The following is a 57,671-nucleotide window of genomic DNA, read 5'->3' as shown; positions in this document are numbered from 1 at the left end:
GGTGCGTGCATACCAACACCATGGGTTGACGCTTGAGCGCGGTGAGCGGTACCAAATGCGTCCATAACATACACGTCACACAATGCGGCTAATTGCTTAGCAAGCGCTTCATCATTCGCTTTTTCGCCTTTGTTAAAACGCACATTTTCAAATACAACCACTTCGTTATCTGCAACGTCAACACCATTGAGGTAGTCTTTAGCCAAACGTACATCTTGCGATAACTTGTCATTAAGGTATTCAACCACAGGAGCAAGTGAGAATGCTTCATCGTACTGACCTTCAGTAGGACGACCTAAGTGAGACATAATCATCACTTTAGCACCTTTATCCAACGCGAGTTGAATAGTAGGCAGTGCTGCACGTAAACGTGCATCTGAGCTCACCTTGCCATCTTTAACAGGAACGTTAAGATCTTCACGGATCAATACGCGCTTACCTGCTAAATCCAAATCTGCCATCTTGATGACTGACATTCTCTATCTCCTTAGTTATACGTTTTATCAATGCTTTGATGCGGCTTGTCGCATCCACGCTGCAGAGGTATCGAGCATACGATGCGCGAACCCCCACTCGTTGTCACACCATACTAATAGTTTTATCAGGCGTTTATGACTGACTCGTGTCTGTGTACCATCAATGATGCAAGAATGTGCATCGTGATTGAAATCAACCGAGACCAGTGGTTCTTCTGTGTAATCAAGTATTCCCGCTAAACGTCCATGCACAGCATTAGCTATTGCTTGGTTTACATCATCTAGCGAGACATCAGTATTTACCGTCACGCTCAAGTCCATTGCCGTAACGTTTATGGTTGGTACGCGCACAGCTATCGCTTCGAAGCGGCTATGAAACTTAGGTAAAATACGCTCTATTCCACGCGCTAGCTTGGTATCAACTGGGATAATCGACTGACTTGCTGCGCGAGTACGGCGCAAGTCGTCATGGTATGCATCGATCACCTGCTGATCATGCATAGATGCATGAATCGTGGTGATAGCACCTGATTCAATGCCAAAGGCATCATCAAGCACTTGAATAACCGGAACAATACAATTAGTCGTACATGAGCCATTCGACACAATGGTGTGCTCAGCATTGAGCTCATGATCATTGATACCATACACAATAGTCGCGTCTACGTCGGCATCCGCCGGTTGTGAAAACAGGACTTTTCTAGCACCCGCATCAAGGTGCAATTGTGCATGTTCACGAGAGTGGTAAACACCTGTGCATTCGAGCACAACATCCACATTGTGCTGTTGCCATGGTAAGGCACTGGCATCTTGCTCACAGTACAGCGCTATTTCATCGCCATCGACGATTAAAGCATTGTCAGACAATGAGACATCAAAGGCAAAGCGGCCATGAGCCGTATCATATTTGAGAAGATGAGCAATGCCTTCTGGCTTTGCTAATTCATTGATAGCAACAATTTCAAACTCACCGCGGCGATCGCTCTCGTACAGAGCACGTAAGATATTGCGCCCAATGCGCCCAAAGCCATTTATCGCGAGCTTAATTGCCATATGTAGAGACTACCGCCATAAAGTAAGTGAACAGACGCAGGTCTAAGAATGATGGGCGCTATTGTAATCGACTCGCGCCGCGAGTGTAAGGGGCAAGTACAAATAAAAACCGTCTATGGCAAGATTGTGCCATGAAAGAAACAATAAAGAGGATGCGTCATTGGTCAATATCAGGGGCATAATGCCCCTTAACTATTCCCTAGGAAAGTCCGCCAAACAGCGTCAAGATTGCGATAAGTGCTAGGAAAAACATAACATTACGTTTTACTAATCGCATCATACATTGCGCTTCGATAGTACAACCATAATGCTCAATTTCTATTTGCTCCGCCGCCAAAGCCGTTTCAGTGATCACGCTGCGATTGGATACCGAAAAGTCGAGCACATGCTTGACCCAAGTCTGTGTCCCCTTCGAGAAGTTACCGATAACCAAATAGCCAAAACTCGCAACACGTGCCGCTGGCCACTCTAACCAATGCACCATTTGCATCAAACTGTGATGCCAATGTGCTAGTTCATGCTCGGCGTCTTTGCTCACATCTAAGTATGTGCGTGCCAGTGCATAAAACACCGCGCCTGGTGCCCCAAGCAACACAAACCAAAAAATCACTGCACAGTAAAAGCGAAAGTTTATCCACGCCAAGGTTTGCGCAAACGTTTCGCCTTGTTCTTCTTGCTCAGTACGCACTTGGCCCATTTGCATAGCGTACAAAGTGGCCGCCTCTTGGTCATCACGCGACAACGCATTAAGGTACCCTTTGTAATGAGCACGCATGGTTGCACAGCCAAAGCAAACGAGAACAATGACCGTGTTCACCAACAATTGCCACAGAATAAAGTCACTGGCATTGGCAATAACAAAAACTATGAGCGTTGGGATCAGCAACCACATGAGCAACCCTGCTTGGTGCGACAACCCATGTAAACGGCGCAACAGATTTAAGCTGTGTCGTTGATACCACGTGGCGTAGGTGGTGATTTGCCAAGGTGTAGAGCGTGCACCAAGGCGCTCAGCAATAAGTGCAAAAATGATGGAAATCAGAGTCATAGTAATACAAATGAATGCTTAAACTTCTTTTAGTCTATCGCAATTGTCTTTAAATGTAAGGTGAAAAAATCGCCGCCAATCAAAGCCTTCCCCGGGGTCAGTCTTGCGCCCCGGAGCAATATCACTGTGACCAACAATGGTATTTTGAGTAATTTTTGGATAAGCAATCATCAACGCTTGTGTCAACTGTGCAAGGCTTTGGTACTGAGCATCTGTGTATTGCCCTTTATCTGTGCCTTCCAATTCGATGCCAATACTAAAGTCATTACAACGCGCTTTGCCCGCAAATGATGACACGCCAGCATGCCAAGCACGCTTGCTAAAAGGCACATATTGACGCACTGCGCCAGCTCTATCTATCAAGCAGTGCGCAGAAACGCGTACCCCCTCTAATGATGCGAAGCTCTCATGGGCATTGCAGTCTAGCTGACCGCAGAAAAGATCGTCGATATACGGGGTGCCAAATTGCCCTTGCGGTAAAGAAATACAGTGAATAACAAGCAAAGAAATGTCGTTTTCAGGACGTTCATCATAATGCGTGCTGTGCAACTGCTTTGCGTTTTCATACAGCCCTGAAGAGGTAATGGTCATATCGTGGTTAACTGTGGCTCGTTTTGGCCATGGTAATCACCTAGGGATCGCTGCGCAAGGGGATATCGGGTGCAAAGTTACATTCACCAAAGTAATTAACACTCACGACTTCCGAGTCGCGACGCATGAAGGCGATGTGATTTTCACCTGAGTCAGCGCGAACAAATTCGAGTTCAAACCCCATTTTGGTGAGTGTGTATACTTTATCTATCTGCTCACCAGTAAGGTTCGCATAATGCTCGCGGAAGGTTCGCTGCCCACTGCGGCGCTCGGTATCGTCCTTTTTAGCTTGTGCCATTGTGACTGCCCTGCAAACTTAACCTATTAACTATAGTATTTACCCGCTCAAAAAAAAAGCACCACATTAAAATGTAGTGCCTTATCAATAACTTGTACCTTTTAAGGAACGCTATTCAGACTTTTGCTCTCGCCCTAATAGGGCCATTGCTGCTTGCTTAACGTCTTTGTTCTCATACAGTACTTTATATATTTGCTCAGTGATAGGCATCTCGATACCACAGCGTTGTGCAAGTAAGTACACTTCTTTGGTATTGCGATACCCTTCAACTACCTGCCCTATTTGCTGTTGTGCAGCCTCGACATCCAGGCCTTGGCCAAGCGCCAAACCGAAACGGCGGTTGCGTGATTGGTTATCAGTGCAAGTGAGGATTAAATCGCCCAAGCCAGCCATGCCCATGAAGGTTTCTGACTTTGCCCCTAAGGCACAGCCCAAGCGGCATAATTCCGCCAGGCCTCGGGTGATAAGCGCTGTACGCGCATTGGCACCAAAACCTGTACCATCTGCAATACCCGCACCAATGGCAATAACGTTTTTAACCGCACCGCCAAGTTGAATGCCGATAAAGTCGTTGTTGCGATAGACTCGAAAAGAACGACCGCAATGCAGCAGACTCGACAAGCGCTCACACAACGCGTCACTGGTTGCCGACACGGAAATAGCAGTGGGTAAACCTGCCGCCATTTCTTTTGCAAAAGTTGGCCCAGATAACACAGCGAGTTCAACATCATCACCGAGTTCTTGCTTTGCAACGTCTTGCAACAGGCGCCCTGTATTGGGTTCTAACCCCTTGGTTGCCCATGCGACCTTTGCGCCATCAAGCAACATAGGACGTATGGTTTTTAGCAAGCCAGAAAATGCATGACTTGGCACAACGACCAATACGATGTCACTGCTTTTCACCGCTGTTTCTAAATCACTTTCCAGTGACAAAGAATCGGGGAATGGGATATCGCCTAGGTACTGTTCGTTTTTGCGCTCTGTGGCTAGCTTTTCAACATGAGCGGGATCGCGGCCCCACAATGTTACAGGGTGTCCATTTCGTGCAAAACAAATAGCAAGGGCGGAGCCATAAGACCCCGCCCCTAGAACAGTCACAGCTGATTGTGCTGTAGCACTCATAGCTTATGCGTCAGCTTGTTCTTGTTGCGCTTGAGCAGCACGCTGTTGCATGTACTGTGCAAATAACGCGTCAAAGTTTACAGGCGCAAGGTTAAGTTGTGGGAAAGTACCACGGTTAACCAGGTTAGATACTGCTTCACGAGCGTATGGGAAAAGTACGTTCGGGCAGAAAGCACCTAGCATGTGCGCTGTTTGCAACTCTTCTAGTTCACCGATAGCGAAAATACCTGCTTGTTGAATTTCGCAAAGGAACGCAGTTTCTTCGCCAATAGTTGCAGTCACAGTAAGCGCTAGCACTACTTCGTAGATACCATTTTCTAGCTTGTTTGAACGCGTATCGATATCTAGCTTAACTTCTGGCTTCCACTCTTTTTGGAAAATAGCCGGTGAGTTTGGCGTTTCGAAAGATACGTCTTTTGTGTAAATACGTTGAATTGAAAACTGCGCTTGTTGTTCTTGTGCTGCGCCTTGGTTTTGCTCTTCCATCATAAATCCTAATACTTTATCTGTAATCGCAGAGCCGATAACGGCTGTGCTAAAAAATTGTTATGCGCTCAATAGCGCGTTGAGTTCGCCTTTAGCTTCTAGTGCCATCATATCGTCACATCCACCAACATGAATATCGCCGATAAAAATTTGTGGCACTGTGTATCCGCCATTAGCGCGCGAGATCATCTCGTCGCGTAGTTCTGGCTGTAAGCCAATGTCATGCTCGGTATAAGTCACACCTTTTTTGTCTAATAACGCTTTTGCGCGCTGACAAAATGGGCAATAAGCTTTGGTATATAACACTACATCAGTCATAACTTTCTCTCAATGAAGGTTACTTGCCAGATACCTGAGGTAAACCAGCGTTTTGCCATGATTGCATGCCACCAGAGAGGATATAAACACTTTCAAACCCTGATTTAGTAAGGTTGTTAGCGATTCCTGAAGCTGTCATACCTGTTGCACATACCAATATAATGGGATTGCTTTTGTGCTTTTCAAGCTCTGCAAAGTCACTTTGTTTCGCCTTTTCTGCACTTAGGTGCACTGAATTAGCAATACGACCATTATTAAAGTCTTTTTGCGGGCGAATATCTGCAATCACCGCATTTTCACGATTAACTAACAAAGTGAGTTGCTGCGGGTTAATCTGCTTGATTGCAGAGAACTTGCTTTTGAACCATCCAGAAACAAGCATTACAACAATTATCAGCCAGATAATGCTTAAGATCGGATGATTGCCGATAAATTCAATATATTGTTCCATACGCTTTACTATGTTGTTCAAACCTTGAGGGCGGCACAAGTATACACACTTGCCTTTAAGTTACCAATTGATGAAATATTTTCTACTGCGATATTGATTAAAAAACGGTAGGATAGACACCTAAACCACTTGAAGATACATGTTTCAGCGTTATCACAGGAGAGACAATGACTCAGCCTAAAAAGCCCCTCGTATTAATGATTTTAGATGGATGGGGTTACCGTGAAGAAAGTGAGAGTAATGCTATTTTAGCGGCCAACACTCCGGTTTTAGACAAACTATGGCAGCATAGCCCACACACTTTAATCTCTGGTTCTGGCATGGATGTTGGTCTTCCTGATGGACAAATGGGTAACTCAGAAGTAGGTCACGTAAACCTCGGCGCTGGTCGTGTTGTGTATCAAGATTTCACGCGTATCACAAAAGCAATCAGCGATGGCACCTTTGGCGAAAATGCAGCCCTAGTTAATGCTGTCGATAAAGCTGTTAAAGCTGACAAAGCGGTTCACCTGATGGGGCTTATGAGCCCAGGCGGTGTTCACAGTCATGAAGACCACATTGTTGCGGCTATTGAGCTTGCAGCCGAGCGCGGCGCAAAAGAAATTTACGTGCACGCCTTTTTAGATGGTCGCGATACCCCACCTCGCAGCGCCCAAGCGTCACTAGAGAAAATTGACGCCGCGTTTGCACGCGTTGGCCGTGGTCGCATCGCCAGCCTAGTAGGTCGCTACTATGCAATGGACCGCGACAACCGCTGGGATCGTGTTGAAAGTGCATACAATCTGATGGTATTGGGCGAAGCGCAATACACGGCGACCAATGCTGTTGCAGGTCTACAAGCGGCCTATGAACGCGACGAGAATGATGAATTTGTCAAAGCAACCATTATTGGCGAACAGCCAGCCACTATCAATGATGGTGATACCGTGTTGTTTATGAACTTTAGAGCTGACCGCGCTCGCCAAATGACGCGCACCTTTGTTGACGCTGATTTCAACGGCTTCGAGAAAAAGAAAGTCCCTGCCTTATCAGATTTTGTGATGCTTACTGAATACGCCGCTGACATCAAGGCTCCTGTGGCGTTCCCACCTGAACCTTTGAACAATGTGCTGGGCGAGTGGCTTGCCAAGCATAACAAAACGCAGTTACGTATTTCGGAAACAGAAAAATACGCACACGTTACCTTCTTCTTCAGTGGTGGTCGTGAGCAAGAGTTTGAAGGGGAGCGTCGTGAGCTTATTCCTTCACCAGATGTTGCCACATATGACCTACAACCGGAAATGAACTCTGCACTGCTGACAGATAAGCTTGTAGAAGCTATTCACAGCGGTGAATATGACGTGATCATCTGTAACTACCCTAACGGCGACATGGTTGGTCACTCAGGTGTATTTGCAGCTGCAGTTAAAGCATGTGAAGCGGTCGATGCGTGTATTGGACGTGTACTTGAAGCGCTTGAACAAGTAGATGGTGAAGCCTTAATCACTGCGGATCATGGTAACGCTGAGCAAATGCAAGACCCTAAGTCTGGCCAAGCACATACCGCACACACCAGTGAGCCTGTGCCATTTATTTACGTCGGCCGTGAGGCCCAAGCTGTAGAGGGTAAAACCTTGAGTGACGTGGCCCCGACGATGTTACACCTTATGGGTATGGAGCAACCTGCAGAAATGACAGGTTCGCCGATTATGCGTTTGAAATAACGGATAACGTGACATTATGTTTAGGTTTATACACCTATGCACAACAGCAAGTGCGTCGCTTTTATGCGCGGCGCTCTTGCTTGTTACGCATTCATCAACAGCCAATGAAGATCGCACAAAACAAGACCTCACTGAAGTCCAAAAAGAATTAAAAAAGAATCAACAAAATCTAAAAAACCAACAACACTCTCTGGGTGAATTACAACAACAACTCAAACGCTCTGAGCGCGCCATCGCCAACAATGCCAAAGAATTACGTAGCCTTGATAGCAAAATCACAGAGAATAATAAACAGCATCAAGCACTCGAGCGCGAAGCCAAAGAATTACAAGCAACACGCAAAGTCTTAGATAAGGCACTGGGCGCACAATTAAAAAGCGCTTACATGGTCGGTGGCCATGACTACTCTAAATTACTCTTAAACCAGCAAAATACCGCCAAGGTTGAGCGTACCATCAGTTACTACGACTATCTCAACAAAGCGCGCCTGTCTCAGCTCGATGCGCTTCGTGAACTATTGGCTGAGATCGAGCAAAACCAGCTTGCCCTCGCCCAAAACCGCAAACAGTTAGAGCAACTGCGCGCCCAAGAGCAAGAGCAGCAAGAACAACTCATCGCTGCCAAACAGCAGCGCCAATCACAAGTCGCTGCCTTGCAGCAAAAATTAAACCAAATTCAAGACTCGATTACCTACTTAAAAGACAATGAGCAAACGCTTATCTCGACCCTTGCAGATCTAGAACAAAGTAAGGGCCGTAAAATAGCTATGCTTGGTTTGGGCAGCAGTAAAGGCAAATTATCGTGGCCAACGCGCGGTCCGTTCAAGCATCGTTTTGGAACTAAAAAACGTCCCGGATTTAACTGGAAAGGCGTGGTTATCGGCGCCAAAGAAGGGAGCAATATTAACAGTATCCAAGATGGACAAGTGGTATACGCCGACTGGCTCAAAGGGTTTGGTTGGGTCATGGTTGTTGACCATGGCGAGGGCTATATGAGCCTATACGGCCATGCTCAAGCATTGCTAAAAGATGTTGGCGATCAAGTCTATCAAGGTGAAACCATCGCCCTCGTTGGTCAGAGCGGCGGGCAAACAGATCCTGGACTATACTTCGAAATACGTCACAAGGGACGTGCCGTTAACCCAACTACATGGTGCACGTCTTCCTAAGTGAATAGCGGCTGCGCCTAAGGGGCAGCCAATGTTCTCATCTTCGGCTTTACGTATTACCACGCATTTACCACAGCTCGCAGCAGTGTTTTTCAGTGCGCTGCTGTGCCTGTCATCGCATGTTGTTTCGGCCAAGGACAGCCAACTAGAAGAGGTACTCTTTCACATCAATCATTTTTATGTGGAAGAAGTCGACCGCAATAAACTGAATCATCGCCTACTTACCAACTTACTCAAAGAGCTGGACCCTTACAGTGAGTTTCTTGATGAGCAAGAACTCAAACGTTTGTTCGATGTCACCAACGGTGAATATCGGGGATTGGGTATTGAAGTAGAGAAGCGTCAAGAACATATCGTTATAGTTTCAGCGCTCCCTAACTCTCCCGCCTATGCCGCAGGCCTGCAAAGTGGCGATATTGTTGTTTCAATTAATAACGTGCCGACTATCAATAAATCACTGGAAGATGTCTCGACCTTGATTGATAGCAATGAAAACGGTGAAGTCACCCTTGCCATTGCCCGTGCCGGGCACTCGCAACGCTTGCAATATCATCTGACCCGTCAACCTATCCACATTGAAAGTGTTGCCAGCGAGTTGCAAGGTAAGGGGATAGCCTACGTGCGCATCAATAGTTTTAATAACCACAGTTATCATGATGTTGCGCGCCATATTGCACAGTTACAACAAAAAAATGCCACTGAACTCAAAGGCCTACTACTGGATTTACGCGACAACCCAGGGGGCACATTCGACAGTGCAGTGGCCATAGCCGATTTATTCTTATCCGAAGGTACCATCGTCTCTACCCGTGGGCGCTTCATTGAGGCAAACCAGCGTTTTGATGCTCAGCCTGGAGACATCCTAGAAGGCGCGCCGATTGTTGTGCTCATCAATGAAGGCTCGGCTTCTGCTTCAGAAATTGTCGCTGGAGCACTCAAAGATAACCACCGTGCAACGGTTGTAGGCACACGTTCCTATGGTAAAGGTTCGGTGCAATCGTTGATCCCCCTTGGTGACGGCCGCAGTGCATTAAAATTAACCACCGCAAAATACTTCACACCTGCTGGTGTATCCATCGAAGGCACAGGGATTACGCCTGATGTGCCTATATTGCAACCACCTCTTTCTCAATCAAATAAAGAGGTTATAATCAATTTAGCGCAGGGCAAAAGTGCTGATAGAAATCTAACGGCCTCTGTAGACAAACAGTTGTTAAAAGCCCAGCAATTACTCGAACAATACTAATAATACAACAGTGATAGATGAATAAGACCACCGCGTTTTTATGCCTTTAGTGGTGAGTATCTATCACTGTTACATCAACAGAAGAATACACATTACTGTGCGCAAATTTAAATGGATGACCGCGCTTGTGCTCATGCTCAGCTTACCAGCACAAGCCAACCAGAAAATCGCCATCGTTATTGACGACATTGGCTATCAAAAGAAAGATATGTCCGCATTGGATATTCCCGGCGAGCTGACGTTTTCAATTCTCCCCTTTACTCCTTATGCCAAACGCTTTGCTAAACAAGCACAAGCGAAAAACAAAGAAATTATGCTTCATGCGCCGATGCAAGCGCTCGATGGCAAAACGCTTGGGCCTGGTGCTCTGACAATGGATATGCCCAAAGAGGACTTTCAGTCTATGTTGCGCACTGCCCTTGATAGCCTGCCCAACATTAAAGGCGTTAATAACCATATGGGCTCGCTGCTAACGCAACAAAATGCCCCCATGAACTGGACTATGGAAGTATTAAAAGAACATGAATTGTACTTTCTAGACAGTAAGACCACGCCTAAATCAAAGGCACAAACCGTTGCTAGCTTGCATGGCGTTGATAATATTGCTCGCCATGTATTCCTTGATAACATCACTACACAAAAGCAACTTCGCTTTCGCTTTGATCAGCTTAAACGTATTGCCAAGCGCTATGACTATGCGGTCGCTATCGCTCACCCCTACCCTGAAACATTTGAGTTTCTATCGCAGGCTCTTGAAGAACTAGAACACGAAGGAATTGAGCTTGTGCCGTTATCTGAACTCGTACAGGCTCGCTCTCTACGTCTAGCACAAGCTAAAACGACCTCGCTAAGCAGCGACTGATACCATGCTTTAGAAACAAAAAACCCGCGATATTCGCGGGTTTTTTAGTGTTGATTTATATGGGATTAAAACTGGCTATTCGCCGCCGCAACCACATTCTCAACAGTAAAGCCGAATAGCTTGAATAGTTCACCAGCTGGTGCTGATTCACCGAAGGTGTTCATACCAATTACCTTGCCGTTCAAGCCAACATACTTGTACCAGAAATCCGCAATGCCTGCTTCAACGGCAACACGACGTGTCACTGATGACGGCAGCACTGACTCTTTGTATTGTGCGTCTTGAGCATCAAATAAATCTGTTGATGGCATAGACACTACGCGTACTTTCTTGCCTTCGCTGCGCAGTTGCTCAGCAGCATCAACCGCCAGCTGCACTTCCGAACCCGTTGCAATTAAGATCACTTCAGGCGCACCATCACAGCTCAACACATAACCGCCCTTTTTCACATTGGCAAGTTGCTCTGCGGTGCGAGGCTGTTGCGCTAGACCTTGGCGAGTAAATACCAATGATGTTGGGCCATCTTTACGCTCAATTGCTTGTTGCCATGCGATAGCGGACTCAACTTGGTCACATGGACGCCAGTTCACAAGATTTGGTGTATAGCGTAGGCTCGCCATTTGCTCTACTGGCTGGTGCGTCGGACCATCTTCACCCAAACCGATTGAGTCGTGAGTGTAAACAAAGATGCTTGGCGTTTTCATTAATGCCGCCATACGCACTGCGTTACGTGCATACTCCATAAACATTAAGAATGTTGCACCGTAAGGAATGAAACCTTTGTGTAGTGCAATACCATTCATAATCGCCGACATACCGAACTCACGCACACCGTAGAATACGTAGTTACCAGATGCATCGTCTTTAGTTAATCCTTTTGAGCCACTCCATAGTGTCAGGTTAGAACCGGCAAGATCCGCAGAGCCACCCATAAACTCAGGAAGCATTGAACCAAACGCATTTAGTGCATTTTGTGATGCTTTACGCGTTGCTGGATTATCAGGATTTGCCTGTAGCTGCTCAATGTAATCTTGTGACTTCTGCGCCCAATCAGCTGGTAGCTCACCGTTTTGACGGCGCTCAAACTCAGCGGCTAGTTCTGGAAACTCTGCTTTATATGCTGCGAATTTGTCATTCCAACTTTGCTCTTGTTGTTGGCCAGCTTCTTTTGCATCCCACTCGCTGTAAACATCTTGTGGGATCACAAATGGTGCATGCTCCCACCCAAGGAATTCGCGTGCTGCTTTAATTTCATCATCACCTAGAGGAGCACCGTGACAATCGTGGCTACCTGACTTGTTTGGTGAACCATAACCAATGACTGTTTTACAACAAATAAGCGTTGGCTTGTCTGATGTTGCACGAGCTTGTTCAATCGCTGCGCGGATAGCGTCACTGTCGTGACCATCAACACCACGCACCACATGCCAGCCATATGACTCGAAGCGTGCTGGTGTATCATCGCTGAACCAGCCTTCAACTTCACCGTCGATTGAGATGCCGTTATCATCCCAAAACGCAATCAACTTACCTAAGCCAAGAGTACCTGCAAGCGAACATGCTTCGTGAGAGATACCTTCCATCAAACACCCATCACCTAAGAAGGTATAGGTGTAGTGATCAACAATATCGTGTCCAGCGCGGTTAAATTGTGCTCCAAGGGCTTTTTCAGCAATAGCCATACCTACCGCGTTAGTGATCCCCTGCCCTAGTGGGCCCGTAGTGGTTTCGACACCTGGTGCATACCCATACTCTGGGTGACCTGGTGTTTTTGAATGTAATTGACGGAAGTTTTTAATTTCTTCCATTGGTAGGTCATAGCCACTCAAATGCAACAATGAATAAATCAGCATAGAACCGTGGCCATTCGATAGGATAAATCGATCACGATCAGCCCAGTTAGGGTTTGTCGGGTTGTGTTTTAAATAGTCGCGCCACAGCACTTCTGCGATGTCAGCCATACCCATAGGGGCTCCTGGGTGACCTGATTTAGCTTGCTGCACGGCGTCCATAGACAAAACACGGATGGCGTTTGCTAGTTCTTTGCGAGATGGCATGAATTCTCCTACCTTTAAATGTATTTGCGCTGAAAGCTCCGCACTGCTCATGCTAGCAAATGTGCGAAGTATAGAATGAAGGCCCATTCTTACTTATTCATACGCCCCCTGCAAATAAAAGTTGGCGGCAACTTAGGCGACTTTAGAATTACTCATATTAAATCGCCAAATAGGAACAAATAAGTAATTTGGACGTCTAGGCGTAAAATTGCTAGGCAAGGTGCGATCATTTAGCTAGAATACGCGCCTTATTTTTATGCAGCGCTGCGCCCGGTAATGGTGACGTGTATGGGAAGCGCGAGACTTATGAGAAAAAATCTAATGGCAAAACATTTATTTACTTCTGAGTCAGTGTCTGAAGGACACCCGGATAAAATCGCTGACCAAATCTCAGATGCGGTTCTAGATGCAATCTTAGAACAAGACCCGCACGCGCGCGTTGCGTGTGAAACTTACGTTAAAACCGGCATGGTAATGGTTGGTGGTGAGATCACAACAAGCGCGTGGGTTGATATCGAAGAGCTAACACGTAAAACAGTACGTGAAATTGGCTACACACACTCAGACATGGGCTTCGATGCAGATTCATGTGCCATTTTGAACACTATTGGTAAGCAGTCTCCTGACATCAACCAAGGTGTTGACCGTGCACGTCCTGAAGATCAAGGTGCCGGTGACCAAGGCCTAATGTTTGGTTACGCATGTAACGAAACTGACGTACTAATGCCTGCTCCAATCACGTATTCACACCGCCTAGTTCAGCGCCAAGCGCAGGTTCGTAAGAGCGGCGAGTTACCGTGGCTTCGTCCAGACGCTAAGTCTCAGGTGACATTTGCATACGAAAATGGCAAAGCAGTGGGCATCGATGCAGTTGTGCTTTCAACTCAGCACTGTGACACTATTTCTCAAGATGACCTTGTAGAAGCGGTGATGGAAACAATCATCAAGCCAACGCTACCTGCTGAGCTAATCACTTCTGCGACTAAGTTCTTTATCAACCCAACTGGCCGTTTCGTTATCGGTGGCCCAATGGGTGACTGTGGTCTAACTGGCCGTAAGATCATCGTTGATACATACGGTGGTATGGCTCGTCACGGTGGTGGTGCGTTCTCTGGTAAAGATCCATCAAAAGTTGACCGTTCAGCAGCTTATGCAGCGCGTTATGTAGCGAAAAACATCGTTGCCGCTGGTCTTGCTGATCGCTGTGAAATCCAAGTTTCTTACGCTATCGGTGTTGCAGAGCCAACATCTATCAGCGTTGAAACATTCGGCACAGGCAAACTAGACGAAGCGCGCATGATTGAGCTTATTCGTAAGCACTTCGACCTACGTCCATACGGTCTAATTCAGATGCTTGACCTTGAGCGTCCAATTTACCAACCGTCTGCAGCATACGGTCACTTCGGTCGTGATGAATTCCCATGGGAAGCGACAGACAAAGCCGAAGCACTTCGTGCAGATGCTGGCCTATAATTGCCGCATTACATGAAAAAAGCGCTCACTGAGCGCTTTTTTTGTATTCGTTAATTTCGCTATCAACGAAGTCATCGCAATTTCCCGAGCGCAACGGCAAAGGCGACAAAACCTCGGTACTCGCTAATGTGCCACTCAGATTGGTCAGGGTTTTATAAACACTTTTAAGCGACACCTTATTACTTACCCATGTAGGAATTGCGCCACCAGGGTCTGCTTCTACCTGATATTCCAACGCCAACCCCTCATCTTGTTGTGCTATGTGCCAAGAAGCCTGCAATTCGACTATGCGTACCGTACCTTTTCTCTTTGGCTCAGCGGGGTTAATAGCTCTGATGGTCAACATATTCTGTGTTTCGCTCAATTGCTCGTAGCATGAATGCGTGTAAAGCTCTCTGTCAGAGACAGGCCAAGGCGAGTTTAAATGGGTGAAGACCACATTATGGTGAGGCTGTGGGCTTGTTAATAAACGCACCTGCTTAACTCCCTCCAACCAATTAGGAGCGTGTTCGGTATCATAAAGTAAACTGATGAACTGCGCTGTGCTTGCGCCTTTGACAAACACCTTCGCCTTAATATGGTAATGGCCTTGCTCAGTGTTGGAGTACTGAATATGGAGGGTGTTATTTTTCTTAAAGGTGTGCCATGTAGGCTGCGATGCAGCCATAGATGCAAAAGAAGTCAGCGCGACACTAGTCGCGCCAATAAGGTTCAGTATTGCGAGTCGCTTCACGGCTTTGTTCCATTGCACTGAGTAAATTATCCGTTTTCTGTGTCAGCCATGATTGTATTTTTGCCAACTCATCACTCTCTTTGCCTTGGCATAACTGCTCAAGATAATGCAGGGTGAACAACTCAAATGTGCCATGTACTATATCTAGCCAAGGAGCTCGAAAGTTCATACGTGCATCCTCATTAAACAAAGCTCCTAAGCAGCAACCACTGAGTAAATTACGCTCTAATCGCTGCTTCAAATCAAGGTACTCTTTTGCAGCCAAAGGCTCTTCGTTATCAACTAACGCGCGCATTTCATGCCAGTCTGACTCCAGCAAATGCGCTGCGATATCGTGAATATTACGCTCTGCTGCTTGGAATTGCGGTTGCCCCCATGACTGGCGCCAGCCTCGTTCAGTAAGCCAAATCGTCAAGTCCAATAACAGTAGGTTATAACGCTTGCTGGTGAATATTTGCTGCACGTCTTCAATACTTGGCTGCACTGATTTCAAATCATCAATCACTTGCGCGAGCTCAGGAGCAGCATTGATTTTTTTGTAATATGCATGCTTCTTGGAGGTGAAGGTTTTCAGTTGTATTGCGGTTTCAACCCAACTCAACTCATTGAGTAACCACTTCAGTTCAGTACGTAAGCGCTCTGTTGCCTGCTTTTCAACAATATCACTGAATAACCACAGGCTATGGCGAATTAAGCTCACACCGTCGGTGACGCGCTTAAGGGTTTTCAATGCAGGCTTTTGGAAGTAACACTCTTCATGTTTTTGCACGAACGTAATGCCATGGCTTAAACACTTCTCAAGCGCTCGCTCTTGAGAATCTTCGTTGGTCAATCCGACCATTTCGATGACTTTGCTTGCAGTTAATGGTTGATCATCTGCCAAGCGATATCCGCGCGCTGCTTTTGAATACAACCCCATGCGTAACGGCAGGTTCTCAATGAGTTTTTCAGCAAGCGAGAACAATTCACTGCGATCCCCTTTGATCAGCTCTATCTCAAGTTCACAAATCGGCTCGACGTGCGCATTCGCCGACACTTCTCCCTTATCAAGCACCACTTCAATGAGCGTGCCTGACTGCGTTTCCACCAGCCAAGTGCGGCGGATAAAATTAGTGCTAAATAATGGGTAAAGATTCTCAGCAATAACATCAACTTGTACGCCATGGGGCCAAATGTTGGCGTCAAAATTGGCTAACTCGGGACGATTCCCTTCAATGGGTAAATTAAATTCTGGACGCTGGTGTAGGCCACCAACATTTTCACCCGCAAGTTTGATGGTTTGCTCGCACTGCCCATCACAGCAGCGGGTACGCAAACCAATATCAAGCGCTCTTAACTCTCGGCTTGGGGTATCAAAATAGGCATTTTGCAGGTTACGCGAAGGTTTGTTGGTAACAGTGTTGGCAAACTGCGTGATTAGTGCAGGAATTGACGGAATAACCGCCTCAGAAACTAAAAATTTAAGTTCTATTTCAGTGTCCATACGCTCGAAAAGACCAATGGAATCGACAAGAAGACAACTTAACTAAAGCCGCTTTCGAATGCAAACTTTTTGCACATTCTGAACCTGTAATTAACCGTAAAGTTAAGGTGTTGGATTACAAAATCGCCCTTGCCATTCCCCCCGCCAGCCAATACTATTCCTCAATAATTATCAAAATTAAGTAACCAAGGTTTAGTGACATGCTAAAACACCTGAGTATTGCGCTTATAGTATTTTCAAGCGCCTTTTTCGCCAAACAAGCCTATGCCGAGTCTAGTACTGCATATATCAGTGACGAGCTTTATATTTTTATGCACTCTGGTGCAGGAAAAAACTACCGTATTCTTGGCTCCGTGAATGCGGGTACACAAGTGCAGCTTGTAACAGGGACTGAAACGAACGGTTTTTACGAAATTGTTGACGACAAAGAGCGCCAAGGCTGGGTAGAGTCTCAATTTATAAACCAAGGCCAAAGCCTAAAAGTGAAATTTGAACAGCTAGGTGAACAGCTTGCTAGCACGCAGCAAACATTGCGTGATGCACAGGCGCAAATTCCTGAGCTGCAATCACTTAACACTGACTTACAAACTCAAAACCAGCAATTACAAGACCAGCTTGCAGAAGCTATTGCAGCGCGTGATGCGGTGCAAACAAAGCAACAAAGTATGCAAGCAAAAGAAAAGCGCCAACTTCTTACTTACGGCGGAGCGATTGCGCTGATCAGTTTGTTATTAGGTGTCATCCTCACAATCTTCTTATCGCGCAGAAAGCGCTATGACGGTTGGGCGTGATTGACATTGCATTGAGTTAAAAGAGCGCTGAGGCGCTCTTTTTTTTACACTACCCATTCACCACACACGAGATACCAATCAACTTAAGAACCTGGTTCTGCCCAATCTGAATCACGGATAAACAGTGCAAACTGCCCATAATCAGCCGATACAGCCTCTTGGTGAGCACTTAAGGTCAAACTAGAGGGTATCAGTTTATAAGCTGTAAATAGTCTCTGACTCGAAAAGTACGGCGAATTAGCGCCATTGAGTTTGAACAAGGTTTTTGTTGATTGCTCAGTGACTCGCTTGAAGTCTTGAATGCCAAACGCATAGTGCGTCAATAGATTATCGAAAGAGACCGACAGTTTTGAGTACTGCCCTTGCTCTTGCAAAAAAGCAGGCAAGGCTTGGCTTGGCACAGTCATATAGCTGTCCACAAACACCATATTCACAGCTAAGGTATTGTCTGCAAACCACTGCTCGTGCTCTGCCAATCTCGCTGCCATTGATTTATGACCCTCAGCAGATTGCTTCAATAACGTATGACCAATTCCATAGTAGCCATACACTTTTTCGTTATATAAATCATAGTATTGATACAAGGCTAGAAAGTTGTTGGTCATCACTGTTTCTCTGTGTGTTTTTGCCAACTTCATTTCAATATTGGTCAGCAGATGATTAAGCTGCCACTGCGTGTTATCTGTATGCTGGTGCTGTGCCAGTAACGAGATGATTGACTCTTTTGCAAGGGTTAGTTGCTCTTGCTCTGTAAGCGTGTCGTCCCATGCTAATGACAAGCCATCCTCTAACTCATTAAGGTGCTTATACAGCAATTCAATATCTTTGAGCCTGTCATTGCCTAGATAGTGAAATCGGTACCCAGACTCATAGAGTGCCTGCAACTGCTGCCAACGTTTCTTGTAATCTTGATTATCGCGGCCAATAGCAACAACCCAATTCGATAGCACCTTCTGTAAAAGCGCGGTGTCACCAGTTTGATTGTACTTATTCATGAAATAAGCTTGGCTGAAGTCCATTTCCAACATGTAGGTGTTGAATTCATGCTGCGCAGTTAAATAACTAAAAAACTCGATATCAAACTGAACTGGGGTTTTAAAGCCATGGATTTCACCCACTAACACTAACGAGTTGGCGTTGATGTCTGCATGCATCATATCAAACTCAAAAGGCTCATCAAGTGCCGATGTTTCTTTGTTGTTTTGCAAATACGCTACATGATCTTGACCTGTTACATATTCAGTTAAAAGAAACATTCCGTAGCTGAAAAATGCCAAACTAAACGTGATAGCACAGCTAAAAGCGAGTAACTTTAAAATCTTCATATCTTTATCTCCTAAATAAGATTCAAGAGTAAAGGTAACTCGCTATCACAATATAAAAAGCGCTGTGGGACTGAAGCTCAAAATCAGTGATGTGCGCGCGGGTTCGGGGACGAAATTACACCTTTAGGGATGAATCTGCAGTGCACTTTTAACTGCATCATAGTAAGTTGAACTCACTGGAATGGGTTGCTCCACGTCATGAAGTATTAAATTGGCTTTGCGCTTGCTACCTAAAACGTCTTTGATACTTGCCGGGTTTACAATGTAAGAACGATGAACTCTAAGGGCATCAGGTATCTGATTTTGAACCTCCGTTAAGGTAGATCGAATCATCGCCTCTTGCCCCAACTGGTCATCATTGTTGATGTGGATCACAACATAATTTTGTTGCGCTGCGGCAAAGCGAAAATGAGATGACAAAAACGAAAAGTGCTCATCGGTATTGGCACCCGTTACACAAATAGGGTTAGCTGCTGCGTGCTCAATACTCTGTGTTGGCCTGTTAGCATCTACGCCAAATTGTTGTCTCAGTAAGATGACAAGAGGAAACACAACAAAAACAAAGGGGATGACAAAGACAAAAGTAAAGGCGATAAACTGACTCAATGTCTTATCACCGTCACTAAACATCGCAGCATGATAAACGTTGGTAAAAACAGCTATCCATAGCAGCAGCGACAGCATAGCCCAGGCTTCATTGACATAGCTCCACCTTTTACCAGCATTAATAAACCAACGTTTTTCAAAAAAGTAATTCGCAAGTAATGCCAAAAATGTCATCACGCCATAACCCGACAACTTCAGTACCATGGGCAACTCGAACTGGTGGTTGGTATCAAATGGCTGAATAAACACCATGACAAATAGTACTAACAGCCCCATGGCAGCAGCGAGATAAAAGTAATGGCGAGTGTTTTCGATAAATTTCATTAAGTAACAACAAGTCAACAGCGACACATTTAGTTTTATCACTTACTTGGGCAAAAAACGAGGAGCATTGCTCTGGATGACGTTGTGACTAATGGAGTATTGAATAAAGCGCGCCGCAGTGCCTTTATATGTGTGCATCGAATGCAAGGTTAAATATCAATACGCAAACCAGTGTCTTCTTTGACCTTTTCTATCACCATGTAGGTGTGATGCGTGCCAACTCCCGGTATATCAACCAAATCACCTAGCACCTGGCGGTATTCATTCATGTCACTAACACGTACCTTAAGGAGATAATCATATCCCCCTGCCACCATGTCACATTCTACTACCTGAGGCGTATTGAGAATGTGTTCTTTAAACGTTTTAAACACAGCGGTGTTGGACGTCACTAATGACACTTGCACATGCGCCAGCAGGCTTTGATTGAGCTTTTGTTCAGAGAGCTTGGCGTAGTAGCCTTCAATAAAGCCGTCGGTTTCCAGACGTTTGACTCTATCTAGGCAAGGACTTGGGCTTAAGTTGACCTGTTTGGCCAAATTCACATTCGAGATACGGCCATTCTTTTGCAAAGCATCAAGGATAGCTAAATCGATTCTATCTAAGGTACGAGATTTGGATGTAAGCGACATAGCAGTATTTTATACGGGCATGCTGTAAATATACCCTGTAAATTATCGTAATTGCCGAAATTACACCAGCATATTCTGCGGTATTTTATTTAGAATGCCCGCAAATGTGTATGCATTACGAGTGCAATTTTAATCACACATCACACAGATTTCTGTAGGTATGATCTACACTCTCGCAGTTAGAACCTACAATGTAGTAATTGTCGTAACCGAGGCCCCACCATCTCACCTTTGGTGCTGGGTACAGTTGCTATGTTTAGACTCCGTTATTTTGAGGGTTGCTTATGTTATTTGAAGGCAATTTGATTACTGAATGCCCCATCCGCCAGAAGATCCGTGACTTCTACCGCATCGACGAAAATGAGGTAATTGATCACATTCTACCACTGGCTGAAGTAGGTGTTACGGCACGAAGCCGCGCTTGGGAACGTGCGCGTCAAATGGTATTGAACATCCGTAAAGACCAAGATGGTCAAAGTGGTGTTGATGCGCTTTTGAACGAGTTCTCTTTATCGAGTGAAGAAGGCGTGGTGTTAATGTGTTTGGCTGAAGCGCTATTGCGCGTGCCTGATAAAGCAACACAAGAGCAATTAATTCGCGACAAACTTGCTAAGGGTGACTGGAGTTCACACCTAGGAAGCAGCGACTCACTGTTTGTAAATGCGTCATCATGGGGCCTACTTGTTACCGGTAAAATGGTTAACTACAGTGACAAAAATAAAGAAGACCAATTTGGTCTACTAAAACGCACTGTTGGTCGTTTAGGTGAGCCTGTTATCCGTAAATCTGTGAACTTCGCGATGAAGATCATGGGTAAGCAGTTCGTAATGGGTCAAACGATTGATGAAGCGATTGAACGTGCAGCTGAAACAGAAAGCAAAGGGTACGTTTACTCATACGACATGTTAGGCGAAGGCGCGCGTACTATGCGTGATGCTGAGCGCTACTACAACAGCTATGTCATGGCGATTCACGCTATTGGTAAAGCAGCGAATGGTCGTGGTCCAGTTAAAAGCCCTGGTATTTCAGTAAAACTATCTGCTATTCACCCGCGCTACGAGTTCTCTCACCGCGAGCGCGTGATGACAGAAATCGTACCTAAGTTAAAAGAGCTTGCGCTACTGGCGAAACAATACGATATCGGCTTAACAGTAGATGCTGAAGAAGCTGACCGTCTTGATATCTCTTTAGACATCATCGAAGCAGTATTTAGCGATAAAGACTTAGGCGACTGGCAAGGTTTTGGTTTGGCTGTTCAAGCATACCAAAAGCGCGCTATTTTCGTTGTTGAATGGCTTACTGACTTGGCTCGTCGCGTTGGTCGTAAGCTTATGGTGCGTTTGGTTAAAGGCGCATACTGGGATACTGAAATTAAAACCACACAACAAGATGGTTTGGACCAATTCCCTGTATTTACGCGTAAAGCAACCACTGACGTATCGTATAAGGCATGTGCGATTAAACTAATGGAAGCACGTGATGCTATCTATCCGCAATTCGCAACGCACAACGCATACACAGCAGCAACAATCCTAGAAGTTGCCAAAGGTGACAACGAAGGGTTTGAATTCCAACGTCTGCACGGCATGGGCGAATCTCTGTTCGACCAAGTTGTAACGCAAGAGAAAATTCAGTGCCGCGTATATGCGCCGGTGGGTCAACACGAAGACTTACTTGCTTACCTTGTACGCCGTCTACTAGAAAACGGTGCAAACTCGTCATTCGTAAATGCCATCGTTGATACGACTAAGCCTGTTGAAGAGTTACTTCCAGACCCAGTAGAAACACTGCAAGGCCTACGTAACAAGTACAACAAGCAAATCAAGCTACCTATTGAGTTATACGGTGATGAGCGCCCTAACTCAAAAGGCATGGACTTAACTGACATCAACGCAATTACGCCTCTTAAAGAGAACATGGATGCGTGGTTCGCTGAGCACCTCATTACTGAAGACCAAGTTGCCGAAGGCAATCTTGCGGTTCGCAACCCAGCAAACCACAAAGAAATCATTGGCCAGCATCGTCTACACACAGGCGATGAGATGCAAACATTGCTTGAAAATGCTGAGAAAGAGTTTGTGTCTTGGTCAGCAACGCCAGTTAAAGAGCGTGCCGACTTACTTCGCCGTATCGCAGATATCCTAGAGCGTCACCATGACGAGCTGGTTGCGCTGTGTGTTAAAGAAGCGGGTAAAATCACGCAAGATGGTATCGATGAAGTCCGTGAAGCAGTAGATTTCTGTCGTTACTATGCAGCTCGTGCAGAAGAGCTATCACAAGACGAGCGTTTTGAAGCACGCGGTGTGGTACTGTGTATCAGCCCTTGGAACTTCCCGCTAGCGATTTTCCTAGGTCAGGTTGTTGCAGCTATCGTAACGGGTAACACGGTTATTGCAAAACCAGCAGAGCAAACCAGTCTCATCGCGCTACGCGCCATTGAGTTGATGCAATCTGTAGGTCTACCGCAGCACGTTGTTCAACCAGTTATCGCTCGTGGTAGTGAAGTGGGTAAACACATCGTTCCTGATGAGCGCATTCAAGCTGTGATGTTCACAGGTTCAACGGAAACTGGCACGCTAATCTCTCAAACATTGGCTGCACGTAACGACATTCAGGTCCCTCTGATTGCTGAAACAGGTGGTCAAAACTGTATGATCGTTGACTCAACAGCACTGCCAGAGCAAGTGGTTGATGATGTTGTTAAGTCAGGTTTCCAAAGCGCCGGTCAACGCTGCTCTGCACTACGTGTACTTTTCTTACAAGAAGACGTAGCTGATGGCATCATCGAGATGCTTAAGGGCGCGATGGCAGAACTGCACATTGGCGATCCAGCATACCTATCTACTGACATCGGTCCGGTGATCGACGAAAAAGCATTGAATACGCTTAATGCCCACGTTGAGAACTTAAAAGGCAATGCGACATTGCATTACCAGTGTGAGATCCCAGATAACAACGAAAACGGTGCCTACTTCTTTGCTCCTCGTTTGTATGAGATTGAAGACTTGTCTGTACTTAAGCGTGAAGTATTTGGCCCTGTTGTTCACATCGTGCGCTTTAAAGCAAACGAGCTAGATAAGGTTATCGACCAAATCAATGGCACAGGTTACGGCTTAACCATGGGTGTTCACTCACGCATTGAAGAGCGTTGTGAATACGTCGCGCGTCAATCACGCGCGGGTAACGTCTATGTAAACCGTAACATGATCGGTGCGATTGTTGGTGTTCAACCGTTCGGTGGTCGTGGCCTTTCTGGTACTGGCCCTAAAGCAGGTGGTCCTAACTACCTTCTTCGTCTTGTGAAAGAGAAAGCATCACCTGAAAACGTACAGATGACTGACCTACCTGCGGATGAAGCAGACCTGCATAACTACACAGGCGCAGCAGAGAAAGTTGAAGAGTTGATGCTTGCATCAATGCGTGATGAGAAAATTTGGCGTTCAACCGCACTGAACGACCGTGTATCAGCACTTCGTCAGCTTCTTGCTAAAGTTGCCACTGTTGAAATCATCGATGAGCTTGCTGATGACTTAGCGAAAACGCTGAGCGATGCGCGTGCACAGCTAAACCGTATTGAAAAACGCATGAAGCGTCCAACGATACTGCCGGGGCCAACGGGTGAATCAAACATCCTTTACCTTGAGCCTCGTGGCTGTGTGGTCTGTTACGCTGACAAGAGTACCTCATTTAACTTCTGGGCTATCTCGATTATCACGGCACTTGCAGCCGGTAATACAGTAATCACAGTAGCATCAGAATTGTTCTATGAAGAAGCGCAAGCTTTCCGTGACAAGTTCATCGCTACCGGTGTTGCAGAAGGTGTACTACAAGTAGCTAAACCGAATCAGCTGCAAGCTATTTTGGCACACCCGCATCTTGCTGGTGCCGTAGTAGCTGCTCGCTCGTCACGTCTTGGTTACTTTGCACATCAACTAGCTAACCGCAAAGGTGCAATTCTACCGGTGATCACGTCTGAGTATTACGATACCTTGATTAACCGTCTACTGACGGAAAAAACCATCAGTATCGATACCACAGCATCAGGTGGTAACACCTCATTGATGACCTTAGTAGAAGACGAAGAATAATTCGTAAACTACTGATAAAAGGCGCCTATTGGCGCCTTTTTTATTGCTTATATTGACTTAGCCACACCCCGTTTATGTGATTCTTTGCTATGGTTATTAGAACTATTTTCTTCTGTCGCTCATTATGAACGAAACCATATCTATCCAGCAGCTAAAATCAGGCATGTTTGTAGTGGAAGTCACCAAGCAAACGGGTAAGGTCAAAATCAAGAATCAAGGTTGGGTTAAGACAGCCGAAGCCATCAAAAAGCTCAAAAAAGTGGGGGTACTGGAAGTGGTAATAGACCCTTCTAAGACGCTGCAAAAGGACCCACCACCCCCAGTAAAAACTGAGCAAGTTGACGTCCAAAATTCCCCTGAAGACACGGTGCACAATGAGCCACAAACGCCAGCAGATCCGTGGGCAAGTTCAGTCAGCTTTGAAAAAGAAGTTGGCAAAGCGCAAAAGCTCTACAACCAAGCCAAAGCACTGCAAAAAAGAGCATTTGCTGATATTCAACAAGGTAAAAATATCGATGTAAAACCATTTAAAGATGTTGCTCATGGATTTATGGACTCGGTATTTCGCCAACAAGATGCGCTCACCTGCCTTACCCGTATGCGCGAAAAAGACGCCTACTTAATGGAGCACTCCATTAACGTTTCCATCCTGATAACTATTTTTGCCAAGCACCTTGGCTTTAGCAGTGATCTCATTCATGAACTGGCAACAGGAGCGCTTCTGCACGACATTGGCAAAGTGAAAATTGATGAGGACATCTTACTTAAGCCGAGCAAGCTTACAGATGAAGAATTTGAACAAATTCAACAACATGCACATTTCAGTAAAGAAATCCTTGAGCAAGCCGGGCTCAGTGGCATTGCGATTGAGATAGCGGGTTTCCACCATGAGCGTATCGATGGTAGCGGCTACCCTTACGGCAAAAAAGGCGATGAGCTTAGTCAGTACGCGCGCATGGCAGCCATCATTGATGTGTATGACGCGCTCACAGCCGACAGAGTATATAAAACCGGTTTAACGCCCATAGCAGCCTTTAAAATATTAAAAGATGGCGCAGGTACAGCCTTTGACGACACTCTGGTAAATCAATTCATCCAATGCATTGGTGTGCACCCTGTGGGCACATTGGTGAAGCTAAGCAACCACAAAGTCGGGATTATCTCGCGCAGTAACCCGAGTAACCCCATGAGACCCGTGGTAAAAGTATTTTATAACGCCAAACATAGCCGCTACATTGAAGTGGAAGACATCAATCTAGCCAAAGGCTGGGCAGATGTAGAACTTGAAGCCGCGGTTAAACCAGAGTTGTTTGGTTTAGATTTAATGCGTTTCTTTAAATCCTCCATGATCGGCTAACCCTCAAGGATAAAACAAGTCATGCCCAATTAGTCATTGATAGTCTGATTGTTAACTTGATCTGTCGGTTGGTATTGCCACACCACATCGTGTGATACCGCAAAAAAAAGTACCGCGGCGATAATCAACAAAAACAAGACTCGGTATTTAGCCAGTTTTTGCATATGCGCTTCAAAGTCACTCTCGAGATATATAGCTAAAAAATCGCCGACTAGAGCAAGTAAAAACATCACAGCAACTGCGAATAACCCACTAAGGAAGGTAGATGAGATAAAGCCAGCGCCATCATTGGCATTGAGCATCTCAGTGATAAACCACACAACATATACCCCCGCCGCCATGGCCAACATGTGAGCCGCAATTTCAAATGCAGGGACAATAACGCGTTTACGCAAAAACGCTTCTAGGTCAGAGCCAAACCACACAACCGACACGCCAAAGACGGCGACCACAGCAGAGAAATAGGCAAAGATTGACGCCACATCTTTAGGGTACTTATAAAGTAATTTTATCGCATGATCGAAACCGGTTTTAAAACCCACGAGGTCATAAATAAAAGAGGCGTATAGCTGCAGTAATGCCGCAATAACTAAACTAGCCAATGCGAGTTCGACAACATGTATTGCCGCCTTTTTGTATTTTTCCATAATTCCTTAACGCTCCTCACTTTGGGTATTCGATACATGACTTGCATGAGATATTGATACTGTACTGTGCCAAGATAAATACGCGCTCACAGCAAGGTCTATTGATAACAAATTAAGTCCCCATTACCAACACAATTATACTCATTGCTGTGAATAACAAAGCTCTTGGCCACTGATAATTTCTGTGCCTGTTATCCGGCATCTCGTTTTCAATGACACGCTATGGGTGCAATTGCGATTGCTTACTGCCATACTGACATCTGTTGTAAATAATTTAATAACAATAACTTAGTATCAAAGCATGCACCTCGCCCGAGGTTAAAGTAGGAACCACGTATGAACGCCGAACATTCACAATACCGCCGCGAGATGGGCACCTTGGGGGTGCTCTTCATCGTTGTAAATGGTCTTATAGGAGCGGGAATTTTCGGCCTCCCTGAAGTGCTTCACAATGCAGTTGGAACGTTCTCCCCATGGCTACTGCTCATTGGTGGAGTGTTAGTCATGAGCGTGGTCATCTGCTTTTCAGAGCTCACTAAAATGACTGAACAGTCAGGGGGACCACAGCGTTATGTTGGTGATGCATTTGGGCTCTACCCAGGGTTTATCGTGGGCTGGACCTTCTTCGCCGCACGCCTAATAAGCCAAGGTGCCAATGTACTGGTGCTCGTCGCTTATGCCGGGGCACTGTGGCCCGTGGTTAATGAAGGCACTGCAAAGGTGATGCTTATTATCGGCGTACTGGGTGGCATAACCTTCGTTAATGTCATCGGTATTAAGCGCGTTGTCATCGTGCTCGGCACCATGACTCTATTCAAGCTCTTACCCTTAGTGATACTTATGCTCGTTGGCATCGGTGCAGCGTCTGTTAGCGGGCCTGTCGCTTTGCCACAATTTAGCGCCGTTGAAGGCGTTGCCTTGGCTGCGCTCTATGCCTTTGTCGGTTTTGAAAATGCCACTATTCCAGCAGGTGAAACCAAAGATCCCAAACGCGCTATGCCCAAAGCCCTGCTGTTGGGGTTGGCCTTGGTTACCTTAATTTATTTTGGCCTGCAGTGGGCCTATAGCCACAGCGTGGTTGCTGGAACTGGTCCTGAAGCCCCATTAACAGCTCTGGCGGGCGAGTACCTCGGCGATATTGGTGCACTGTTAATCGCGGCAACTATCGTAATGAGTGTGCTTGCCAATCTAACCGCAGGCCATACATCGGCAAGTAGGATGCCACCGGCATTGGCGGATGATGGCCTATTACCGTCGTGGTTTAACAAGGTCTCGCGCTGGGGAACCCCTGCAAATGCGATCGTGTTCTTTGGTGTGGGCGCGATGATTCTATCGCTTTGGGACGATTTCTTAGCTTTGGCTGCTGTGAGCACTCTGGCACGCTTATTAGCCTATATTGGTTCTATTATGGCGCTACCAAGACTACGTAAGCACCATGGTTTACCGGCTCTAAATATGACCATCCTGTTGGCCGCACCGGTTGCCCTAGCTTTGAGCCTATGGGCGACAACCCAAACAAACGCAATACATTGGCAAGCGCTCGGTGGGGTTGCTTTAGTGGGTAGTGTGTTGTTTTTTGTCGCCCGCAAAAATAGGCATGGCTAAGGTTAACGACTCCCAGCAACACTGGGAGTCTAAGCTTCTAGCTAGGGCCAATCTTGCATGGCTTCAAGTGAAAACTCATAGTTATCAATGCTTAGGATAGTTTGCTCAGGGGTGATCTCCACCACTTGCAAGCGTCCTACTGAATCCCCTTCATATAACTCATAGCCATTGAGTTTAATCCAGCGCTTATCTTGATCTGTGGCGTAAATGTGCGCCTGATATACCAGCGAAGGAATACGGCGCTGTATGGCGTCAGGGAGTAGCTCAATCGGCTCCACCATGGCACTGGCGCGTGTTGTTGAAGTGACACTATCACTGCTGTCCATACTCTCAGTCGCTGCAACTGCACTCGCAAATGCGCGTTTGAGATCATCAGATACTCCATTGAGCTCAGCGTCATCGTAATTGAGTTGGCCTGACGTATTGCTGCCATTTACTTGCGCTGAAGTATCATCCATAGGCTTGCCCACAACCTTATATTTACTTAAATCAATGGGTTGATTATTGATGCTTGCTTGGGTCTGGATTTGTGCCTGAGGATACATCTGCATTTGATGTGGGTTTGCCATCATCTGATTAGGATACGCAGGCACCCATTGCATATATGCTCCTTGACCATACCCTTGAGGCATTTGTGGCATAACGTACACGGGCACCATTTGCTGATATGGCTGTGTATATTGTGCAGGCATCTGCAATGCACTTAGATTAACCTGACCTTGCACTTGTGCCGTAGGTTGAGGTGCACCTTGGGCAGCAATTTCAGTTGCCTCCTGCACTTGGTTTGGCACTTGTGCCTGTTCGGTGTCTTGGCTCACAACAGGTTGCGCTTTTTCATCAACGGTTTGAGCAACAACAGGCTGCGTATCTTGAGCGCGTTGTTGCCACCACTTACCAGCAAAATAGCCAACACTCAGCACCACTATCACAACTAATGCGGCTAAAAGCGCTACGCTAAGGCGGCGATAAAACTGCAGTGCCTGTTGGTGTTCAAAAGAGTCACTCTCACTTGCGTCAGATTGATTGTGTGATTGCTTCATAGCATCTAATAACAGCGACATAGTAGAGCCCTAAATGAAATAAGATAAACCAATACCCATGGCGAACAGCACAGCAACACCACCTAGAGTTGCCGCTATACGCCACATACCAGAACGACTATGCGTGGTGTTCTTCGGTGTATGGATTGTTTCAGGTAATGCTTCTTGCGCAGCCTGAGTGATTAATTTTTTACTCACTTGGTTAACCTGAGCAGAGTATGCGCCAAGCAATGCGCGCTCACACAATAAATTAATCAATCGCGGAATTCCGCCTGTGAGTTGATGGATATGTTTAATGGCCGCGTTATCAAAGAGTATTTGTCGGCCCCCTGCTACTTTTAAGCGGTGCTTGATGTAAGCGTCTACCTGAGCCACCGTCAATGGCAACAAATGATAACGAGCGGTAATGCGCTGCGCTAATTGCCGCAGTTCATTGCGCCTAAGGAGTGCTTGCAGCTCTGGTTGCCCAACAAGAATAATTTGCAGTAGCTTTTTGTGATTCGTTTCAAGGTTGGTAAGCAGTCGCAGTTGCTCCAATACCTGAGGAGCTAGATGCTGCGCCTCATCGATGATAAGCATAGTATGTAGGCCACTTTCGTGGTTACTCAACAAGCGCTGCTTAATTCGATCGGTCAGCGTTTTCAAGGTCGCTTTTTCATCGTCATACTCAATCTCTAGCTCATCACAAATACTTGCTAATAGCTCAAGTTCAGAGAGGGTTGGGTTTAAAATGAATGCCACCTGCGTTGAATCTGGTACTTGCTCGAGCATACAGCGGGTAATGGTCGTTTTACCGGTGCCCACCTCCCCCGTTAACAGCACAAAACCGCCAGAGTCGCCCAAGCCATGAGTTAGGTGTGCTAGCGCCTCTTTGTGGCGCTCGCTGAGATATAGATATTCTGGGTTTGGCGCTATCGAAAACGGCTTTTCACTTAAGCCAAAGTATTCTAGATACACAAACAGGTCCTTAGCATGTGCCAATCCACTGCGCTTTAGTGCGTGGTTTTATCAGCGACATAGATAATAAGTTTTTCTCACACCTATAATGACAAAAAAACCGCGATGAGAAAACTCTGATACAATCGCCATCAGAGCGAGAGTGTAAGCAAGGAGAAACGGATGCACATTTATTTGGTCGGTGGTGCTGTACGAGACCAACTATTAGGCAGAGAAATCAAAGAGCGCGACTATGTGGTTGTCGGTGCAACAATTGCGCAAATGCAGCAACTTGGTTACACCCAAGTAGGCAAAGATTTCCCTGTGTTTTTGCATCCGCAGAGCAAAGATGAGCATGCTTTAGCGCGTACAGAACGTAAGCAGGGCCAAGGTTACACTGGCTTTATTTGCGACTTTAACCCAAACATTACCTTAGAACAGGATCTCGAGCGCCGAGATTTAACCGTTAATGCCATCGCCCAAGATGAGCAAGGTAAGCTCATTGACCCATTCAACGGCCAAACTGATTTAAACAACCGTATTTTACGTCATGTAAGCCATGCATTTAGTGAAGATCCACTGCGTGTGCTGCGTGTTGCTCGCTTTCGCGCTCGCTACCATGAGCTTGGCTTTAGCATTGCCGATGAAACCCTCGCGCTAATGAAAGACATTGCTCACAGCGGTGAGCTTGAGGCACTGACTCCCGAGCGAGTGTGGATGGAGTGGCACAAAGCGCTAAGCGATGGCCATATCGATGTATTCATCGATATTCTGGCTCAATGTGATGCCCTTAAGGTGATATCACACCAACTCGATGCTGCATGGAGTAATAATAAAACCACCGTGAGCGCACAAATTGCCTACGCCCGCCAGCATAACGGCTGCGAGGAATGTCAGTTCGCGCAAGTCATGCAACTGCTAGATGAACAAGCTCGACAGGAATTTTACAGTCACTACCGTCTACCTAAAACCTTCAGTGATCTCAGTGAGATGTTAGCCACTCATAGCAATACCTTAAGCGCGAAGACATACACTGCATCACAGTTAGCGCACATGTTTAATCAGTTGGATATTTGGCGCAGACCACAACGACTGCATGATTTAGTCAGTGCATATCAATGCGCCACCCAAGGCCAATTTAAAGGCGAGCCGGTCATACTCAAAGCGGCGATAGCAGCGCAACAGGTCAATGCACAAACATACATACAACAAGGTGTGGTTGGTGCAAAAATCAAAGACGCCCTAGCACAAGGGCGACTAGATGCCATTGCCCATGCCCTATCATTGAGCTAAACGACACCGCCTTTGGGCTCACAACACCGTGTGTACTACACGGTGTGTTTTTCACAGAAATGGTTTGGCTATTGATACAGCAGAAACGCCAACAGGCCAAAGCCCAATGCCAAGCGATAAATAACAAATGGCAGCATGCCCATGCGCTCAATAAACTTGAGGAACAAGAAGATGCATGAGTAGGCAGCAATAAACGATAAACCTGCGCCCAAAATCAGCGCTTGCCAATCAACCGCTTGCTCGCCTGTTGCCAACTGAATCGTCTTAATAAGACCCATGCCGCCAATAACAGGAATTGATAGCAAGAATGAAAAGCGTGCAGCGCTTTCTTTGGTTAACCCTAAAAACAAACCTGCAGTCATGGTTATGCCCGAGCGTGATGTCCCGGGGATAAGCGCGATGGCTTGAGCACAGCCAATAATCAACGCGCTTTTCCAATTAAGCTGATAAATGTTACGTACTTCTTTGGCCTTGATGTCTGCCCACCACAGCACTAAACCAAAGAAAATAGTGGTAATAGCAATCACTATGGCAGCGCGTAAATGCTGCTCGATAAAGCCTTCAAATAATTGTCCAGCAAGACCCGCGGGGATTGTCGCTAGCAAAATGTACCAACCGAGCTTGCTGTCATCAGTGGCCCCTTGCGAACCAAACGACTTAAACCACGCCACCAAAATTTCGCCGATTTCTTTGCGAAAGTAGATCATTACTGCCAGTAAGGATCCTACGTGAACAGCTACATCAAAGGCTAAACCTTGGTCATCCCATCCCAAAAGTTGAGAAGGTAATATCAGGTGTGCAGAGCTAGAAATAGGTAAGAATTCTGTCAGTCCTTGAATCAAAGCCAGTACAACAATAGCTAGAATACTCATTCGATAGTGACCTTCCATAGGTTTTGTTTTGATTTGTCATAGTCATGCCACAACTGACTGATTGTGGTCTTTTCTACGGGGTGATAAAAATCTGGCGCGATCTCAAACAATGGCCAAAGCACAAAGGCGTTTTTCGTGATTTCATCACGGGGAATTTGCGCAGGAGCCTCACAAATAATGTCGTCATAAAACAGCAAGTCCAAATCTAATGTGCGCGGACTGAACTTTTTATCATTAGGCGTTCGGCCATTATCACGCTCGATTTGTTTGAGGAGCTGACACACACTTTGCAAACTTAATTCAGTGTCTGCACCTGCAACTGAGTTATAAAAATTACTACCGTTAAAGCCAACGGCTTCACTTTCAAACACACTTGAGTGCACCAAGGTACCAAAATGCTGCTCAAGCGCCGCGAGACCATTAAGGAGGTTCTCACGTTTGTTGATATTCGAACCAAGGCTGATATAAATACGGGCCATAACTACTTCTTGCTGCGCACTATTTTCACACCAACGGTTTGCGCCGCAGGCACAGCGGCAGGTTTACTTACCTTTATGCTGACACGTTCGGTATTAAATTCTGTCAAAATCAGTTCTGCTAATTGCTCAACCAAGGTTTCTAACAATTCCACTGGTTTTGCTAGGCAATGCTCTGTCACTCGTTGACTGACTACTGCGTAGTCAATGGTATGGGCAAGGTTGTCACTTTGGGCCGCTTTTGCTAAATCACAATCCATCTCGATATCGAAATAAAGGCTTTGTTTACTTTCTTTCTCAAAGTCGTACACTCCTATTATGGTGTCGACGCGAAGCTGTGATATGTAGATTGTGTCCATTTTTGGCTCCAATAGCAGCTGGTCGGATACCCAAAAGGGATTAAACTCAGTACCCTGACGCCGCGTATAATTTTGGGCGTCTACCAACATCGGGGCGAGTGCAAGTGCAACTGCGCGAACTAATTTATGAGCGGCGATAATAGCTCAAATCGTGCAATTAAAAAATAAGGATGACAGTGTTAGCAGCGTTAATGTGCTTTTTTGCTTACCTTTTGGGGTCAGTTTCCTCAGCAGTGTTGATCTGCCATCTGTTTGCGCTTCCCGATCCTCGCCAAGCGGGTTCAAAAAACCCAGGGGCGACGAATGTTCTTCGTTTAGGCGGTAAGTTTCCTGCCACCTTAGTCTTGGTGTTCGATATTCTCAAAGGCACCATTCCCGTGTGGGGCGCTTACTTCCTTGGCATCGATCCCATTCACTTAGGCTTGGTTGCTGTAGCAGCCTGTTTAGGTCACATTTATCCGTTATTCTTCGGTTTCAAAGGCGGTAAAGCGGTAGCTACTGCGTTTGGCGCCTTATTGCCTATTGGTCTATCGTTGGGTGGATTACTCATCGTCACCTGGGGTGCAGTCGTTGCCCTGACGCGCTACTCATCACTTGCGGCGCTGGTAACGGTATCTCTAGCGCCAGTTTACACATGGCTTATTAAACCTGTTTATACCTTACCTGTGACCTTTTTGACGGTGTTAATCATCTTTCGACATCGTGGCAATATCGTCAGACTACTCAAAGGAACTGAGCCCAAGGTAGGAAAGAAGAACGAAGGTGCGGCGTCTGATGAGAACACTGACGCCGCCAAAGAAGATTAACGAATACTTGGCAGCGTATCGATAGGCCAACGCGGCTGAACGCGCGTATCCATCGTCGCGGTTTGCCCAGCCTTCAAACGCTGCATACCCGCATACGCTATCATTGCGCCATTGTCTGTACAAAACGCTGGACGTGGGTAAAACACCTCGCCTTTCATACCCTGCATCATTTTCTCAAGCTGTTCACGCAAATACGTATTCGCACTCACGCCGCCGGCAATCACCAAACGCTTAATACCGGTTTCTTTAAGCGCTCGCTTACACTTAATCGCTAGCGTATCAATAACCGCAGTTTGAAAAGCATGGGCTATATCCGCTTTCGTTTGCTCGTCATCCCCTTCGCTGCGAATAGTGTTGGCAGCAAAGGTTTTCAAACCACTGAAGCTAAAATCCAAACCTGGACGATCCGTCATAGGTCGCGGAAACTTATATTTATTAGGTGTGCCTTGCTCAGCCAATTTCGCCAGTAACGGGCCGCCTGGGTAATCTAGCCCTAGCAGCTTAGCTGTTTTATCAAATGCTTCACCTGCGGCATCATCCACTGACTCGCCAAGTACTTCATATTCTCCAATGCCGCTCACTTTAACTAGCAGGGTGTGTCCCCCCGATACCAGCAAAGCAACAAATGGAAACTCGGGAACCTTGTCCTCAAGCATTGGCGCAAGTAAATGCCCTTCCATATGGTGCACAGCAACGGTGGGTAACTTCCATCCGTAAGCAAGCGATCGTGCGATCGACGATCCTACCAAAAGCGCTCCAACCAAACCGGGACCTGCGGTGTAAGCAACACCATCGAGATCCTCAGGCCCACAATTAGCCTCTGCAAACGCCGCTTCAATTAAAGGCAGAGTTTTACGAACATGATCTCGAGATGCCAGCTCAGGTACGACACCGCCGTAATCTGCGTGCATCTTTACTTGGCTATATAACTGATGAGCCAACAAGCCTTGTTCGTCATCATAAATGGCGATCCCTGTTTCATCACAGGATGATTCAATCCCCAAAATGCGCAATGTGTGTCTCCTTTGAGAGCGGTGGAACGGCTAAGACGGCGTATTTTACTCGCTTAAGGCAAATTTACCAGTATTGTGATATTTATTCTTTACAGGTGGGGGTAAGTCGGATTACAATGCCGCACCATTTTTGAACCACATGATCATTATTTGATCGAATGAGTGCAGCTCATTAAGTTAGGTAGGTGAAATTTTAATGCCAGTAATTAAAGTAAGAGAAAACGAGCCGTTTGACGTAGCTCTACGCCGCTTCAAGCGTTCATGTGAAAAAGCAGGTATCCTTTCAGAAGTTCGTCGTCGCGAGCACTATGAAAAGCCAACTGCAGCGCGTAAGCGTAAAAAAGCAGCTGCTGTTAAGCGTCACATGAAGAAAGTTTCTCGCGATAACGCACGTCGCGTTAAACTTTACTAATCACTTTCAGGTCTTGCATTAATGAGTCTATTAGATTCCTTAAAAGACGCTCAGAAAGACGCAATGCGTGCCAAGGACAAAATGCGCCTTGGTGCGATTCGCTCAGTACTTGCTGCAGTTAAGCAGCGTGAGATTGACGAGCAGATCACGTTAGACGACGCCGCTATTACTTCGGTTGTTGTTAAACTAGTGAAGCAACGCCGCGACTCTTATACACAGTATAAAGACGCCGGTCGTGACGATCTTGCGGATGTTGAAGCAGCCGAGATGACTGTTCTAGAAGAGTTTCTTCCTAAGCAGTTGAGCGAAGAGGAAATCAGTCAAATGATTGATAAAGCCATTGCCGATACGGGTGCTCAAGGCATGCAAGATATGGGTAAAGTGATGGGCGTAATTAAGAGTCAAGCTGAAGGTCGTGCCGATATGGGCAAGTTATCCGGCCTTATTAAACAGCGTCTTAACGCCTAAAGTCGCGAAAGCACATTCAAGCAAACCGAGCCTAGGCTCGGTTTCTTCATTTCTGGGCACAGGTGAATGTCATGACATTACCCACAAAGCGCCCACATTAGCATTAAAATAATTCTCCAAGGGTCCAAGTTAAAAACTCCTTTTATCTCGACGCTTGATATAATACTCTGGTTCTCTATCGTACTTAGGTGTTGGAAATGGCAGGTAAGATCCCCCGACAATTTATCGATGATCTTTTAGCGCGCACTGATATTGTCGAACTCATCGACTCGCGTGTAAACCTTAAAAAAGCGGGTAAAGATTACCAAGCATGTTGTCCATTCCACAACGAAAAGACACCTTCTTTCACCGTTTCTCAAGACAAACAGTTTTACCACTGCTTTGGTTGTGGTGCGAACGGTAACGCCATTAGTTTTGTGATGGATTACGACAAACTCGATTTTGTCGATGCCATTGAAGAGCTCGCCAGCTTGCTGCATTTAGAAGTTCCTAAAGAGCAAGGTAATCATAATTCAAATAACCCACCGGTGAGCCAAGAGCAAAAACGCTCAGATTACGAGTTAATGGAACAAACAGCGCGTTATTATCAACAGCAACTGCGCCATCATGCCAATGCACAGCTCGTTATTGATTACCTCAAAGGCCGAGGTTTAAGTGGGCAAACCGTAAAAGACTTTGGTATTGGCTATGCGCCTAGCGAATGGGAAGCACTGTGCCAAACACTGGGTAAAAACCCAAAACAAAAACAACAGCTCATTGAATTAAAGTTGGCAACACAAAAAGACAATGGCCGCACCTTTGACTTTTTCCGCGATCGTTTGATGTTCCCTATTCGCGATCGTCGTGGTCGTGTTATTGCCTTTGGTGGGCGCATCATGGGTCAAGATGATAACGGTCCGAAGTATTTAAACTCGCCTGAAACACGCATTTTCCACAAAGGCTTCGAACTGTATGGTTTTTACGAAGCCAAACAAGCACACAAAAAGCTTGATCAACTGCTCATTGTTGAAGGCTATATGGACGTTGTCGCCCTCGCCGAGCATGACATTCGTTATGCAGTAGCGGCACTCGGCACAGCAACGACCACAGAGCACATGCAAATGTTGTTAAGGGCAACAGATAAAGTCATCTGTTGCTACGATGGTGACCGCGCTGGTCGCGATGCTGCATGGCGCGCGCTAGAAAATGCCCTGCCTCACCTCAAAGATGGCAAGGCACTGAAGTTTGTGTTTCTCCCTGACGGTGAAGACCCAGACTCACTGGTACAACAAGAAGGTAAAGCTGCGTTTGAACAACGTCTTAGCGAAGCAAAAGACTTTATTGAAGTGTTCTTTAGTCGCTTAAGTGATGATATTGATCTTACCCAAGATGCAGGTAAAGCCAAACTGCTGAGCTTGGCACTACCTTTAATAGACAAGATCCCCAGCGAGTTCTACCAAGAAAACTTACTCGAACGCTTGGCGCGTTTTATTGGCCGTACCCGCGAACAACTTAATGCAAAATTAAAAACGCCACGCCAACAACACCGCGTTGAGAGTCAATTTAAAATGACCCCAATGCGCACTGCAATCGCACTCATGATTCAGCATCCACCATTAGCAAGCACCGTCGACTATATGCCGGAGCTAGCGGGTCTTGGTTTACCTGGCTTAGAATTATTTTTAAGTATTCAAAAGTATTGTATGGACAACCCCAACGCCCATACTGCACAATTACTGGAGATATATCGGGAACAGCCAGAATATGGTGCCCTGACAAAACTGGCAGCTTGGCCGCATCAGGTAAATGATGATGTTTTGCAAGCGCATTTCCAGCAAACGGTCAAATTTATTGAAGATCAGTGTTTAAATCATCGCCTCGAGTCCCTATTAATAAAAGACAAGACTCAAGGTTTAAGTGTTGAAGAACGGCGTGAATACGCCTTACTAACACAGGCACTTAAAGGCAGTGAAGTGCTCGAAAGCTAGCCAGAAAATTCTCGGTCTGTTATACTACGCTATTCACTGCGTCAAACCGGCTAGGGGCACCCAGCTTAGGTTTTTAAGCTGACGCCTGTTGTATTAATTTATCAGGGTGGAAGAGCAAATCTCTATGGATCCAACTCCTCAGTCACAACTAAAACTTCTGATTCAGAAAGGTAAAGAACAAGGTTATCTGACATTCGCGGAAGTGAATGATCACCTTCCACAAGACATTATTGACTCGGATCAGGTCGAAGATATTATCAGTATGATCAATGACATGGGCATCAAGGTTTGCGAAAGTGCGCCTGATGCTGATGAATTGATGATGGCTGAAACTACCACCGATGAAGATGCCGCAGAAGCTGCTGCAGCAGCACTAGCAACCGTAGAAAAAGAAATCGGTCGTACTACTGACCCAGTGCGCATGTACATGCGTGAAATGGGTACCGTTGAGCTACTTACTCGTGAAGGCGAGATCGATATCGCTAAGCGTATCGAAGAAGGTATCAACCAAGTACAAATTTCCGTTGCAGAATACCCAGAAGCAATCTCACACCTTTTAGAGCAGTGGGATATGTTCGAAGCGGAAGAAATCCGCCTAAGCGACATCATCACTGGCTTTTTCGATCCTAATGAAGAAGAGACACAAATCTCTGCAACTCACGTAGGTTCAGAATTAAGCGGTGACGACCTCGACGACGAAGATGACGACGTTGATGACGACGATGATGACAGCTCAGAAGAAGAAACGGATAACGGTCCTGATCCTGAAGAAGCGCGTATTCACTTCGAAAACCTACGTAACTTGTACAACAACGCACGTGTTATTTTTGAAGAAAAAGGCCGCTCGCACCCAGATGCCAAAGCAGCAATCATCGAAATCGGTGAGTTGTTCCGTACCTTCAAACTAGTACCTAAACAGTTTGATCGCATGGTTAATAACATGCGTGACATGATGGATAAAGTGCGTGTTCAAGAACGCATCATCATGAAGCAATCTGTACAAGTCGCTAAAATGCCGAAGAAAACATTCGTTAAGCACTTTGCTAACAATGAAACTGACGCATCATGGCTTGACGTTGAAATTGCAGCAGGCGCAAGCCACTCAGAAAAACTGGCTGAACTTAAACCAGAGATTGAGCGTTGCATCAACAAACTTAAGCAGATTGAGCAAAGCACAGGTTTATCGATTGAGCGTATTAAAGACATCAACCGCCGTATGAGTATTGGTGAAGCAAAAGCTCGCCGTGCGAAAAAAGAGATGGTTGAAGCGAACTTACGTCTTGTAATCTCAATTGCCAAAAAGTACACCAACCGTGGCCTACAGTTCTTGGACCTAATCCAAGAAGGTAATATTGGTCTGATGAAAGCGGTTGATAAGTTTGAATACCGTCGTGGTTACAAGTTCTCGACTTATGCAACGTGGTGGATCCGTCAGGCTATCACTCGTTCAATCGCTGACCAAGCACGTACTATTCGTATTCCGGTACACATGATTGAAACAATCAACAAGCTAAACCGTATCTCTCGCCAGATGCTTCAAGAAATGGGTCGTGAACCTAATCCTGAAGAATTGGCAGAGCGTATGATGATGCCGGAAGACAAGATCCGTAAAGTACTTAAAATTGCTAAAGAGCCAATCTCAATGGAGACACCAATTGGTGACGACGAAGATTCGCATCTTGGTGATTTTATTGAGGATACAACCATTGAATCGCCGATTGATTCAGCAACAATGGAAAGCCTCAAAGGTGCAACTCACGAAGTACTTGCTGGCTTAACAGCTCGTGAAGCGAAAGTACTGCGTATGCGTTTTGGTATCGATATGAACACCGACCACACCCTAGAGGAAGTGGGTAAGCAGTTCGACGTAACCCGTGAGCGTATTCGTCAGATTGAAGCGAAAGCCCTGCGCAAATTGCGCCACCCTTCGCGTTCAGACTTACTGAAGAGCTTCTTAGACGCCAACAAATAATTAGCGTCTACTTTAAGAATGTCAAAGGCCGCTATTTTAGCGGCCTTTGTGTATCATACCAATCCGCTTAAGGATGTAGATATTTATGTGGGTTGGTATCACTTATCATTATTCGTCCTACATGGGGATTAACATGGCTTGGATTCAAATCCGCATTCGCGCTACCGAAGCAACGGCAGATGCAATCAGTGACCACCTAATGGATGTTGGCTGTCCGTCAGTCACTTTTATGGACACCAAAGACACGCCTATCTTCGAACCACAGCCAGGTGAAATTAGATATTGGGCTGAAACTACAGTGATTGGTTTATTTGAAGCAACTCATGATATGCAAGCTGTGGTTGAGTATTTAAAAGAACAGCCGGAACTTAAAGAGCAGTTTCATTACAAAATAGAACAGCTCGAAGACAAGGATTGGGAACGTGAGTGGATGAAAAACTTCCAACCAATCAAGTTTGGCGAACGCTTATGGATTTGCCCAAGCTGGCTGGATGTACCCGACCCGACAGCCGTCAATGTCATGCTCGACCCAGGCCTTGCCTTTGGTACTGGTACACACGCAACCACCGCTTTGTGCCTACGTTGGCTTGAAAGCTTAGACTTAACCGGCAAAACCGTGGTCGACTTCGGTTGTGGCTCTGGCATCCTAGGCATTGCTGCTATCAAACTAGGCGCTAAACGTGTTATTGGCATCGACATCGATCAACAGGCGCTTGATGCCAGTATCGATAACGCTCAGCGCAATGGTGTGGCCGACCAGCTGGAAGTGTATCTGCCAGAGAATCAACCGAGCTTCGAAGCGGATGTGGTGGTCGCAAATATCTTGGCGCAGCCGCTGCGTGAATTAAACGAAGTGATCATTGGTTTATTGGCCTCAGGTGGTGAACTAGCGCTCTCAGGTGTTCTTGCTGAGCAAGCTGATTCTGTGGCATGTTGCTATGAGCACAAAGTCAGTCTTGAGCCTATCGCTCAAGAAGGTGAATGGGTGCGGATCAATGGGGTTAAAAACTAAACAGCCAAGATCGATACGTCCAGATCACTTTTGTTCATTTTCATTGCAGTGGTGTGCAGCCACTGTAATGCACTTCTCGCACTATTTTTACACTGTTTACGCTCCATCAACACCGCTACACATCAGCCATTTCAAGGGTGTGGTTATTTATTAAACAAAACAACTCACACCTCAGCTTGTTATAAAATGTCAATACAAAAAGTTTAAAAAAAAACCACTTTTGTTCAATTTATAGCCTTTGATTTTCTCTCAAAAAACCGTAAACTTAGCGCCCCTTGAAACGAGGTGAATTGTAACACTGTGCAAATTGGTCCTTACCAGTTAGAAAACAACTTAATGGTTGCTCCGATGGCGGGGATCACTGATCGCCCTTTTCGGCAATTGTGCCGTCGCTTAGGCGCGGGACTCGCAGTTTCAGAAATGTTGTCTTCAAACCCAAAAGTTTGGCAAACCGCCAAATCGATGGGACGTATGGATCACAGTGGTGAATCAGGTATTCGCTCAGTGCAAATTGCCGGCGCTGATCCAGAACTGATGGCACAAGCGGCACAATTTAACGTTTCCAATGGCGCGCAGATCATAGATATAAATATGGGCTGTCCTGCCAAAAAAGTGAATAAAAAGCTCGCAGGCTCTGCTTTATTGCAGTATCCCGACTTAGTCGAGTCCATTGTTAAAGCAGTGGTCGAAGCGGTTGATGTGCCCGTCACATTAAAAATCCGCACCGGCTGGGACACGGACAACCGCAATGGTGTCGAGATTGCAGCTATCGCTGAGCACAATGGTATTCAGTCATTAGCCGTACATGGGCGCACACGTGCATGTATGTACAAAGGCTTTGCTGAATACGACACGATCAGAGCCGTGAAACGCTCAGTGTCAATTCCTGTAGTTGCTAACGGTGACATTACCTCACCGCAAAAAGCACAACAGGTACTAGAGTATACGGGCGCAGATGCCATCATGATTGGACGAGCCGCTCAAGGTCGCCCCTGGATTTTCAGGGAAATTGACCACTATTTAAAAACCGGAGAACTACTTCCACCTCCTAGCATTGAAGAGGTGCGCAGTATCCTGATGGAGCATTTAGTTAATCTTCATCAATTCTACGGTGAGCCCATGGGGCCGCGGATTGCTCGAAAACATGTTGGATGGTATTTGCAAGCTCATGACCAAGAAGGTCAATTTAGGCGAGTATTTAATGCATTAGAAACACCTGAAGCTCAGGTTGATGCACTAAATGAATACTTTGAAACTTATTGCTAATCCAGAAAGAAAGAGACATATAAAGATGTTTGAACAAAATGTGACTTCTCCTTTTATTACTAACGCTCACGTTCAGTCACAAGAGAAACCACAGCCTCTTCGCGACGCTGTTAAAAAAGCTGTTCACCACTACTTAAAGCAGCTTAACGGCCAGGATGTACAAGACGTTTATGACCTTGTTCTTTCTGAGCTAGAAGCGCCACTTCTAGAAGAAGTAATGACGTATACTCGCGGTAACCAAACCCGTGCAGCAATCTTACTAGGTATCAACCGTGGTACTCTTCGTAAGAAGCTTAAAAAGTACGGCATGAACTAATTTAATCGCAGCCTCGCGCTGCACCTAAAAGCACCCTCGGGTGCTTTTTTATTTTCACCCACACGTGAAAATTATGCCATTGGCATAGGGTGTTCTAACACCGCAACATTGTTTAAAATAGGGTTTCTAAGCAAACTCCTTGTCTAACCCCAAGGTATCGAGCACGGATTAAGCCGGTTTGAGCCTAAGACAAGATTATCTACGCAACTGAGGTAACAAAAACTACCATGGATACACATCGTCCAATTCGTCGCGCTCTACTAAGCGTATCTGACAAAACGGGTATCGTTGATTTCGCTCGCGAGCTTGCAGCTCACGGCGTTGAAATTCTTTCTACCGGTGGCACTTGCAAACTACTTGCAGACAACGGCATCAAGGTAACGGAAGTATCTGATCATACAGGTCACCCAGAAATCATGGATGGTCGTGTAAAAACGCTCCACCCGAAAATCCACGGCGGTATTTTAGCGCGTCGCGGTCAAGATGAAGGCGTGATGAGTGAAAACAACATCGACGCAATCGACATGGTAGTTGTAAACCTGTATCCATTCGCGCAAACAGTCGCCAAAGAAGGCTGTACGCTTGAAGATGCAATCGAGAACATCGATATCGGTGGTCCGACTATGGTTCGTGCTGCAGCGAAAAACCACAAAGACGTGACGATTGTAGTCAATGCAAGCGACTACGGCCGCGTTGTTGCTGAAATGAAAGCGAATGACGGCTCAACAACTCACGCTACACGCTTCGATTTAGCGATTGCTGCTTTTGAGCACACAGCACAGTACGACGGCATGATTGCAAATTACTTCGGTAAAATGGTGCCTGATTACACTGAAGAAGCCGCGGTTGAAAGCAAATTCCCGCGCACTATCAACATGCAATTCACGAAAAAACAAGATATGCGCTACGGTGAAAACTCGCACCAAGACGCAGCATTCTATGTTGAAAACGACATCGAAGAAGCATCAGTTGCAACGGCAAAACAAATCCAAGGTAAAGCCCTTTCATACAACAACATTGCTGACACTGACGCAGCACTTGAGTGTGTTAAAGAGTTTGACGCGCCAGCCTGTGTGATCGTGAAACACGCTAACCCGTGTGGTGTATCTGTAGGTGAGAATATTCTTGAAGCATACGACCGCGCATTCAAAACTGACCCTACATCAGCATTTGGTGGCATCATTGCCTTCAACCGTGAGCTTGATGCAGACACAGCTGAAGCTATCATCGCGCGTCAATTCGTAGAAGTAATCATTGCACCAAGCATCAGTGAAGAAGCTGCGCAAATCGTTTCTGCGAAACAGAACGTACGCCTACTTGAGTGTGGTCAATGGCAAGCGAAAACAACGGGTGTTGATATCAAGCGTGTGAATGGCGGTATCTTAGTACAAGATCGCGACCAAGGCATGGTAGAGATGGGCGATTTAACCGTTGTTTCAAAGCGTCAGCCTACAGAGCAAGAACTTAAAGACCTAATGTTCTGCTGGAAGGTCGCTAAGTTTGTTAAATCAAACGCCATCGTTTACGCAAAAGACGGTATGACCATTGGTGTGGGCGCTGGCCAAATGAGCCGCGTATACTCTGCGAAAATCGCAGGTATTAAAGCAGCAGACGAAAACCTAGAAGTGAAAGGTTCAGTTATGGCATCGGATGCATTCTTCCCGTTCCGTGACGGTATCGATGCAGCTGCGCAAGCGGGTATCACTGCGGTTATCCAACCGGGCGGTTCAATGCGTGATGAAGAAGTCATTGCAGCAGCTGACGAAGCCGGCATGGCCATGGTCTTCACCGGTATGCGCCACTTCCGCCACTAAAAACAAAGCGCCAGTGCATGTATGCTCTGGCGCATTTTCATAGACTAATCAAATCATTCTGCTATGTTGTGTTTGCACATAAAAACTACACAAGGATTCGATTATGAAATTTAGCTTAAAAACATTAGTTGCAGCGAGCCTTGCTGTGTCATTGAATGCATGCGCGGCGACCTCGGTAACTGAAATGCTCACTGAAGCAACCCAAAACGAGTTGCGCAGCGAGCAAGCTCAAGCTAGAGATCAGTATCGTCACCCAGTGCAAACCCTTGAGTTCTTTGGTATTACTCCGCAAATGACGGTGGTAGAGATCTCTCCTGGTGGCGGTTGGTACACAGATATTCTTGCACCATTACTCAAAGGTGAAGGTGTCTTATACGCAGCCCACTTTCCTGCTGATTCGCAGGTGAAGTACTACCAAAACTCTTTGGCAAAGTTCAAAGATAAAATCGCCAACACCAAAGAGTACTCAGAGATCCGCCTGACTGAGTTTTACCCAGGCACACATCACAGCATCGCCCCTGAAGGCAGCGCTGACATGGTGCTGACGTTCAGAAACCTGCACAACTGGTACATGAACGCAGACGAGCAAGGTGTTAAAGATGCTATGCGCGCATTCTACACAGCACTTAAGCCTGGTGGCGTACTCGGTATTGTCGATCACCGTTTACCTGAATCACGCGATGCAGCGAAAGCAAAACGTTCAGGTTATGTGAAAGAGAGTTGGGTGATTGCGCTTGCACAAGAAGCTGGATTTGAATTAGCAGATAAAAGTGAAATCAATGCGAATCCAAAAGATTTCGCCGACCACCCTAAAGGCGTGTGGACTTTACCACCTAGCCTGAGTTTGGGTGATGAAGATCGCGCAAAATATGAAGCGATCGGCGAAAGTGACCGGATGACGCTGAAATTCATCAAACCGCAATAGGATTTATAAGCCCATGAATGTACTTGTCATCGGCAGTGGCGGCCGCGAACACGCTTTAGCGTTCAAAGCCGCTCAATCAAGCAAAGTAGAGAAAGTATTTGTAGCACCGGGTAATGCTGGTACTGCACTTGAGCCAAAATTAGAAAATGTGAACATCGGCGTTGAAGACATCGATGCGCTTATCGCGTTTGCGAAAGAGAATCAGGTTGAATTGACCATCGTTGGCCCTGAAGCACCGCTTGTTATTGGTGTGGTTGATGCCTTCCGCGAACAAGGTTTAGCTATTTTTGGCCCAACGCAAGGTGCGGCGCAGCTAGAAGGCTCAAAGTCATTCACGAAAGACTTCTTAGCACGTCACAACATTCCAACTGCGTTTTACAAAACCTTTGAACAAATCGAGCCAGCACTTGCGTACATCAAAGAGCAAGGTGCACCGATTGTTGTTAAAGCCGACGGCTTAGCTGCAGGTAAAGGCGTTATTGTCGCCATGACCGAAGCCGAAGCCGAAGAAGCGGTCCGTGACATGCTTGCAGGCAATGCTTTTGGTGAAGCTGGTAGCCGTGTTGTAATCGAAGAGTTTCTCGAAGGCGAAGAAGCATCGTTTATCGTAATGGTTGACGGTAAAAACGTCTTACCATTTGCCACCAGCCAAGACCACAAGCGTGCTTATAATGGCGATCAAGGTCCAAATACTGGCGGTATGGGTGCATACTCTCCTGCACCAGTCGTTACTCCAGACATTCATAATCGCATTATGAATGAAGTCATTAACCCAACGGTTGCGGGTATGGCTAGCGAAGGTCACCCTTACACAGGTTTCCTTTACGCTGGTTTGATGATTGCAGCTGATGGCACACCTAAAGTGATCGAGTACAACTGCCGCTTTGGTGACCCTGAAACACAGCCTATTATGTTGCGTTTACAATCAGACCTTGTAGAGCTGATTGAAGCCGCTAACCGTGAAGAACTAGATAAAACTGACATCCAGTTTGATTCACGCGCTGCGGTAGGTGTTGTACTAGCAGCAAAAGGCTACCCGGGCTCTTACCCTAAAGGTGATGCTATTTCAGGTTTGCGTGTTCAATACGCAGAAGGCGAGAAAGTATTCCATGCAGGCACGAAGCAAGACGGTGACAACGTGGTGACTGCTGGCGGACGCGTACTGTGTGCAACTGCTTTGGGTGAAACGGTGACTGCAGCTCAGCAACGCGCCTACGAGCTTGTTAAAGAAATTAGCTGGGACGGTGTTGAGTACCGCACTGACATCGCTTATCGCGCAATTGCACGCGAAAGCTAAGTCTCAGTGAGTTTATTCATAAAAAGCGAAGCGCCAGCTTCGCTTTTTTGTTGCCTGCAGTAATTTCTTACACTCTAAAACATGCCCATCTGTATTCCTTTGCTACAATTTGGCAACAGATAAAGGAACTAAGCTGACACTCTTTTGCATTCACGAGTCAATTTTTATCATGTTATCGCTTATTTACTGTTCGCGACTTTATGCGTGATCGTGTTTGTGCTCATGACAAACCTCGCTTCTTATGCCGGTGATAATATCTCTGAGCATCGTGATGTTGTGGTCAATGAGCGCTTTGCTGTGCTTGATGAGCCTACTCTCCTTGCAAAAGTACTATCGCAATCAGACGCCCTGTTTCAGTCAGGCTCTTGGGCGCAAGTACCTTGGCGTTTTTCGACTGAGGAATATTGGCTAAGTATCGAGCTAACGAATACCAGAGAGCAAAACAAAGAGTTAGTAGCACGGTTTGATAACCCAATGCTTGATAAGCTAACGGTGTATCACTTAGATTCACAACAACAGCTCCTCGAGTCCCTGAGCTTGGGTGATCACCGTCTTGGCTTAAGTTCGTTGCAATACGCATTACCTCATTATGCCTTTACACTGCCCGCAAACGAAACACAGTACCTGTTAGTGGCCATCAACACATCAGGCATTAGTAAAACGCCCATCACCATTCACGAGCGAGAGAAGTTTGAACATCTTACTCTGAGCGCTTTTTCACTGTGGAGTGTGTATGTGGGTGTGCTGCTTATGACCGCTGTATACAACCTTATTTTGTACTTCAGTATTCGTGATCGCGTTTACCTAGTTTATGTTGCTTATATTTTATCGGTAATGACCTTGCTCGGTACGGTATTGGGTTATGGTTTTTATTTATGGCCAGTGGATTGGCAACTCTACTTCCACCACAAAGTCATCATTAGCAACTTCGCCATCGCGATTACCACTCTGGGCTTTTGTATTATGTTCTTGCGGTATTACAAGGATAAACAGCGCCCTTATACTATCGCGATTCGTTACTTACAGCTGCTCATAGTCTTGTGCATAATCAGTGCGTGGCTGCCTGAGTACTATAGTGCGCCATTGTTCTTTTTAACGATGCCTGGGCTATACATTATTTGCTTGTGGCTCATTTATAAAAAGCTTGTTTCAGGGTTTCGCTGGGCGAAGTTTTATATCATTTCATGGCTCCCCTTAGTCTGCTCTGCTGCTGTGCAACCGCTCGAACTCACTGGGGTGTTGGAATATAACTACCTTACTCGCCATGCATTTTTGTTCGGCAGCTTGATTGAAATTGCCCTGATGGCACTGGCTCTGGCCGACAGAGTACGGTATCAGCGTAAAAAAGCGCTGTACCATGCTACGCACAACTCTCACAGTGGATTACTCAACTACACAACCTTGAGCCAACAGGTTGAGAGCTTGCAATCGAGTGGCATACCATTTTGTTTATGCGTGATTTATATGAACACTTATCAAGGGTTGCAGAAAATACTCAGCGTTGAGCAAAGTAACAATTTACTGCGCAACGTGGCGCAAAACATCAACCAAAACCTGCTACACATGAACTGCTTGCCAATCGTGCATCACAGCGATGAGAAAGTCGTGGAACTCAACGGTGGTTGCTTAGCGTTTATGTTAGATACTCAAAACCGAACAAACATGCATGATGCGCTCAGCCAGATGATCATGTCCCTTGATAAAGCATTTGATATTGAGACTTTAACACTGCAATCTGACTATCACATTGCAGTGATTGAAAGCACCACACTGCATGGCAATGTAAAACAGCGTATCGAATATGCCTGTCACACCTTGCAAAGGAAAAGTGCTCAGTTACAGTCTGTTATTTATTTGGATAACGAAGAAACGGGTAACAGCAACCAACTCGCGCTTGCCGCAAAACTGCAAAAAGCCATCAGCCACTCACAACTGCGTATTTATTATCAGCCTCAGGTTGATTTAGATACGTTGCAAGTCAGTGGAGCCGAAGCCTTATTGCGCTGGCCTGGAGTACAGAATAAGGATTTCACGGTTGAAGATATTATCAAACTCGCTGAGCAAGTCGGTCTTATCAATGACCTAACAATGTGGGTCATCAATACAGTATGTCACGATATCGCTGAACAAAATGGTGCATGGCACGCACACTGTGTATCTATCAATATTAGTGCTCGTGATATTCACATTGACGACTTTGCCGATAAACTCGCATATATCCTCAAGAGTAATCACATTGAGCCACACCAAATCAAGCTCGAGCTCACAGAGTCAGCCTTGGTTGACGACATTCAAGCACTCAAAACGCTCATTTCTGAGCTTGCACAATTAGGCGTTCTTGTGGTCCTTGATGACTATGGAACAGGCTACTCTTCATTAGAATACGTGCTTGAGTACGCCTTCTGTGAGCTAAAAATAGACAAGCACTTTGTTATCTCCATGGCCAGCTCCGAACATCATCAAGCCATTGTGCGCACGACGATTAATATGGCTCATAACCTTGGTTTGCAGGTCACTGCTGAAGGCGTAGAAACGCAAGAAGTCGCTGCACTATTGCGAGAATATCGTGCCGAAAAAGGACAAGGATACCTGTTCGCAAAACCCATGCCTATTGGCGAGTATGTGCAGTGGCTAAGCGAGCATCGTAACCAGCATTAACTCACATGCATTGAGCGTCTTTGTTTGATACCATAACGACTTAACAATTGCGTCGGAGTGATACATGCAAGGGACACTAAAAAAAATGAAAACACAGCTAGGCGCAACGCCAGCTGACACTGTCCACTACCAACTTCCTGTTGGCGAAGAGCTCATAGATTTAAATGGATTGATTGGCAAACCTCTGACTATCACTCACACAGGCAACATTTTTTGCAGCAGTTGCGGTAAGAAAACTAAAAAGAGTTACTCACAAGGCCACTGCTTTGTTTGTATGCGTAAACTCGCCAGCTGTGACATGTGTATTATGAAGCCGGAAACCTGCCATTTTGAACAAGGTACTTGCAGAGAGCCGCAGTGGGGAGAAGAGAACTGCATGATCCCACACTATGTGTATCTCGCAAATACCTCAGGTTTAAAAGTCGGCATCACCCGCCATACGCAAATCCCAACGCGCTGGATTGACCAAGGCGCTACAGCTGCACTGCCAATTATCAAAGTGCAAACTCGCCTTCAGTCGGGGTTAGTGGAAGTTGCGTTGGCCGAGTTCATCGCTGATAAAACCAATTGGCGCAATATGCTCAAAGGCACGTCGGTAGATGTTGATTTACTCGCTGCCCGTGATGAACTGTTACCGCAAATCAAAGACAAATTAGATGAATTGGCTGAGCTGTTTGGTGCTACGGCAATCGAGGTGCTAGACGAAGAGGTCGTTACTATTAGCTACCCAGTTAGCACCTATCCAAAGAAAATTAGTTCCTTCAATTTTGATAAAGAAGCCGGTGTGAGTGGTGTGCTTCATGGCATCAAAGGGCAATACCTCATTTTTGATACGGGTGTAATCAACATTCGTAAATTTGGTGCTTATGAGGTTGAGGTAGACTATGGCGCATAGCAAAGTCTGCGCTGCTGCAAGGCTTACCAATTAGGTAGCCTTGCAGATAATCACACCCCAAGGCTTTTAAAAAGTCTTGCTGACAGGTTTTCTCGACCCCCTCTGCAACCACTTCCAAATTCAAACTTTTTGCCATCGCAACAATGGCACTGACTATTTCACTGTTACCATACTCATCGGGGACTTTACTCACAAAACTGGCGTCAATTTTGAGTTTATCAATCGGCAGTTTAGTTAAGTAGCTCAGTGCAGAGTAACCCGTACCAAAATCATCCAGAGCAATGCGCACTCCCAACCCCTTTAACCCATTAAGTACTTTTTTAGCTTGTGAAAAAGACTCGATGAAACTGGACTCTGTGATCTCCAGCTCCAATTGACTCGCATCTACATCATACTTTTCAATAGCCGCTTGTAGCTTTGCCACCAAACCATCTTGGCAAAGGTGCGCTGCAGAAATATTGATAGCTAAACGCCCTTGCCACTGTCCTGATGCCTGCCATTGGCCAAGCAGTTGGCAACTTTGCTCTATCACCCATAAGTCGATTTGGGTGATCAAGCCCAACTCCTCAGCCAAGGGAATAAATTGGCAAGGCGGGATCATCCCGCAATGCTTGTCACGCCAACGAAGTAAAGCTTCAGCCCCAGCCAAGGTGAACGTATTACCATCTATAATGGGTTGCAAAAACAGCTCAAACTCCTGTTCTTGGAGCGCTTGCTTTATACGGCTAGTCATCGTTAAACGCTCTAAAGAGCGCGCATTCATAGTCGACTTATAAAGCTGATATGAATTGCGACCTAAGTCTTTTGAGCGATACATGGCGACATCGGCATGCTTGAGTAATTCCTCAATAGAGCTGCCATCATCTGGATACATAGCAATACCAATGGAGGTAGTGACATTGATACTGCGCTGCGCAAGCGCAAAACTGGCATTAAACTGTGACAATACCTGCTCAGCACATTGAATGACTTCATCTAGGCTGTCTACTTCATTGAGTAAAAGAGTAAATTCATCGCCACCGAGACGCGCCAATGTGTCGCCACTGCGAGCGCAGTGTTGCAGTCGTTGCGCGGCCTGTTTGAGCAGTTCATCGCCTATGCTATGCCCTAAGCTATCGTTTACTCCTTTAAAGTGATCAAGGTCGATAAACATCACCGCTAGCTTTTGTTGCTGCCTTTGGCTGTGTGCCATCGCAACACTTAAACGGTCTTTAAATAAGCGCCGATTTGGCAGACCCGTTAAGTCATCAAAGTACGCCAATTTAGCAATTTTTCGCTCGGATGCTTTACGCTCTGTAATGTCGCTGAATATTCCAGCGTACACCACGTTATCTTCACCTTTTTCCTTTATCTCAATGATGGTTAACCATTCCAAATAGGTGTCACCGTCTTTTCTGCGGTTACATATCTCTCCTTGCCACACACCATGACGCTTGATGGTTTGCCACATGCGTTTGTAGTAATCATCATCATGCTTGCCAGAGCTCAGAATGCGAGGCGTGTTACCAACAACCTCCTTACTGGTGTAGCCAGTCAACCGGGTAAACGCTGGGTTAACCTGCAAAATCACCCCGTTTTGATCGGTGATCATAATGCCATCAAGCGACGCTGCGATGATTTTGTTTGCAAGGTACAAGTCTTTTTGTGATGCCTGTAGTGCCGAGTCTCGTTCAGCAAGTACCGCTCTGAGCTCACTCAAATACGCCGACTCAATCTCAGTATTGATATGTTTGAGTGTTAGTACACCAAGCTCTTTGTCACCTGTGCTGGTTGAGTCAACGACCACGAGGTGGCGAATGCGGTGATGATGCAATTTTTGATAAGCGCACAGCAAAGTATCACGGTTCGTTACTGTCACTAATTCCTTACTGGCAAAGGCCCAACATGCTTGTTGTTCGTCATTTTCTAACAACATATCAAGCACATCAGCTGCGGTGATAATACCAAGCTTGCCATCATGCTCCACCAGCACAGCATGAGTATTTGACGTCGCCATTTGTTTGGCCACAAAGGTGACACTGCTATCCCCTCTAACACGAGGCACATCACTGTCGTAATGGTCGCCAATCAGTTTCAAGTGCAAGTAATGCTCTAACCCCTGACTATCGACAATATTGGCTAACGATAATAAACGCACGGGCTGATTATGCACATCAACCACAATAAGATGACGTATCTTTAAATTCACACATTTTAGTGCTGCGTCACTGAGCTTTTCATTTTCGGAAATCGTATGTACAGGGGATGACATAAATCGCGAGATTGGCTGGTTTTCATAGCCTCGTTGCTGTGACTGCATTTTGATACAATCAGACTCAGTCCATACACCCACCACTTGCTCCTGCTCACATAGTGCAATAGCACTGGCTTTATGTTTGCGCATAAATGCGACAACATTAAGCACGGTGTCATCGGCGGCACAAAAATACAGTGGCGAGGTCGACGCATCCTTTACTTTGAAATCCCTAGTACTGAGTTGCATAATTTATCCCATTGAGAATAACGTTCACATACTAATAAAACGTGCAAAAAGTAGGCTTGACCTAGGACAATAAAATGACGCAATTTCTGTACCCAATTATCGCTGTAGAGCCTGATTTTACGGACCTTATAAAGGACCACTCAGAATATAAAAGTCGCTACAACCACCAACTACTCTTTGTTGTTGATAGTGCAGGAAACTACTATTCACCAGAGGGTGATTTATGCGTTAATCGGTGGAAAGAGTTATGTGATGCGGCAAAAAAATACGTTAGCGCTCAAGGCTATTGTTGCACCGCAAAATTACAGTTTGATGATGAAAATCAGATCTTTGCGCTACTTAAAGAGTTAGATTTATAAACAGTTTAACCATCAAACGCAGCAAGCTGACCGCGTAGGTAGTGTTCAACACCGCGCGCCAACGCCGAAAGATGGTACCCACCTTCTAAAAATGACACGATCCCTTTTACCTGATGCGTACGAGCAAATTGACCAATACACTGACTAAACCACGCATAATCCTGCTCGACAAATTTGAGTGCCGCCATGTCATCTTCAATGTGACCATCAAATCCTGCTGATACAAAGATCATCTGTGGCGCAAACTGCGTTAATGAAGGTAACCATTGCTCTTGCACCACTTGGCGTAATGCATTGCCATCACTGGCTGGCGGCAAAGGGGATTGAATAAGGTTTGCGCGCTCTACTGGCTCAGGGTTTGGATAAAGCGGGTTTTGATAGAGTGAACACAGCAACACGTTAGCATCTTGTGCAAAAATGCTTTGTGTGCCATCACCGTGATGTACATCAATATCGAGAACAGCGATACGCTCAATGCCTTTGCTTTGCGCATAGCGCACCGCGATAGCTAGGTTATTAAAAATGCAAAACCCCGCACTGTGGTCTTGGCTTGCATGGTGGCCTGGTGGGCGCACAGCACAAAAACCACTGTCGATTGTACCGCCAAGTATTGCGTCAACCGCGGTTAACCCAGCCCCCACTGCGCGCTCCACAGATGCCATGGTATGTGGGCACAGGTGCGTGTCACCGTCTAAATCTGCGTAGCCCTCTTTGGGGATACGCTGCTCGACTAAACTAACGAGTTGCTCACTATGGGCTCTTAGATAATCGTCTCGCTGCGCTCTTGTAGCACTGATTTGAGTCAGTGATAAATCAAGACCACTGGCCAAAATCCGGTCTTGAATAACATCCAGGCGTGCTGCACATTCAGGGTGTTCTGCTCCCATATCGTGGCGTCGACAAGCAGGATGAGAAATAAGAGCAATGCGTGACATGATTCGCTTCCGTTGCACTGAGAGTGTAGAGCTTAACAAAGTCGCAAGTGCCCAGCCTTGCGACTTTGGTGTTAGTTGCTAAGACTTAGGGCGCAAATCTAAATTGCGAAAATCAAAACTGAAGTCTGTCACATTAGTCGATACAGCACGCATACTTGCGCTTTTTACTTTGTTTTGCGTATCCATAGTGAACTCTATGAAAGCATCGGCTTCCAATAAAGGTTCGTCCCACTTAACCACAAAGGTATTGCCACTGTGGTGAACCAACTCACCTTTGAGACGCTTGGTGTGGGTAAAGTCGATGCGCAACTTGCCATCAAGCTCTTCAATCACCACATCGCCATACCAGTTATCATGCAGCGTGCCTGTATAGTAAATTGCTGGCAGTGCGCTTTGATAATCCTCAACAAGCGCTGGTTTAGCACCCGCATACGCCTTTTCTTTGTCAGCAAAGTGGCGCTGCGCATACATTTCAACGTAGTCTTTGTCTTCTAGCTCCAATGCTTGCTCAAAGATCTCTTCAGTGACCGCTGATAACGCTGCAAATGCTTGTTGGTTCGACAATATCACCACACCGAGCTTTTTCTCTGGGATCAAAGAGACCTGCGACACCATCCCCAAAATACCGCCACCATGACCGACTCGTTTATAGCCATGGTAGTCTTCGATTGACCAGCCTAAACCATACCCTCGAAATTGTTGGCGCGAAGCTTCAAACGCACTTTTTGAAGCGGGGCGGTTAATGTGCAATAGCCACATTTGCTGCTGTTGCTGCTCGGAGAAAAGAGTTTCGCCGCTGGCCATTACACCGCCGTTTAATTGTGTATTAAGCCATAAACTCATCTCATTGACGTTAGAAGCAATCGCCCCCGCACCACGAAAATCCTCTAAATAGTTAACAAAAAATGGATGTAACTTACCGTTGAGTGGAATGTTGCCCGTGGCGAAATTGGTGTTATCTTCATCTATGCGAGAGAAACCAGCACGTGATTGCTTCATCCCCAACGGAGTCAGCATTTTTTGCTCCACATAATCTTGCCAACTCATACCACTGACTCGAGCTACGACTTCCCCTGCGGTGACAAACATCAAATTGTTATACGCATATTTACTGCGAAAGCTCGACTGCGGCTTGAGGTGCTGTAGGCCCGCAAGAATATCCTCAACTGATTTGTCTGTATCAGGCCAGATCATCAAATCGCCTTGCCCAAGCCCCAACCCACTGCGATGGCTGAGTAAGTCGCGGATGCTCATTTCACGAGTTGCATAAGGGTCGTGCAAACGAAACTCCGGCAAATGGTCAATGACTTTGTCATCCCAGCTAAGCTTACCTTCATCTACTAGCATCGCGAGCGCTGCACTGGTGAAGGCCTTAGTGTTTGAGGCGATACCAAAGAGTGTATCTGCGTTAACGGGCTGCTGAGTCTCAAGGTGACGAACGCCAAACCCCTTGGCGTAGAACACCTCGCCATCGGCCACCACAGCAACGGCCATACCGGGCACATCAAAGCGCGCCATGGAGCGCTCAATAGCCTGTGTTATTTTATTCTCATCTAATTTAGCAACAGCGTTAAAGTGAACACCAGCTAACACTGCACAGCTAAGCAGGAGTGACTTAAGTTTCATTCTTTGTCCTTTAAATGGATCTGCATTTCACGTTGATGACGCGCCGCATCTTGGTCTTCAACGCTTGCTTGATTTTTTATACTTTGCACGTAGTGCTCGGGCAAGTTCGCTTCTATGGCACCAAAGTGCACATGTTGAACGTACCATTCATATGGCAGTGCGACCTTGTCTATGGTGTTGGCAATGTAGCAATATGCAACCAGCGCTTCTTGATTATGCGTTAAAGTGACATCTACATGGGTAATGTCATAACGCGGCCCCTCAATATGGTGTAATTCTTCTTGTTCATGAAACTCAAGCTCCCATACCACACCATACACAGAGCTGTGCTCGTGAGGATGAATGGTACACTTACCCGAGCCATCTAAGCTCAACATATCAAATGCCAGTTTATACCCTTTGAGATGAGCAACTCCCACTCGTTTGGCATTAGGCAAACGTGCCTTGATCCGTTGCGCTGACATATTTGAGCCAAAAGAAAAGTAATAACGTGTCATAACAGTACCACCTGTATTGCCAGTGCAATTAGCACCACACCAATCGCTCTATCAAACCAAAAGCCTTTGGCATTGAAAAATTGCCTTACCGTCACCTTTGACAAAATAACGGATAAAAACGAAAACCATAGCCATGTCGCCAAGGCCATGTAAATGCCATAGCCTAACTGCACCACTTTAGGTGTTTGAACTGATACCACCAGCGTAAATAACGACAAGAAAAACAAGGTTGCTTTGGGGTTGAGGGCGTTAGTTAAAAAGCCGCGACGAAACGCCACACATAAGCCTTGGTGCTGCCCGGTATTTTGTACGTCATCACCTAATGCAGACGGTTTCGCCTGAATCGCCTGCACGCCAAGGTAGGCAAGGTATGCTGCGGCTACATATTTGAGCACCATAAACACCGTAGGCGCTTGGGAAATCAATAAGGCCACCCCTAACAAGCAATACACAACATGTACTAATATGCCAGCTCCTACTCCTGCACTGGTAGCCAAACCATTGGCACGGCCATAACTGACACTGTTTTTAAGTACTACAGCGAAATCAGGGCCCGGACTGGCAACGGCAAAGAAATGCGCAATAGCGATAGCCGCAAATTCAGGCCAATAGCTCATGAAGCATCCTCTGCAATTAATGACAGCAACAGTGGATCGGCACTTTGCTCACTGAGCGCTTTAATCTCCTTCGTAGCCTTTTTGAAGTAGCTTCTTAAGTGCCCTTTTAAGTGCTTGTGAGCCCCTGTTATGCCCTTGGCATGACAAAACAAAGCCAATAGGAACACGTGCTGTAATTCAGACAACTCGCTGCTGCGATTAGCATAAGGGTTATAGCATTTACCACAGCCACCGCGGAACTGATAAACCGTGTTAGACAACATCACCCCAAAACCAAAGAAACTCGCGATTACCTCAGTCGCAGCATTCACAAATTCTTCTCCACCTGGTGGCATTTGTCGTGCTTGATACACCATTACGCGGGCAAAAGTCTGCGCAAAGCTGGCAATAAGGTCTTGCGGCTGATTAATCTGTTGCGGGTTATATGACATATACACCACCCCATTTTGAGCAACCAGTTGTGCCTGTTCACCGCGCAAACGCCCTGCGAACTGCATCACAGGAAATGGCTGTTGAGTCATGCGTGCAGGCGCAACAAGCTCAACAGGCCACTGCTGTAATCCTGCATACTGCTTCACCTGCGCAAACACTTGGCTGGCCATTTGCTCAACACTGGTGCTGCGACCTGAGAAAAATTCATTGGTAGGAAGCACCAATTGGCTGTGCTTCATAAAGTAATCGCCATCAAAGTGCTCATATGCCCACAAAAAAGTATCGAGGAGCCATTGTTGTTCACTTTGTTCTAGCAAGGGTGCGGGTTTTAGCCAGTTAAACATATTCTTTTTTTAGCGCTAATTATCTTTTGCTAGCATACCAATTCAAATAAAAAATAACAGCGACATAAGACGATATCCCTCTTGATTGTCCCCTTATTTAACACAATAATGGTGCGGCCTTTGGCATTTTCGAACAGATGTGCTAAACCCCTTAGCACTGAGCTTATAATTTACGAGTTTAGTTATGCCCCATATCATTATTGAACATTCTGAAGACCTGCCGGTATTACCCCAGGTATTGGTAGAGAAAGTGCATCAAGCCACCTTCAGCAGTGGTTTATTCGATTTACCTGCGATTAAAACCCGCGCTGTGGCCTATCAGCACTATAAACTTGGTGAAGGAAAGGATGGTTTCATTCACATCTGCGCATACATAATGGCGGGGCGAACGACACAGCAAAAACAGCTATTGAGCCAACACCTTCTAGAGTGTCTGCGTACCTACTGTCGGCGTTCGTATTGCCTCAGTGTTGATGTTCGCGAGTTAAATCCTGAGATCTACCTGAAGAGTTAAGGCGTGTTGACCTGTGCCGTTTGATTTTGCAGCAGTCATTGGGGTATTTTGGCAAGGCAGAGTCTGCGTCGCATAGTGATTCTATGTCAGTCATGATTCTATGTCAGTCAGGCGATAACGCAGAC

Annotated in this window: 53 protein-coding genes (1 of these 53 running past the window's edge); 25 read left to right on the top strand and 28 right to left on the bottom strand. The window is 46.1% G+C overall.

What is annotated here, in order from left to right:
- The 9 genes from AAEU32_RS08165 to AAEU32_RS08125 all read right to left on the bottom strand — a co-directional run.
- Positions 1-476: the start of a phosphoglycerate kinase gene (locus AAEU32_RS08165; protein WP_421970032.1), read on the bottom strand. 700 nt of this gene lie to the left of the window's left edge; only the first 476 of its 1,176 coding nucleotides appear in the window; the start codon lies at positions 474-476; its stop codon lies beyond the left edge, outside the window.
- Between the two features lie 27 nt (positions 477-503).
- Positions 504-1,529 (bottom strand): erythrose-4-phosphate dehydrogenase, encoded by a 1,026-nt coding sequence (gene epd, locus AAEU32_RS08160; RefSeq protein ID WP_421970031.1) that lies wholly within the window; start codon positions 1,527-1,529, stop codon positions 504-506.
- Positions 1,530-1,728: 199 nt separating this feature from the next.
- The gene (ampE, locus tag AAEU32_RS08155) at positions 1,729-2,577 is read right to left on the bottom strand and encodes a beta-lactamase regulator AmpE (RefSeq protein WP_421970030.1); all 849 of its coding nucleotides are present in this window, start codon (positions 2,575-2,577) and stop codon (positions 1,729-1,731) included.
- Between the two features lie 18 nt (positions 2,578-2,595).
- The gene (gene ampD / locus AAEU32_RS08150; RefSeq protein WP_421970029.1) at positions 2,596-3,168 is read right to left on the bottom strand and encodes a 1,6-anhydro-N-acetylmuramyl-L-alanine amidase AmpD; all 573 of its coding nucleotides are present in this window, start codon (positions 3,166-3,168) and stop codon (positions 2,596-2,598) included.
- 40 nt (positions 3,169-3,208) lie between these two features.
- Positions 3,209-3,466, bottom strand: coding sequence for a hypothetical protein (locus AAEU32_RS08145; RefSeq protein WP_421970028.1), 258 nt, complete (start codon positions 3,464-3,466; stop codon positions 3,209-3,211).
- Positions 3,467-3,577: 111 nt separating this feature from the next.
- On the bottom strand, positions 3,578-4,588 hold the full coding sequence (gene gpsA / locus AAEU32_RS08140; RefSeq protein WP_421970027.1) for an NAD(P)H-dependent glycerol-3-phosphate dehydrogenase: 1,011 nt from the start codon (positions 4,586-4,588) through the stop codon (positions 3,578-3,580).
- A 3-nt stretch (positions 4,589-4,591) separates the two neighbouring features.
- Positions 4,592-5,074, bottom strand: a complete 483-nt coding sequence (gene secB / locus AAEU32_RS08135) for a protein-export chaperone SecB (RefSeq protein ID WP_421970026.1) — start codon at positions 5,072-5,074, stop codon at positions 4,592-4,594.
- 60 nt (positions 5,075-5,134) lie between these two features.
- Positions 5,135-5,392, bottom strand: a complete 258-nt coding sequence (gene grxC / locus AAEU32_RS08130; protein ID WP_421970025.1) for a glutaredoxin 3 — start codon at positions 5,390-5,392, stop codon at positions 5,135-5,137.
- Positions 5,393-5,411: 19 nt separating this feature from the next.
- Positions 5,412-5,843, bottom strand: a complete 432-nt coding sequence (locus AAEU32_RS08125; RefSeq protein ID WP_421970024.1) for a rhodanese-like domain-containing protein — start codon at positions 5,841-5,843, stop codon at positions 5,412-5,414.
- A 167-nt stretch (positions 5,844-6,010) separates the two neighbouring features.
- Here AAEU32_RS08125 and gpmM point away from each other — a divergent pair, with 167 nt between their 5' ends.
- The 4 genes from gpmM to AAEU32_RS08105 all read left to right on the top strand — a co-directional run bounded on the left by gpmM (position 6,011) and on the right by AAEU32_RS08105 (position 10,822).
- Positions 6,011-7,546 (top strand): 2,3-bisphosphoglycerate-independent phosphoglycerate mutase, encoded by a 1,536-nt coding sequence (gpmM, locus tag AAEU32_RS08120; protein ID WP_421970023.1) that lies wholly within the window; start codon positions 6,011-6,013, stop codon positions 7,544-7,546.
- Positions 7,547-7,562: 16 nt separating this feature from the next.
- The gene (locus tag AAEU32_RS08115; RefSeq protein WP_421970022.1) at positions 7,563-8,714 is read left to right on the top strand and encodes a murein hydrolase activator EnvC family protein; all 1,152 of its coding nucleotides are present in this window, start codon (positions 7,563-7,565) and stop codon (positions 8,712-8,714) included.
- 31 nt (positions 8,715-8,745) lie between these two features.
- Positions 8,746-9,960: a S41 family peptidase gene (locus AAEU32_RS08110; protein WP_421970021.1), complete on the top strand. Its 1,215-nt coding sequence runs from the start codon at positions 8,746-8,748 to the stop codon at positions 9,958-9,960.
- Between the two features lie 115 nt (positions 9,961-10,075).
- Positions 10,076-10,822 (top strand): divergent polysaccharide deacetylase family protein, encoded by a 747-nt coding sequence (locus AAEU32_RS08105; RefSeq protein ID WP_421970099.1) that lies wholly within the window; start codon positions 10,076-10,078, stop codon positions 10,820-10,822.
- A 65-nt stretch (positions 10,823-10,887) separates the two neighbouring features.
- On the opposite strand, the gene tkt is transcribed toward AAEU32_RS08105, so the two are convergent.
- On the bottom strand, positions 10,888-12,879 hold the full coding sequence (gene tkt, locus AAEU32_RS08100) for a transketolase (RefSeq protein WP_421970020.1): 1,992 nt from the start codon (positions 12,877-12,879) through the stop codon (positions 10,888-10,890).
- Between the two features lie 321 nt (positions 12,880-13,200).
- Here tkt and metK point away from each other — a divergent pair, with 321 nt between their 5' ends.
- The gene (gene metK, locus AAEU32_RS08095; protein WP_421970019.1) at positions 13,201-14,352 is read left to right on the top strand and encodes a methionine adenosyltransferase; all 1,152 of its coding nucleotides are present in this window, start codon (positions 13,201-13,203) and stop codon (positions 14,350-14,352) included.
- 25 nt (positions 14,353-14,377) lie between these two features.
- Here the strand turns inward: metK and AAEU32_RS08090 are convergent, their stop codons facing one another.
- Both AAEU32_RS08090 and AAEU32_RS08085 read right to left on the bottom strand, forming a co-directional pair.
- Positions 14,378-15,085 carry an START domain-containing protein gene (locus AAEU32_RS08090; protein ID WP_421970018.1) on the bottom strand — a complete coding sequence of 236 codons (708 nt, stop codon included), beginning with the start codon at positions 15,083-15,085 and terminating at the stop codon, positions 14,378-14,380.
- Positions 15,045-16,568: a CYTH and CHAD domain-containing protein gene (locus tag AAEU32_RS08085; protein WP_421970017.1), complete on the bottom strand. Its 1,524-nt coding sequence runs from the start codon at positions 16,566-16,568 to the stop codon at positions 15,045-15,047. The genes AAEU32_RS08090 and AAEU32_RS08085 overlap by 41 nt, the downstream gene beginning before the upstream one ends.
- Positions 16,569-16,768: 200 nt before the next feature.
- On the opposite strand from AAEU32_RS08085, the gene AAEU32_RS08080 reads away from it, so the two are divergent.
- Positions 16,769-17,359 (top strand): TIGR04211 family SH3 domain-containing protein, encoded by a 591-nt coding sequence (locus AAEU32_RS08080; RefSeq protein ID WP_421970016.1) that lies wholly within the window; start codon positions 16,769-16,771, stop codon positions 17,357-17,359.
- Positions 17,360-17,442: 83 nt separating this feature from the next.
- On the opposite strand, the gene AAEU32_RS08075 is transcribed toward AAEU32_RS08080, so the two are convergent.
- The 3 genes from AAEU32_RS08075 to AAEU32_RS08065 form a co-directional block, all read right to left on the bottom strand.
- The gene (locus tag AAEU32_RS08075) at positions 17,443-18,684 is read right to left on the bottom strand and encodes a lysozyme family protein (protein ID WP_421970015.1); all 1,242 of its coding nucleotides are present in this window, start codon (positions 18,682-18,684) and stop codon (positions 17,443-17,445) included.
- 123 nt (positions 18,685-18,807) lie between these two features.
- Positions 18,808-19,614, bottom strand: a complete 807-nt coding sequence (locus tag AAEU32_RS08070) for a LytTR family DNA-binding domain-containing protein (protein WP_421970014.1) — start codon at positions 19,612-19,614, stop codon at positions 18,808-18,810.
- A 149-nt stretch (positions 19,615-19,763) separates the two neighbouring features.
- Positions 19,764-20,246: an Lrp/AsnC ligand binding domain-containing protein gene (locus tag AAEU32_RS08065; protein ID WP_421970013.1), complete on the bottom strand. Its 483-nt coding sequence runs from the start codon at positions 20,244-20,246 to the stop codon at positions 19,764-19,766.
- A gap of 284 nt (positions 20,247-20,530) precedes the next feature.
- Between AAEU32_RS08065 and putA the strand changes: the two genes are divergently transcribed.
- Together putA and AAEU32_RS08055 are read left to right on the top strand one after the other, a co-directional pair.
- Positions 20,531-24,334, top strand: coding sequence for a bifunctional proline dehydrogenase/L-glutamate gamma-semialdehyde dehydrogenase PutA (gene putA / locus AAEU32_RS08060; RefSeq protein WP_421970012.1), 3,804 nt, complete (start codon positions 20,531-20,533; stop codon positions 24,332-24,334).
- A 124-nt stretch (positions 24,335-24,458) separates the two neighbouring features.
- A complete protein-coding gene (locus AAEU32_RS08055; RefSeq protein WP_421970011.1) occupies positions 24,459-25,691 on the top strand; it encodes a cyclic di-GMP phosphodiesterase in 1,233 nt (410 codons plus the stop codon).
- 29 nt (positions 25,692-25,720) lie between these two features.
- Here AAEU32_RS08055 and AAEU32_RS08050 read toward each other — a convergent pair whose 3' ends face one another.
- Positions 25,721-26,338, bottom strand: a complete 618-nt coding sequence (locus AAEU32_RS08050; protein WP_421970010.1) for a hypothetical protein — start codon at positions 26,336-26,338, stop codon at positions 25,721-25,723.
- Between the two features lie 336 nt (positions 26,339-26,674).
- On the opposite strand from AAEU32_RS08050, the gene AAEU32_RS08045 reads away from it, so the two are divergent.
- Positions 26,675-27,943: an APC family permease gene (locus AAEU32_RS08045; protein WP_421970009.1), complete on the top strand. Its 1,269-nt coding sequence runs from the start codon at positions 26,675-26,677 to the stop codon at positions 27,941-27,943.
- Between the two features lie 41 nt (positions 27,944-27,984).
- Here the strand turns inward: AAEU32_RS08045 and AAEU32_RS08040 are convergent, their stop codons facing one another.
- Together AAEU32_RS08040 and AAEU32_RS08035 are read right to left on the bottom strand one after the other, a co-directional pair.
- The gene (locus tag AAEU32_RS08040) at positions 27,985-29,004 is read right to left on the bottom strand and encodes a general secretion pathway protein GspB (protein ID WP_421970008.1); all 1,020 of its coding nucleotides are present in this window, start codon (positions 29,002-29,004) and stop codon (positions 27,985-27,987) included.
- 9 nt (positions 29,005-29,013) lie between these two features.
- Positions 29,014-29,940 carry an ExeA family protein gene (locus AAEU32_RS08035; protein ID WP_421970007.1) on the bottom strand — a complete coding sequence of 309 codons (927 nt, stop codon included), beginning with the start codon at positions 29,938-29,940 and terminating at the stop codon, positions 29,014-29,016.
- 162 nt (positions 29,941-30,102) lie between these two features.
- Between AAEU32_RS08035 and AAEU32_RS08030 the strand changes: the two genes are divergently transcribed.
- A complete protein-coding gene (locus AAEU32_RS08030) occupies positions 30,103-31,212 on the top strand; it encodes a tRNA nucleotidyltransferase/poly(A) polymerase-related protein (RefSeq protein ID WP_421970006.1) in 1,110 nt (369 codons plus the stop codon).
- A 68-nt stretch (positions 31,213-31,280) separates the two neighbouring features.
- On the opposite strand, the gene AAEU32_RS08025 is transcribed toward AAEU32_RS08030, so the two are convergent.
- From AAEU32_RS08025 to folB, 3 genes are read right to left on the bottom strand one after another with little or no spacing between them, the layout of a single operon-like run.
- Positions 31,281-32,084, bottom strand: a complete 804-nt coding sequence (locus tag AAEU32_RS08025; protein ID WP_421970005.1) for an undecaprenyl-diphosphate phosphatase — start codon at positions 32,082-32,084, stop codon at positions 31,281-31,283.
- Entirely contained in the window at positions 32,081-32,563 is a 483-nt protein-coding gene (gene folK, locus AAEU32_RS08020; protein WP_421970004.1) for a 2-amino-4-hydroxy-6-hydroxymethyldihydropteridine diphosphokinase, read from the bottom strand. The genes AAEU32_RS08025 and folK overlap by 4 nt, the downstream gene beginning before the upstream one ends.
- 2 nt (positions 32,564-32,565) lie before the next feature.
- Positions 32,566-32,919 (bottom strand): dihydroneopterin aldolase, encoded by a 354-nt coding sequence (gene folB, locus AAEU32_RS08015; RefSeq protein ID WP_421970003.1) that lies wholly within the window; start codon positions 32,917-32,919, stop codon positions 32,566-32,568.
- A 176-nt stretch (positions 32,920-33,095) separates the two neighbouring features.
- On the opposite strand from folB, the gene plsY reads away from it, so the two are divergent.
- A complete protein-coding gene (plsY, locus tag AAEU32_RS08010; protein WP_421970098.1) occupies positions 33,096-33,725 on the top strand; it encodes a glycerol-3-phosphate 1-O-acyltransferase PlsY in 630 nt (209 codons plus the stop codon).
- Here plsY and tsaD read toward each other — a convergent pair.
- A complete protein-coding gene (gene tsaD, locus AAEU32_RS08005; RefSeq protein ID WP_421970002.1) occupies positions 33,722-34,738 on the bottom strand; it encodes a tRNA (adenosine(37)-N6)-threonylcarbamoyltransferase complex transferase subunit TsaD in 1,017 nt (338 codons plus the stop codon). The genes plsY and tsaD overlap by 4 nt on opposite strands.
- Before the next feature lie 196 nt (positions 34,739-34,934).
- Here tsaD and rpsU point away from each other — a divergent pair, with 196 nt between their 5' ends.
- The 12 genes from rpsU to AAEU32_RS07945 all read left to right on the top strand — a co-directional run bounded on the left by rpsU (position 34,935) and on the right by AAEU32_RS07945 (position 49,740).
- The gene (gene rpsU / locus AAEU32_RS08000) at positions 34,935-35,150 is read left to right on the top strand and encodes a 30S ribosomal protein S21 (protein ID WP_421970001.1); all 216 of its coding nucleotides are present in this window, start codon (positions 34,935-34,937) and stop codon (positions 35,148-35,150) included.
- A gap of 21 nt (positions 35,151-35,171) precedes the next feature.
- On the top strand, positions 35,172-35,618 hold the full coding sequence (locus tag AAEU32_RS07995; RefSeq protein WP_421970000.1) for a GatB/YqeY domain-containing protein: 447 nt from the start codon (positions 35,172-35,174) through the stop codon (positions 35,616-35,618).
- A 197-nt stretch (positions 35,619-35,815) separates the two neighbouring features.
- Positions 35,816-37,585, top strand: coding sequence for a DNA primase (dnaG, locus tag AAEU32_RS07990; RefSeq protein ID WP_421969999.1), 1,770 nt, complete (start codon positions 35,816-35,818; stop codon positions 37,583-37,585).
- Between the two features lie 124 nt (positions 37,586-37,709).
- Positions 37,710-39,557 carry an RNA polymerase sigma factor RpoD gene (gene rpoD / locus AAEU32_RS07985; RefSeq protein ID WP_421969998.1) on the top strand — a complete coding sequence of 616 codons (1,848 nt, stop codon included), beginning with the start codon at positions 37,710-37,712 and terminating at the stop codon, positions 39,555-39,557.
- A gap of 133 nt (positions 39,558-39,690) precedes the next feature.
- Entirely contained in the window at positions 39,691-40,569 is an 879-nt protein-coding gene (gene prmA, locus AAEU32_RS07980) for a 50S ribosomal protein L11 methyltransferase (protein ID WP_421969997.1), read from the top strand.
- A 300-nt stretch (positions 40,570-40,869) separates the two neighbouring features.
- Positions 40,870-41,835, top strand: a complete 966-nt coding sequence (gene dusB, locus AAEU32_RS07975) for a tRNA dihydrouridine synthase DusB (protein ID WP_421970097.1) — start codon at positions 40,870-40,872, stop codon at positions 41,833-41,835.
- Positions 41,836-41,860: 25 nt separating this feature from the next.
- The gene (fis, locus tag AAEU32_RS07970; RefSeq protein ID WP_005491017.1) at positions 41,861-42,151 is read left to right on the top strand and encodes a DNA-binding transcriptional regulator Fis; all 291 of its coding nucleotides are present in this window, start codon (positions 41,861-41,863) and stop codon (positions 42,149-42,151) included.
- A 227-nt stretch (positions 42,152-42,378) separates the two neighbouring features.
- Entirely contained in the window at positions 42,379-43,965 is a 1,587-nt protein-coding gene (purH, locus tag AAEU32_RS07965; protein ID WP_421969996.1) for a bifunctional phosphoribosylaminoimidazolecarboxamide formyltransferase/IMP cyclohydrolase, read from the top strand.
- 103 nt (positions 43,966-44,068) lie between these two features.
- The gene (locus AAEU32_RS07960; protein WP_421969995.1) at positions 44,069-44,890 is read left to right on the top strand and encodes a class I SAM-dependent methyltransferase; all 822 of its coding nucleotides are present in this window, start codon (positions 44,069-44,071) and stop codon (positions 44,888-44,890) included.
- A gap of 13 nt (positions 44,891-44,903) precedes the next feature.
- On the top strand, positions 44,904-46,187 hold the full coding sequence (purD, locus tag AAEU32_RS07955) for a phosphoribosylamine--glycine ligase (RefSeq protein ID WP_421969994.1): 1,284 nt from the start codon (positions 44,904-44,906) through the stop codon (positions 46,185-46,187).
- 222 nt (positions 46,188-46,409) lie between these two features.
- Positions 46,410-48,845, top strand: a complete 2,436-nt coding sequence (locus AAEU32_RS07950) for an EAL domain-containing protein (RefSeq protein ID WP_421969993.1) — start codon at positions 46,410-46,412, stop codon at positions 48,843-48,845.
- A 64-nt stretch (positions 48,846-48,909) separates the two neighbouring features.
- Entirely contained in the window at positions 48,910-49,740 is an 831-nt protein-coding gene (locus tag AAEU32_RS07945) for a DUF2797 domain-containing protein (RefSeq protein ID WP_421969992.1), read from the top strand.
- Here AAEU32_RS07945 and AAEU32_RS07940 read toward each other — a convergent pair.
- The gene (locus AAEU32_RS07940; protein ID WP_421969991.1) at positions 49,688-52,222 is read right to left on the bottom strand and encodes an EAL domain-containing protein; all 2,535 of its coding nucleotides are present in this window, start codon (positions 52,220-52,222) and stop codon (positions 49,688-49,690) included. The two genes, AAEU32_RS07945 and AAEU32_RS07940, sit on opposite strands and share 53 nt — an antisense overlap.
- Positions 52,223-52,296: 74 nt before the next feature.
- On the opposite strand from AAEU32_RS07940, the gene AAEU32_RS07935 reads away from it, so the two are divergent.
- Positions 52,297-52,581 (top strand): hypothetical protein, encoded by a 285-nt coding sequence (locus AAEU32_RS07935; RefSeq protein WP_421969990.1) that lies wholly within the window; start codon positions 52,297-52,299, stop codon positions 52,579-52,581.
- Positions 52,582-52,586: 5 nt separating this feature from the next.
- Here the strand turns inward: AAEU32_RS07935 and AAEU32_RS07930 are convergent, their stop codons facing one another.
- The 5 genes from AAEU32_RS07930 to AAEU32_RS07910 all read right to left on the bottom strand — a co-directional run bounded on the left by AAEU32_RS07930 (position 52,587) and on the right by AAEU32_RS07910 (position 57,032).
- Positions 52,587-53,516 (bottom strand): histone deacetylase family protein, encoded by a 930-nt coding sequence (locus AAEU32_RS07930; RefSeq protein WP_421969989.1) that lies wholly within the window; start codon positions 53,514-53,516, stop codon positions 52,587-52,589.
- Between the two features lie 78 nt (positions 53,517-53,594).
- Positions 53,595-55,142, bottom strand: a complete 1,548-nt coding sequence (locus AAEU32_RS07925) for a serine hydrolase (protein ID WP_421969988.1) — start codon at positions 55,140-55,142, stop codon at positions 53,595-53,597.
- Positions 55,139-55,639 carry a gamma-glutamylcyclotransferase family protein gene (locus tag AAEU32_RS07920; protein WP_421969987.1) on the bottom strand — a complete coding sequence of 167 codons (501 nt, stop codon included), beginning with the start codon at positions 55,637-55,639 and terminating at the stop codon, positions 55,139-55,141. The genes AAEU32_RS07925 and AAEU32_RS07920 overlap by 4 nt, the downstream gene beginning before the upstream one ends.
- Positions 55,636-56,256 carry a LysE family transporter gene (locus AAEU32_RS07915; RefSeq protein ID WP_421969986.1) on the bottom strand — a complete coding sequence of 207 codons (621 nt, stop codon included), beginning with the start codon at positions 56,254-56,256 and terminating at the stop codon, positions 55,636-55,638. The genes AAEU32_RS07920 and AAEU32_RS07915 overlap by 4 nt, the downstream gene beginning before the upstream one ends.
- Entirely contained in the window at positions 56,253-57,032 is a 780-nt protein-coding gene (locus tag AAEU32_RS07910; protein WP_421969985.1) for a hypothetical protein, read from the bottom strand. Before AAEU32_RS07910 ends, AAEU32_RS07915 begins: the two co-directional genes overlap by 4 nt.
- 184 nt (positions 57,033-57,216) lie before the next feature.
- On the opposite strand from AAEU32_RS07910, the gene AAEU32_RS07905 reads away from it, so the two are divergent.
- On the top strand, positions 57,217-57,546 hold the full coding sequence (locus tag AAEU32_RS07905; RefSeq protein WP_421969984.1) for a 5-carboxymethyl-2-hydroxymuconate Delta-isomerase: 330 nt from the start codon (positions 57,217-57,219) through the stop codon (positions 57,544-57,546).
- Positions 57,547-57,671 lie beyond the last annotated feature (125 nt).

It is taken from the genome of Pseudoalteromonas maris (assembly GCF_049257235.1).
Taxonomy (GTDB): domain Bacteria; phylum Pseudomonadota; class Gammaproteobacteria; order Enterobacterales; family Alteromonadaceae; genus Pseudoalteromonas.
The sequence above is the reverse complement of the archived record's forward strand: the minus strand, read 5'-3'. Positions and strand labels throughout refer to the sequence as shown.

What these genes read in the sequence shown, in the direction of transcription:
- AAEU32_RS07950 (WP_421969993.1), top strand. Translation starts at nt 46,410, where the DNA reads ATGACAAACCTCGCTTCTTATGCCGGTGATAATATCTCTGAGCATCGT.
- folB (WP_421970003.1), bottom strand. Translation starts at nt 32,919, where the DNA reads ATGGACACAATCTACATATCACAGCTTCGCGTCGACACCATAATAGGA.
- AAEU32_RS07945 (WP_421969992.1), top strand. Translation starts at nt 48,910, where the DNA reads ATGCAAGGGACACTAAAAAAAATGAAAACACAGCTAGGCGCAACGCCA.
- AAEU32_RS08065 (WP_421970013.1), bottom strand. Translation starts at nt 20,246, where the DNA reads ATGTCGCTTACATCCAAATCTCGTACCTTAGATAGAATCGATTTAGCT.
- epd (WP_421970031.1), bottom strand. Translation starts at nt 1,529, where the DNA reads ATGGCAATTAAGCTCGCGATAAATGGCTTTGGGCGCATTGGGCGCAAT.
- rpoD (WP_421969998.1), top strand. Translation starts at nt 37,710, where the DNA reads ATGGATCCAACTCCTCAGTCACAACTAAAACTTCTGATTCAGAAAGGT.
- ampE (WP_421970030.1), bottom strand. Translation starts at nt 2,577, where the DNA reads ATGACTCTGATTTCCATCATTTTTGCACTTATTGCTGAGCGCCTTGGT.
- prmA (WP_421969997.1), top strand. Translation starts at nt 39,691, where the DNA reads ATGGCTTGGATTCAAATCCGCATTCGCGCTACCGAAGCAACGGCAGAT.
- rpsU (WP_421970001.1), top strand. Translation starts at nt 34,935, where the DNA reads ATGCCAGTAATTAAAGTAAGAGAAAACGAGCCGTTTGACGTAGCTCTA.
- tkt (WP_421970020.1), bottom strand. Translation starts at nt 12,879, where the DNA reads ATGCCATCTCGCAAAGAACTAGCAAACGCCATCCGTGTTTTGTCTATG.
- metK (WP_421970019.1), top strand. Translation starts at nt 13,201, where the DNA reads ATGGCAAAACATTTATTTACTTCTGAGTCAGTGTCTGAAGGACACCCG.
- purD (WP_421969994.1), top strand. Translation starts at nt 44,904, where the DNA reads ATGAATGTACTTGTCATCGGCAGTGGCGGCCGCGAACACGCTTTAGCG.
- AAEU32_RS07905 (WP_421969984.1), top strand. Translation starts at nt 57,217, where the DNA reads ATGCCCCATATCATTATTGAACATTCTGAAGACCTGCCGGTATTACCC.
- AAEU32_RS07910 (WP_421969985.1), bottom strand. Translation starts at nt 57,032, where the DNA reads ATGTTTAACTGGCTAAAACCCGCACCCTTGCTAGAACAAAGTGAACAA.
- folK (WP_421970004.1), bottom strand. Translation starts at nt 32,563, where the DNA reads ATGGCCCGTATTTATATCAGCCTTGGTTCGAATATCAACAAACGTGAG.
- AAEU32_RS08085 (WP_421970017.1), bottom strand. Translation starts at nt 16,568, where the DNA reads ATGGACACTGAAATAGAACTTAAATTTTTAGTTTCTGAGGCGGTTATT.
- AAEU32_RS08040 (WP_421970008.1), bottom strand. Translation starts at nt 29,004, where the DNA reads ATGTCGCTGTTATTAGATGCTATGAAGCAATCACACAATCAATCTGAC.
- AAEU32_RS08030 (WP_421970006.1), top strand. Translation starts at nt 30,103, where the DNA reads ATGCACATTTATTTGGTCGGTGGTGCTGTACGAGACCAACTATTAGGC.
- AAEU32_RS07960 (WP_421969995.1), top strand. Translation starts at nt 44,069, where the DNA reads ATGAAATTTAGCTTAAAAACATTAGTTGCAGCGAGCCTTGCTGTGTCA.
- gpmM (WP_421970023.1), top strand. Translation starts at nt 6,011, where the DNA reads ATGACTCAGCCTAAAAAGCCCCTCGTATTAATGATTTTAGATGGATGG.
- fis (WP_005491017.1), top strand. Translation starts at nt 41,861, where the DNA reads ATGTTTGAACAAAATGTGACTTCTCCTTTTATTACTAACGCTCACGTT.
- dnaG (WP_421969999.1), top strand. Translation starts at nt 35,816, where the DNA reads ATGGCAGGTAAGATCCCCCGACAATTTATCGATGATCTTTTAGCGCGC.
- grxC (WP_421970025.1), bottom strand. Translation starts at nt 5,392, where the DNA reads ATGACTGATGTAGTGTTATATACCAAAGCTTATTGCCCATTTTGTCAG.
- AAEU32_RS07925 (WP_421969988.1), bottom strand. Translation starts at nt 55,142, where the DNA reads ATGAAACTTAAGTCACTCCTGCTTAGCTGTGCAGTGTTAGCTGGTGTT.
- AAEU32_RS08075 (WP_421970015.1), bottom strand. Translation starts at nt 18,684, where the DNA reads ATGAAGATTTTAAAGTTACTCGCTTTTAGCTGTGCTATCACGTTTAGT.
- AAEU32_RS07935 (WP_421969990.1), top strand. Translation starts at nt 52,297, where the DNA reads ATGACGCAATTTCTGTACCCAATTATCGCTGTAGAGCCTGATTTTACG.
- AAEU32_RS08080 (WP_421970016.1), top strand. Translation starts at nt 16,769, where the DNA reads ATGCTAAAACACCTGAGTATTGCGCTTATAGTATTTTCAAGCGCCTTT.
- AAEU32_RS08045 (WP_421970009.1), top strand. Translation starts at nt 26,675, where the DNA reads ATGAACGCCGAACATTCACAATACCGCCGCGAGATGGGCACCTTGGGG.
- AAEU32_RS08055 (WP_421970011.1), top strand. Translation starts at nt 24,459, where the DNA reads ATGAACGAAACCATATCTATCCAGCAGCTAAAATCAGGCATGTTTGTA.
- AAEU32_RS08070 (WP_421970014.1), bottom strand. Translation starts at nt 19,614, where the DNA reads ATGAAATTTATCGAAAACACTCGCCATTACTTTTATCTCGCTGCTGCC.
- AAEU32_RS07920 (WP_421969987.1), bottom strand. Translation starts at nt 55,639, where the DNA reads ATGACACGTTATTACTTTTCTTTTGGCTCAAATATGTCAGCGCAACGG.
- secB (WP_421970026.1), bottom strand. Translation starts at nt 5,074, where the DNA reads ATGGAAGAGCAAAACCAAGGCGCAGCACAAGAACAACAAGCGCAGTTT.
- AAEU32_RS08110 (WP_421970021.1), top strand. Translation starts at nt 8,746, where the DNA reads ATGTTCTCATCTTCGGCTTTACGTATTACCACGCATTTACCACAGCTC.
- AAEU32_RS08050 (WP_421970010.1), bottom strand. Translation starts at nt 26,338, where the DNA reads ATGGAAAAATACAAAAAGGCGGCAATACATGTTGTCGAACTCGCATTG.
- AAEU32_RS08125 (WP_421970024.1), bottom strand. Translation starts at nt 5,843, where the DNA reads ATGGAACAATATATTGAATTTATCGGCAATCATCCGATCTTAAGCATT.
- AAEU32_RS07915 (WP_421969986.1), bottom strand. Translation starts at nt 56,256, where the DNA reads ATGAGCTATTGGCCTGAATTTGCGGCTATCGCTATTGCGCATTTCTTT.
- AAEU32_RS07940 (WP_421969991.1), bottom strand. Translation starts at nt 52,222, where the DNA reads ATGCAACTCAGTACTAGGGATTTCAAAGTAAAGGATGCGTCGACCTCG.
- AAEU32_RS08115 (WP_421970022.1), top strand. Translation starts at nt 7,563, where the DNA reads ATGTTTAGGTTTATACACCTATGCACAACAGCAAGTGCGTCGCTTTTA.
- putA (WP_421970012.1), top strand. Translation starts at nt 20,531, where the DNA reads ATGTTATTTGAAGGCAATTTGATTACTGAATGCCCCATCCGCCAGAAG.
- AAEU32_RS07930 (WP_421969989.1), bottom strand. Translation starts at nt 53,516, where the DNA reads ATGTCACGCATTGCTCTTATTTCTCATCCTGCTTGTCGACGCCACGAT.
- AAEU32_RS08145 (WP_421970028.1), bottom strand. Translation starts at nt 3,466, where the DNA reads ATGGCACAAGCTAAAAAGGACGATACCGAGCGCCGCAGTGGGCAGCGA.
- gpsA (WP_421970027.1), bottom strand. Translation starts at nt 4,588, where the DNA reads ATGAGTGCTACAGCACAATCAGCTGTGACTGTTCTAGGGGCGGGGTCT.
- purH (WP_421969996.1), top strand. Translation starts at nt 42,379, where the DNA reads ATGGATACACATCGTCCAATTCGTCGCGCTCTACTAAGCGTATCTGAC.
- AAEU32_RS07995 (WP_421970000.1), top strand. Translation starts at nt 35,172, where the DNA reads ATGAGTCTATTAGATTCCTTAAAAGACGCTCAGAAAGACGCAATGCGT.
- AAEU32_RS08105 (WP_421970099.1), top strand. Translation starts at nt 10,076, where the DNA reads ATGACCGCGCTTGTGCTCATGCTCAGCTTACCAGCACAAGCCAACCAG.
- AAEU32_RS08025 (WP_421970005.1), bottom strand. Translation starts at nt 32,084, where the DNA reads ATGAGTATTCTAGCTATTGTTGTACTGGCTTTGATTCAAGGACTGACA.
- ampD (WP_421970029.1), bottom strand. Translation starts at nt 3,168, where the DNA reads ATGACCATTACCTCTTCAGGGCTGTATGAAAACGCAAAGCAGTTGCAC.